Source organism: Streptomyces sp. NPDC048415 (genome assembly GCF_040651675.1).
Lineage (GTDB): Bacteria > Actinomycetota > Actinomycetes > Streptomycetales > Streptomycetaceae > Streptomyces.
Map to the genome: position 1 here is coordinate 1 of NZ_JBEZKJ010000054.1, position 57,376 is coordinate 57,376.

General features: G+C 70.2%; 47 protein-coding genes and 4 pseudogenes. 32 read left to right on the top strand and 19 right to left on the bottom strand.

Translation table 11 applies throughout. From position 1 onward, the window contains the following. Positions 1-106: 106 nt before the first annotated feature. From AB0D27_RS29040 to AB0D27_RS29050, 3 genes and pseudogenes are all read left to right on the top strand, one after another. A pseudogene (locus AB0D27_RS29040) lies at positions 107-2,491 on the top strand (AMP-binding protein); the annotation flags it as partial. Between the two features lie 55 nt (positions 2,492-2,546). Further along, a pseudogene (locus AB0D27_RS29045) lies at positions 2,547-2,663 on the top strand (LLM class flavin-dependent oxidoreductase); the annotation flags it as partial. Between the two features lie 99 nt (positions 2,664-2,762). Then, a complete protein-coding gene (locus AB0D27_RS29050; protein WP_362514792.1) occupies positions 2,763-4,283 on the top strand; it encodes a metallophosphoesterase in 1,521 nt (506 codons plus the stop codon). A 557-nt stretch (positions 4,284-4,840) separates the two neighbouring features. Here the strand turns inward: AB0D27_RS29050 and sthA are convergent. Continuing rightward, positions 4,841-6,244: a Si-specific NAD(P)(+) transhydrogenase gene (gene sthA, locus AB0D27_RS29055; protein ID WP_362514795.1), complete on the bottom strand. Its 1,404-nt coding sequence runs from the start codon at positions 6,242-6,244 to the stop codon at positions 4,841-4,843. 259 nt (positions 6,245-6,503) lie between these two features. Further along, positions 6,504-7,001: a peptidylprolyl isomerase gene (locus AB0D27_RS29060; RefSeq protein WP_362514798.1), complete on the bottom strand. Its 498-nt coding sequence runs from the start codon at positions 6,999-7,001 to the stop codon at positions 6,504-6,506. A gap of 410 nt (positions 7,002-7,411) precedes the next feature. Here AB0D27_RS29060 and AB0D27_RS29065 point away from each other — a divergent pair, with 410 nt between their 5' ends. Continuing rightward, positions 7,412-9,313 (top strand): AMP-dependent synthetase/ligase, encoded by a 1,902-nt coding sequence (locus AB0D27_RS29065; protein WP_362514801.1) that lies wholly within the window; start codon positions 7,412-7,414, stop codon positions 9,311-9,313. Positions 9,314-9,546: 233 nt separating this feature from the next. Here the strand turns inward: AB0D27_RS29065 and AB0D27_RS29070 are convergent, their stop codons facing one another. After that, positions 9,547-10,167: a DUF6629 family protein gene (locus AB0D27_RS29070; protein WP_362514803.1), complete on the bottom strand. Its 621-nt coding sequence runs from the start codon at positions 10,165-10,167 to the stop codon at positions 9,547-9,549. A gap of 154 nt (positions 10,168-10,321) precedes the next feature. On the opposite strand from AB0D27_RS29070, the gene AB0D27_RS29075 reads away from it, so the two are divergent. Next, positions 10,322-12,031 (top strand): ATP-binding cassette domain-containing protein, encoded by a 1,710-nt coding sequence (locus AB0D27_RS29075; protein WP_362514806.1) that lies wholly within the window; start codon positions 10,322-10,324, stop codon positions 12,029-12,031. 38 nt (positions 12,032-12,069) lie between these two features. Here AB0D27_RS29075 and AB0D27_RS29080 read toward each other — a convergent pair. Beyond that, a pseudogene (locus AB0D27_RS29080) lies at positions 12,070-12,168 on the bottom strand (hypothetical protein); the annotation flags it as partial. A gap of 18 nt (positions 12,169-12,186) precedes the next feature. Further along, a complete protein-coding gene (locus AB0D27_RS29085) occupies positions 12,187-13,677 on the bottom strand; it encodes an aminotransferase class V-fold PLP-dependent enzyme (protein ID WP_362514809.1) in 1,491 nt (496 codons plus the stop codon). A 174-nt stretch (positions 13,678-13,851) separates the two neighbouring features. Here AB0D27_RS29085 and AB0D27_RS29090 point away from each other — a divergent pair, with 174 nt between their 5' ends. From AB0D27_RS29090 to AB0D27_RS29125, 8 genes are all read left to right on the top strand, one after another. After that, a complete protein-coding gene (locus AB0D27_RS29090; protein WP_362514812.1) occupies positions 13,852-14,067 on the top strand; it encodes a DUF4177 domain-containing protein in 216 nt (71 codons plus the stop codon). 201 nt (positions 14,068-14,268) lie between these two features. Continuing rightward, entirely contained in the window at positions 14,269-15,072 is an 804-nt protein-coding gene (locus tag AB0D27_RS29095; protein ID WP_362514815.1) for a VOC family protein, read from the top strand. Positions 15,073-15,657: 585 nt separating this feature from the next. Continuing rightward, positions 15,658-16,110 (top strand): cyclic nucleotide-binding domain-containing protein, encoded by a 453-nt coding sequence (locus AB0D27_RS29100; RefSeq protein ID WP_362514818.1) that lies wholly within the window; start codon positions 15,658-15,660, stop codon positions 16,108-16,110. Between the two features lie 47 nt (positions 16,111-16,157). Further along, positions 16,158-16,973, top strand: coding sequence for an N-formylglutamate amidohydrolase (locus AB0D27_RS29105; protein WP_362514821.1), 816 nt, complete (start codon positions 16,158-16,160; stop codon positions 16,971-16,973). Positions 16,974-17,140: 167 nt separating this feature from the next. Then, positions 17,141-18,394 carry a DUF4032 domain-containing protein gene (locus AB0D27_RS29110; protein ID WP_362514823.1) on the top strand — a complete coding sequence of 418 codons (1,254 nt, stop codon included), beginning with the start codon at positions 17,141-17,143 and terminating at the stop codon, positions 18,392-18,394. Positions 18,395-18,514: 120 nt separating this feature from the next. Further along, entirely contained in the window at positions 18,515-20,191 is a 1,677-nt protein-coding gene (locus tag AB0D27_RS29115) for an FAD-dependent oxidoreductase (RefSeq protein WP_362514826.1), read from the top strand. Beyond that, a complete protein-coding gene (locus AB0D27_RS29120; RefSeq protein WP_362514829.1) occupies positions 20,188-21,630 on the top strand; it encodes an ATP-binding protein in 1,443 nt (480 codons plus the stop codon). The genes AB0D27_RS29115 and AB0D27_RS29120 overlap by 4 nt, the downstream gene beginning before the upstream one ends. After that, positions 21,627-21,977, top strand: a complete 351-nt coding sequence (locus tag AB0D27_RS29125) for a UBP-type zinc finger domain-containing protein (RefSeq protein WP_362514832.1) — start codon at positions 21,627-21,629, stop codon at positions 21,975-21,977. Before AB0D27_RS29120 ends, AB0D27_RS29125 begins: the two co-directional genes overlap by 4 nt. Here AB0D27_RS29125 and AB0D27_RS29130 read toward each other — a convergent pair. Continuing rightward, a complete protein-coding gene (locus tag AB0D27_RS29130) occupies positions 21,974-22,465 on the bottom strand; it encodes a VOC family protein (RefSeq protein ID WP_362514835.1) in 492 nt (163 codons plus the stop codon). The two genes, AB0D27_RS29125 and AB0D27_RS29130, sit on opposite strands and share 4 nt — an antisense overlap. A gap of 152 nt (positions 22,466-22,617) precedes the next feature. On the opposite strand from AB0D27_RS29130, the gene AB0D27_RS29135 reads away from it, so the two are divergent. Beyond that, on the top strand, positions 22,618-22,833 hold the full coding sequence (locus AB0D27_RS29135) for a hypothetical protein (RefSeq protein ID WP_362514838.1): 216 nt from the start codon (positions 22,618-22,620) through the stop codon (positions 22,831-22,833). 117 nt (positions 22,834-22,950) lie between these two features. Further along, positions 22,951-23,220 (top strand): hypothetical protein, encoded by a 270-nt coding sequence (locus AB0D27_RS29140; protein ID WP_362514841.1) that lies wholly within the window; start codon positions 22,951-22,953, stop codon positions 23,218-23,220. Between the two features lie 3 nt (positions 23,221-23,223). Here the strand turns inward: AB0D27_RS29140 and AB0D27_RS29145 are convergent, their stop codons facing one another. Both AB0D27_RS29145 and AB0D27_RS29150 read right to left on the bottom strand, forming a co-directional pair. Beyond that, positions 23,224-23,691 carry a hypothetical protein gene (locus AB0D27_RS29145; RefSeq protein ID WP_362514843.1) on the bottom strand — a complete coding sequence of 156 codons (468 nt, stop codon included), beginning with the start codon at positions 23,689-23,691 and terminating at the stop codon, positions 23,224-23,226. Positions 23,692-23,848: 157 nt separating this feature from the next. Continuing rightward, positions 23,849-25,288: a serine hydrolase domain-containing protein gene (locus tag AB0D27_RS29150; RefSeq protein ID WP_362514846.1), complete on the bottom strand. Its 1,440-nt coding sequence runs from the start codon at positions 25,286-25,288 to the stop codon at positions 23,849-23,851. A 145-nt stretch (positions 25,289-25,433) separates the two neighbouring features. On the opposite strand from AB0D27_RS29150, the gene AB0D27_RS29155 reads away from it, so the two are divergent. From AB0D27_RS29155 to AB0D27_RS29165, 3 genes are all read left to right on the top strand, one after another. After that, positions 25,434-26,405: an LLM class F420-dependent oxidoreductase gene (locus AB0D27_RS29155; RefSeq protein ID WP_362514848.1), complete on the top strand. Its 972-nt coding sequence runs from the start codon at positions 25,434-25,436 to the stop codon at positions 26,403-26,405. Positions 26,406-26,489: 84 nt separating this feature from the next. Then, a complete protein-coding gene (locus tag AB0D27_RS29160; protein ID WP_362514904.1) occupies positions 26,490-27,689 on the top strand; it encodes a 4-hydroxybenzoate 3-monooxygenase in 1,200 nt (399 codons plus the stop codon). A 153-nt stretch (positions 27,690-27,842) separates the two neighbouring features. Then, a complete protein-coding gene (locus AB0D27_RS29165; protein ID WP_362514851.1) occupies positions 27,843-29,432 on the top strand; it encodes a serine/threonine protein kinase in 1,590 nt (529 codons plus the stop codon). Positions 29,433-29,439: 7 nt separating this feature from the next. Here AB0D27_RS29165 and tgmB read toward each other — a convergent pair whose 3' ends face one another. Both tgmB and tgmA read right to left on the bottom strand, forming a co-directional pair. Then, a complete protein-coding gene (tgmB, locus tag AB0D27_RS29170) occupies positions 29,440-30,393 on the bottom strand; it encodes an ATP-grasp ribosomal peptide maturase (protein ID WP_362514853.1) in 954 nt (317 codons plus the stop codon). Between the two features lie 14 nt (positions 30,394-30,407). After that, complete coding sequence (gene tgmA, locus AB0D27_RS29175; protein ID WP_028804150.1) at positions 30,408-30,599, bottom strand: putative ATP-grasp-modified RiPP; 192 nt, start codon at positions 30,597-30,599, stop codon at positions 30,408-30,410. A 252-nt stretch (positions 30,600-30,851) separates the two neighbouring features. On the opposite strand from tgmA, the gene AB0D27_RS29180 reads away from it, so the two are divergent. After that, on the top strand, positions 30,852-31,883 hold the full coding sequence (locus AB0D27_RS29180) for a hypothetical protein (RefSeq protein WP_362514856.1): 1,032 nt from the start codon (positions 30,852-30,854) through the stop codon (positions 31,881-31,883). 18 nt (positions 31,884-31,901) lie between these two features. On the opposite strand, the gene AB0D27_RS29185 is transcribed toward AB0D27_RS29180, so the two are convergent. Together AB0D27_RS29185 and AB0D27_RS29190 are read right to left on the bottom strand one after the other, a co-directional pair. Next, positions 31,902-33,056, bottom strand: coding sequence for an NAD(P)/FAD-dependent oxidoreductase (locus AB0D27_RS29185; RefSeq protein WP_362514859.1), 1,155 nt, complete (start codon positions 33,054-33,056; stop codon positions 31,902-31,904). A 223-nt stretch (positions 33,057-33,279) separates the two neighbouring features. Continuing rightward, positions 33,280-34,263 carry an aldo/keto reductase gene (locus AB0D27_RS29190; RefSeq protein ID WP_362514861.1) on the bottom strand — a complete coding sequence of 328 codons (984 nt, stop codon included), beginning with the start codon at positions 34,261-34,263 and terminating at the stop codon, positions 33,280-33,282. A 158-nt stretch (positions 34,264-34,421) separates the two neighbouring features. On the opposite strand from AB0D27_RS29190, the gene AB0D27_RS29195 reads away from it, so the two are divergent. The 5 genes from AB0D27_RS29195 (at position 34,422) to AB0D27_RS29215 (ending at position 42,153) form a co-directional block, all read left to right on the top strand. Then, the gene (locus AB0D27_RS29195) at positions 34,422-36,149 is read left to right on the top strand and encodes a cholesterol oxidase substrate-binding domain-containing protein (RefSeq protein WP_362514864.1); all 1,728 of its coding nucleotides are present in this window, start codon (positions 34,422-34,424) and stop codon (positions 36,147-36,149) included. Positions 36,150-36,332: 183 nt separating this feature from the next. Beyond that, entirely contained in the window at positions 36,333-36,851 is a 519-nt protein-coding gene (locus tag AB0D27_RS29200) for a DUF2231 domain-containing protein (RefSeq protein ID WP_362514866.1), read from the top strand. Positions 36,852-37,167: 316 nt separating this feature from the next. Next, positions 37,168-38,562, top strand: a complete 1,395-nt coding sequence (locus tag AB0D27_RS29205) for a ricin-type beta-trefoil lectin domain protein (RefSeq protein WP_362514869.1) — start codon at positions 37,168-37,170, stop codon at positions 38,560-38,562. Positions 38,563-38,674: 112 nt separating this feature from the next. Further along, entirely contained in the window at positions 38,675-40,834 is a 2,160-nt protein-coding gene (locus AB0D27_RS29210) for an RICIN domain-containing protein (protein ID WP_362514905.1), read from the top strand. A gap of 26 nt (positions 40,835-40,860) precedes the next feature. Beyond that, complete coding sequence (locus AB0D27_RS29215) at positions 40,861-42,153, top strand: ThuA domain-containing protein (RefSeq protein WP_362514872.1); 1,293 nt, start codon at positions 40,861-40,863, stop codon at positions 42,151-42,153. Positions 42,154-42,210: 57 nt separating this feature from the next. Here the strand turns inward: AB0D27_RS29215 and AB0D27_RS29220 are convergent, their stop codons facing one another. From AB0D27_RS29220 to AB0D27_RS29230, 3 genes are all read right to left on the bottom strand, one after another. Next, entirely contained in the window at positions 42,211-43,359 is a 1,149-nt protein-coding gene (locus AB0D27_RS29220; RefSeq protein WP_362514875.1) for a glycoside hydrolase family 88 protein, read from the bottom strand. A 168-nt stretch (positions 43,360-43,527) separates the two neighbouring features. Continuing rightward, positions 43,528-44,358 carry a DUF1206 domain-containing protein gene (locus tag AB0D27_RS29225; protein ID WP_362514877.1) on the bottom strand — a complete coding sequence of 277 codons (831 nt, stop codon included), beginning with the start codon at positions 44,356-44,358 and terminating at the stop codon, positions 43,528-43,530. Further along, the gene (locus AB0D27_RS29230; protein ID WP_362514879.1) at positions 44,355-44,756 is read right to left on the bottom strand and encodes a hypothetical protein; all 402 of its coding nucleotides are present in this window, start codon (positions 44,754-44,756) and stop codon (positions 44,355-44,357) included. The genes AB0D27_RS29225 and AB0D27_RS29230 overlap by 4 nt, the downstream gene beginning before the upstream one ends. Before the next feature lie 191 nt (positions 44,757-44,947). On the opposite strand from AB0D27_RS29230, the gene AB0D27_RS29235 reads away from it, so the two are divergent. From AB0D27_RS29235 to AB0D27_RS29265, 7 genes are all read left to right on the top strand, one after another. After that, entirely contained in the window at positions 44,948-45,871 is a 924-nt protein-coding gene (locus tag AB0D27_RS29235; RefSeq protein WP_362514882.1) for a MurR/RpiR family transcriptional regulator, read from the top strand. A 430-nt stretch (positions 45,872-46,301) separates the two neighbouring features. Continuing rightward, on the top strand, positions 46,302-46,679 hold the full coding sequence (locus AB0D27_RS29240) for a hypothetical protein (protein ID WP_362514907.1): 378 nt from the start codon (positions 46,302-46,304) through the stop codon (positions 46,677-46,679). A gap of 72 nt (positions 46,680-46,751) precedes the next feature. Then, positions 46,752-47,318 (top strand): antibiotic biosynthesis monooxygenase, encoded by a 567-nt coding sequence (locus AB0D27_RS29245; RefSeq protein ID WP_362514885.1) that lies wholly within the window; start codon positions 46,752-46,754, stop codon positions 47,316-47,318. A gap of 122 nt (positions 47,319-47,440) precedes the next feature. Further along, positions 47,441-48,271 carry an MBL fold metallo-hydrolase gene (locus tag AB0D27_RS29250; protein ID WP_362514888.1) on the top strand — a complete coding sequence of 277 codons (831 nt, stop codon included), beginning with the start codon at positions 47,441-47,443 and terminating at the stop codon, positions 48,269-48,271. A gap of 97 nt (positions 48,272-48,368) precedes the next feature. Further along, positions 48,369-48,683, top strand: coding sequence for a YkvA family protein (locus AB0D27_RS29255; RefSeq protein ID WP_362514890.1), 315 nt, complete (start codon positions 48,369-48,371; stop codon positions 48,681-48,683). Positions 48,684-48,718: 35 nt separating this feature from the next. Beyond that, a complete protein-coding gene (locus AB0D27_RS29260) occupies positions 48,719-50,005 on the top strand; it encodes a CAP domain-containing protein (protein WP_362514892.1) in 1,287 nt (428 codons plus the stop codon). Between the two features lie 133 nt (positions 50,006-50,138). Next, a complete protein-coding gene (locus AB0D27_RS29265; RefSeq protein WP_362514894.1) occupies positions 50,139-51,401 on the top strand; it encodes a serine hydrolase domain-containing protein in 1,263 nt (420 codons plus the stop codon). A 16-nt stretch (positions 51,402-51,417) separates the two neighbouring features. On the opposite strand, the gene AB0D27_RS29270 is transcribed toward AB0D27_RS29265, so the two are convergent. Both AB0D27_RS29270 and AB0D27_RS29275 read right to left on the bottom strand, forming a co-directional pair. Continuing rightward, on the bottom strand, positions 51,418-53,763 hold the full coding sequence (locus AB0D27_RS29270; RefSeq protein ID WP_362514896.1) for a glycosyl hydrolase family 65 protein: 2,346 nt from the start codon (positions 53,761-53,763) through the stop codon (positions 51,418-51,420). Then, on the bottom strand, positions 53,760-54,497 hold the full coding sequence (locus AB0D27_RS29275) for a beta-phosphoglucomutase family hydrolase (RefSeq protein ID WP_362514898.1): 738 nt from the start codon (positions 54,495-54,497) through the stop codon (positions 53,760-53,762). Before AB0D27_RS29275 ends, AB0D27_RS29270 begins: the two co-directional genes overlap by 4 nt. A gap of 118 nt (positions 54,498-54,615) precedes the next feature. Here AB0D27_RS29275 and AB0D27_RS29280 point away from each other — a divergent pair, with 118 nt between their 5' ends. Continuing rightward, positions 54,616-55,311, top strand: a complete 696-nt coding sequence (locus AB0D27_RS29280; protein WP_362514900.1) for a nucleoside/nucleotide kinase family protein — start codon at positions 54,616-54,618, stop codon at positions 55,309-55,311. Here AB0D27_RS29280 and AB0D27_RS29285 read toward each other — a convergent pair. After that, entirely contained in the window at positions 55,241-57,073 is a 1,833-nt protein-coding gene (locus AB0D27_RS29285) for a hypothetical protein (RefSeq protein ID WP_362514902.1), read from the bottom strand. The two genes, AB0D27_RS29280 and AB0D27_RS29285, sit on opposite strands and share 71 nt — an antisense overlap. A gap of 6 nt (positions 57,074-57,079) precedes the next feature. Then, positions 57,080-57,187: pseudogene (locus AB0D27_RS29290) on the bottom strand (carbohydrate ABC transporter permease); the annotation flags it as partial. Positions 57,188-57,376: the final 189 nt, after the last annotated feature.

Below are 57,376 nucleotides of genomic sequence, written 5' to 3' on the forward strand. Positions count from 1 at the left end.
CCCAGCACCTTCCTAGGTGTCCGGACGGAGGAGGCCACACCACAGCCAGTGGTGCCCTACCTCCAAGCCCGGCCGTTTACGACCGGGTCAAGTTGACGGCGAGTTGGTGCGTGCACTGCCCGGCACCTTGCGGGAGCACTCGGCTCGGCTGGGTGACAAGACCGCCTACCGGGACGCCCGTCGCGCCGTCACCTACCGGGAGTTGGAGGAGCGCACCGGCCGGCTGGCGGGGCATCTGGCGCGGCTCGGCGTCCGGCGCGGCGACCGGGTCGCGATCCATCTGGGCAATCGGGTGGAGCTGGTGGAGAGCTGTCTCGGCGCGCTGCGGGCCAGGGCGGTCGGTGTACTGCTCAACTCCGCTGCGTCCGAAGAGGAGTTGGCGTACTTCCTCGACGACAGCGGCGCGGTCCTGCTCGTCACTGAGGAACCGATACCGCCGCGCGTCGCCCGACTGACCGGGACGCGGCCCGGGTTACGGGTGGTGGTCGTCGGCTCGGACACCCTCCCTTCCGGTGCGCTCGCCTTCGAAGACCTGGCCGTGAGGGGTCCCGGCCGACCGCCCCGCGATGACCTGGGCCTCGACGACCCGGCCTGGATCCTCTACACGTCGGGCACCACCGGTGAGAGCAAGGGTGTGGTCTCCACACAGCGCTCGGCCCTGTGGTCCGTGGCGGCGGCCTATGTGCCGGCGTACGGGCTGCGGGAGGAGGACCGGCTGCTGTGGCCCCTGCCGATGTTCCACTGCTATGCCCACTCGCTGTGCCTGCTGGGCATAGTCTCGGTGGGTGCGAGCGCCCACCTCCTCGACCGGGGCGCGAACGTCGCCCAGGCACTCGCCGCCGAACCGTTCACCGTGCTGGCCGGGGTCCCCGCCACCTACCGCCTGCTGCTGGACTCGCTGCGGGAGACACCGACCCCCGTGCCCTCCTCTCTACGGGTGTGCGTCACCGCGGGCGCGCCCTGTCCGCCCGAGCTGCGGGCGGAGGTCGAGGGAGCCCTCGCCGCTCCCCTCCTCGACGGGTACGGCTCCACGGAGACCTGCGGGAAGATCGCGGTCAACCGGCTCGACGGGCCCCGGGGTGACGCCTCCAGCGGCCCTCCGCTGCCGGGGATCGCGGTGCGGCTGGCCGATCCGTCCACCGGTGCGGAGGTCGCGGAGGCAGACGAGGGAGAGATCTGGGTCCGTGGGCCCGGCCTGATGACCGGCTACCACCAGCGCCCGGACGCCACCGCGCAGGCGTTCACCGATGGTTGGTACCGCACCGGGGACCTCGGCCGACGCGTGGCGCACGGTCATCTCCAGGTCACCGGCCGCGTCAAGGAGCTGATCATCCGGGGCGGTGCGAACGTCAACCCGGCCGAGGTGGAGCGGGTGTTGCTCACCTGCGCCGGTGTCACCGACGCCGCCGTCGTCGGCCGGCCGCACGACGTGCTCGGCGAGGTGCCGGTCGCTTTCATCGTGCCAGGCCCTGACGGGATCGACACGGAGCGGCTGCTCGCCGCCTGCCGGGAGCGGCTGTCCGGGTTCAAGGTGCCGGACGAGATCTACGAGACGGATTCCGTCCCCCGTACCCCGTCGGGCAAGATCGTCCGGCCGGCGCTCGGCGAGCGGCTGGCGGAGCGGATCGCCAGGGACCGGGCGGCCGCCTCGGATGTGCTGCGCGAGCGGCTGGCGGTGTCCGACGCCGTGCTGGACCTGGTGCTGGACGAGACCGCACGCACGGCCGGGGTCCCCGCGCACTCCCTCGATCCCGACCGGCCCTTCACCGAGGTCGGACTCACCTCGCTCGGCGGAGTGCTGCTGCGCGACCGGCTGGGTGCGGCGACCGGTCTCGACCTGCCCGCCACACTCGTGTTCGACCACCCCACGCCCAAGGCCGCGGCGGCATGGGTGCGCGACGCGCTCCGCGGCGACGTACGCCCCCAGCCGGCGCGCACGTCCGGCGGCGGATCGCGTACAACACCCGAGGAATCTCGGGAGCCGATCGCCGTCGTGGCCATGGCCTGCCGCTACCCGGGCGGCGTGGAGTCCCCCGAGGACCTCTGGCGGCTGCTGGAGGAGGGCACCGACGCGACCTCCGACTTCCCCGCCGACCGCGGCTGGGACACGGCCGGCCTGCACGATCCCGATCCGGACCGGCCGGGTACCTCCGTCACCCGCAGGGGCGGCTTTCTGCACCAGGCCGCCGAGTTCGACGCGGCCTTCTTCGGCATGTCGCCCCGCGAGGCGCTGGCCACCGATCCACAGCAGCGGCTGCTGCTGGAGACCGGCTGGGAGCTGCTGGAGCGGGCCGGACTCGACCCGTCGGGACTGCGCGGCAGCGACACCGGCGTCTTCGTCGGCGTGATGCACGCCGACTACGCGGGCCGCCTGCTGCACCGCGCCGGTCACGAGCTGGAGGCCCACCTCGCCCTCGGTTCGGCGGGCAGTGTCGCCTCCGGCCGGATCGCGTACACCCTGGGGCTGCGCGGGCCCGCCGTGACGGTGGACACCGCGTGTTCCTCGTCCCTGGTGGCGATGCACACCGCCGCGCGGTCCCTGCGCGATCGACGAGGTCGCCTTCGCGCTTCCCTTCACCTTCGAACACGACGACTACGTCCAGATCCTCACGGACATCGCCACCAAGCTCGGCCCGGCACTGGGCTGGCGACCGGCGGCCTGAACCTGGCGTTGCGAACTTACCCCTGAGTACCGGGAAGTTGCGCCGGAAGGACCGTGACCCCCCTCCCACCGTCCGGAAGATCATTGTTACGGTTCACCGATGTCTGACTCTTCACGCGACACCGCCGAGGGCGCCGGCTGGGGCACTCCGGAACTCGGGGAGTACAAGCGTCTGATGCCGTCTCGGGTCGAGAAGCTCTCGTGGCTCAACCCGAAGACGCTGTGGCCCGCGCGCAACGGCGTGCTGGCGTCCTGGTTCGGGGACCCCACGGGGCGCACCCGCAGCCGCTGGGTGGAGCAGCGGAGGGCCGCCGGCGCGCCCGCCGACGCGGTGGTCCGGCGCGCCGCTCCGGACCACTTCTCCTTCATGGTCATCGGGGACACCGGCGAGGGGGACGATCCGCAGTACGCGGTGGTGCCAGGCTTTCTGAAGGTAAGTCAGGGAACGGACTTCGCTGTCCTCGCCAGTGATGTGATCTATCCGGTCGGCAGCACCGGCGACTACGGCACCAAGTTCTATCGCCCGTACCAGGACTACCAGGCACCCATCTACGCCATACCCGGCAACCACGACTGGTATGAGGACCTGCGGGGCTTTATGCGCGCCTTCTGTGACGAGCCGCCTCTCGCGCCGCAGGCCGAGTCCCGTCGCACGGTGGGGGCGTGGCTGCGCTCGTCGCTGTGGCACACACCGCGCACGCCCGACGAGCAACGGTTCGCCGAGGCACGGCAGTTGCGCTCCGCGGCCGCCCAACAGGCAGTCCAGCCGGGCCCGTACTGGGCCATCGATGCCGGACCGGTACGGATCATAGGCATCGACACGGGCCTGTTGGGGACCATCGACGCCGAGCAGGGTCGTTGGCTGCGTGAGGTGTCCCAGGGGGACACACCCAAGATCCTGATCACCGGATCCCCCTTGTACGTGGACGCCGAACACCATCCCTGCGCCATCGAGGGCGGCGGCACCGTCGACGACATCGTGCGCGATCCCGGGCATCACTATGTCGCCGCGATCGGCGGCGACATCCACAACTACCAGCGCTATCCGGTACGGGCGGGCGACCGCACCATCCAGTACGTGGTCGCGGGTGGCGGCGGGGCGTTCATGCACGCCACCCACACCATCCCTCGTGTTTCCGTCGCCCAGGTCACCGAGGCCGACTTCCGCTGCTACCCGCTGCGCGGCGACTCGCTGGCCTTCTACAGCAGGCTCTACGGACGCCGTCTGCGGATGAACCGCTTCTTCACGCTCACCGAAGCGCAGGCCATGGCCGTCATCGCCGAGCGCCTCGGCATTCCTCCGACGCGCGACCAGGGCACGCCCGTTCGTGTCACCTTGCGTACTCGCCTGGTGGCGAGTCTGCTGGGCGCCGGCGGCCGTCCCGACCGGACGTCACGCTTCCGCCTTCCTGTGCGCAAGGCCTACACCCAACTCTTCTCCCCGAGTTCGGCGACCTACAGCCCGCCCTTCTTCAAGTCCTTCCTGCGTCTGGACGTCACCCCCACCTCGATCCGGCTGCGCTGCTTCTCCGCCACCGGCAACCGCGACCACGAGATCGACCCGCCCGTGGAGGACGAGGTGACCATCCCGCTGCCTGACGCGCACCGGGACGCCACCTAGGGTTTGCCCGGCGGGTCAGGTCGCAGGGAAGCAAGGGTTCCTGATCGGCGCAGCTAGGGCCCTCGTCGTCTCGCCGTGCCTGTGGCGTGGTGGGGCGTCGGTCGCGGAAGGTGCGGCGCAGGTCGTCGACCCAGGCGTCGGGGACCTCCCACGGGATGACGTGGCCGCCGCCGTCGACGTGCGCGGTGAGGTTGTCGTGGTTGGACCAGTCGGCGCGGTCGCTGGAGAGCCAGTTGTCGATGCGCTGCTCGGTGGTGGCGACGCCGGGCGGATTCTCGTGGCCGACGAAGGTGATACCGGTCGGACCCTCGACGACGGGCCGACGGTCGTGGGAAGGGGCCCCCGGGTAGCGGTTGGCGTTGGCGGGCGTCGCTCCATCAGTCCATCGCGTTCCAGCCTGCTGACGAGCTGGGTGACGGCGGGCAGGGTGACGGCGGGCAGGGTGATCTGCTCGCTCGCCTTCGGCGTGGTCGGTCCCCTCAGTCCCTGAGGCGGTCTATCTGCCTCAGTCCCTGAGGCGGTCTATCTGCCTCAGTCCCTGAGGCGGTCTATCTGCCTCAGTCCCTGAGGCGGTCTATCTGCCGGATCTTGTTGGTCGCGTCCAGGGCGGCCACCTTGTAGGACTCGGCGAGCGTCGGGTAGTTGAACACGGCGTCGACCAGGTAGTCGACCGTGCCGCCGCAGCCCATGACGGACTGGCCGATGTGGATGAGTTCGGTGGCACCGGTGCCGAAACAGTGCACGCCGAGCAGTGTGCGGTCGTCGGGCGAGACCAGCAGCTTGAGCATGCCGTGCGAATCGCCGATGATCTGCCCCCGGGCCAGTTCCCGATAGCGGGAGATGCCGACCTCGAAAGGAACGCATTCCTCGGTGAGCTGGTCCTCGGTTCGCCCGATGAAGCTGATCTCGGGGATGGTGTAGATGCCGATCGGCTGCAGGTCGTGCATCCGGTTCACCGGCTCACCGCAGGCGTGGTACGCCGCCGTACGGCCCTGTTCCATCGAGGTCGCCGCCAGCGCGGGGAAGCCGATGACATCTCCGACGGCGTAGATGTGCGGCACCTCGGTGCGATAGTGCTCGTCGACCGTGATCCGACCGCGCCGGTCGGCCGACAACCCCGCCTTGGCGAGGTCGAGTTCGTCGGTGAGGCCCTGGCGGCCCGCCGAGTACATCACGGCGTCCGCGGGGATCTTCTTGCCGCTCTCCAGGACCGTGAGGGTGCCTCGGGGGTGGCGTTCGACCGCGGCGACGGTCTCGCCGAAGCGGAAGGTCACGGCCAGATCCCGCAGATGGTACTTCAGCGACTCGATCACCTCGACGTCGCAGAAGTCGAGCATCCCGGGACGCTTCTCGACCACCGTGATCTTGCTGCCGAGCGCGGCGAACATGGAGGCGTACTCCATGCCGATCACCCCGGCCCCGACGATGACCATGGAGCGCGGGACCTGCTCCAGGTTCAGGACATTGTCCGAGTCCATGATCGTCCGCCCGTCGAACTCGACGCTCGCGGGCCTGGCCGGACGGGTACCGGTGGCGATGACGATGTGCTCTGCGCTCAACTGCCGTTCATCGCCGTTCACTTCGTGCAGGGCGATGGTGTGGTCGTCCACGAAGCGGCCGGTGCCCGCGAAGAGGGAGACGTGGTTGCGGGACAGCTGACTGCGGATGACGTCGACCTCACGGCTGACCACGTGCTCGGTCCGCGCGGTCAGGTCGGCGACGGTGATGTCATCCTTGAGGCGGTAGCTCTGGCCGTACAGATCGCGCTGGGTGAGACCGGCGAGATAGAGAACCGCCTCGCGCAGGGTCTTGGAGGGGATGGTCCCGGTGTGGATGGAGACCCCGCCGACCATGTCGGGGCGGTCGACGACGGCGACCCGGCGGCCGAGCTTGGCCGCGGCGATGGCGGCCTTCTGGCCGCCCGGGCCGGATCCGATGACGAGCATGTCGAAGTCGGGCACCTCAGGAGTCTGTCAGCCCGAGGCCTTCCCGGAAAGGGCGAACCGGTGATCGTTTGTCCAACTGTCGGTCACGACAGGCCAGTTCACCGACGTCTGTGCCGGTGCAGAAGCCGATGACGCCCGCCGTATAGCCCTGGCCGTCGGGCGGCGGCGGCGCCGCAGTCCGAGCGTGCTTGCGCTGCGTGCTGCGAGGGCCGGCTGGACTGCGCCGGAAACCCGCCGTGGGCACACGGCGGGGTTCGGCGCGGCGGGAGGGATGTTACTCGCCCACGACGCCCGAGGACGCGATGACGATCTTGGAGCGGGTGGCACCGGAGCGCGAGCCCAGGGACTCGATCTTCCTCACCAGGTCCTCGCCCTCGACGACCTCGCCGAAGACGACGTGCTTGCCGTCGAGCCACGGCGTCAGCACCGTGGTGATGAAGAACTGCGAGCCGTTGGTGTTCGCGCCGGCGTTCGCCATGGACAGCAGGAACGGCCGGTCGTGCTTGAGCTTGAAGTTCTCGTCGGCGAACTTCTCGCCGTAGATGCTCTTGCCGCCCGTGCCGTCGCCACGGGTGAAGTCGCCGCCCTGGAGCATGAAGTCCGGGATGACCCGGTGGAAGCCGGAGCCCTCGTAGCCGAAGCCGTGCTGACCGGTGGCCAGCTCGCGGAAGTTCTGCGCCGTCTTGGGGACGACGTCGTCATACAGTTTGAAGACGACGCGGCCCGCGGCGTCGCCGTCGATGGTGATGTCGAAGAAAACGTTGGTAGACATAAGGACATCCTGTCACGCGTCGGCGCGCCGCCGCGGAACCCCCGTACGAGACACTACGAGACACCGCCACTGCCGACTGAGCCGCCCATCGCGACGAGCGGCGGCGCCTGGTTCGCCGACCCGATGACAGGGCGGCGTCGAGTCGATGTCACGGGTGCCGATGGCCCCCGGCACGGCGAACCCCCGGACCAGCCAGCCGCCACTCAGGCAGTCCATTCCCCTTGGGCCCTCGCGCGTCTCCCTCCTCGGCCGGGGCCGCGGAAAGGGAGACCCGCGGGACGCGATCCCCAAGGCAAGGGAGCTGCTGGGTGAATCGTGCACAGCCGTCGCCGGTGTCGGCTACATTCGGGAATCCTCGGCACCGGCGCCTTTGGGGTGACGCCACGTCGAGGAGAATCGCGGAGCGCCCAATGCACCAGTCCGAACTTCCTCCACCGGTCACAGCACCGATGCAGGGGGGACTCGCCGACAGTCTCTTCGAAACGGCACGCCGCACCCCCGACCTTCCGCAGATCGCGCGCCGCCCCGACGCCTCCTCCGCCGCCTGGACGCAGGTGACCGCCGTCGAGCTGTGGGGCGAGGTGGTCGATCTGGCCCGGGGGCTTGTCACCTCCGGCATACGGCCCGGCGACCGCGTCGCCATCATGGCGCGGACGCGCTACGAGTGGACGGTGCTCAGCTTCGCGCTGTGGTCGGTGGGCGCCGAGATCGTGCCGATCTATCCGACGTCGTCGCATGAGCAGGTCGCGTGGATTCTGCGGGACGCGCACTGTGTCGCTGTGGTGGTGGAGGACGAACAGGGCGTCATGACGGTCGGCTCGGCGTGTGCCGCGCTCCCGTTCCTGCGCCATGTCTGGCAGTTGGACACGGGAGTTCTGTCGCGGCTGGCCGAGCGGGGTCGTGCGATACCGGCGAGGACGGTCGACTCGCTCCGCAGGATCGTGCTGCCCGACTCCACCGCGGTCATCGCCTACACGTCCGGTACGACGGGACAGCCCAAGGGCTGCGCGCTGACCCATCGGAGCCTGGCGAGCCCGTGCGACACGCTGCTGGAAGGCTGGAGACACACGGCGGCTCCCCCGGGAGAACAGCCGGCCATCCTCGCCTTCCTGCCCTTCTCGCACGTGTACGGCCTGATGATCCAGGGGCTGTGTCTGCGCGGCGGCCTCCTGATGGGGCACGAACCCGATCTGCGGGAGGAGGCGCTTTCCGCGGCGCTGCTGTCCTTCCGGCCGACCTACTTGTACGCGGTCCCGTTCGTCTTCGAGAAGATCTACAAGAACTTCCTGCGGACGGCCCAGCGGACGGGCCGTGGCACCCTGTTCGAGCGTGCTGTCCGTACCGCCCAGGACTTCGCCGTCGCCGAGGAGCGTCATCGGCTGGGCCGGGGCCGCGGGCCCGGCTTCGATCTGCGCCTGCAGCACTCCCTCTACGAGAAGACGGTGTACAAGAAGCTGCGGGCCGCGCTGGGCGGGAGGGTGTGCGGCGCGGTGTCGGGCGGCTCACCCTTGAACCGTGAACTCGCGCTCTTCTACGCGGGCATGGGAATCTTCGTCCACGACGGATACGGACTGACGGAGACGAGCGGCGGAATCACCATGCAGCCGATCGGGCGCGAGAAGTTCGGAACGGTCGGACAGCCCTTGCCGGGCACGGACATTCATGTGGCCGACGACGGTGAGATCTTCGTCTGGGGGCCCTCGGTTTTCCAGGGATACGTCAACGACGTCGAGGCCACTGAGGCCTCGTTCCAGGACGGTTGGCTGGCGACGGGAGACATCGGCCGTCTCGATGCCGAGGGATATCTGACCATCACCGGGCGCAAGAAGGACATCATCATCACCAGTGGGGGCAAGAGTGTGGCCCCCGCGGCTCTCGAGGAGCGGCTGCGCGTCCACCCGCTCATCCATCAGGCCGTGGTCGTGGGCGACAACCGGCCCTGCGTGGGCGCCCTCATCACACTGGATCCCGAATTCATCACGCACTGGCGCGCGGCCCGGGCCAAGGGGGAGACACCGGCCCGGGACGCGCGCGAGGAGAACGAACTGCGGGAGGAGGTCAGACGCGCGGTTGCGGCGGCCAACAGCACCGTGTCCCGCTCGGAGTCCATTCGGGTCTTCCGTGTCCTGCCGGAGCCCTTTGACATGGCCAACGGATTGCTGACGCCCTCGATGAAGTTGCGCCGGGACGAGATCTCCCGGCGGTTCGCCGCGGAGATCGAGGCGATGTATCAGACGTCTTCGCGCCTTCCGCGGGAGTATGCGCACAGCGAGCCTTCGACCTGGGACGACTCCGACAACGTATTCCGGTGAATGGATCGGCCGTAGTCGCGTCGCGGGACGTACGTGCCTCCCAGGAGGGACCTCAGAGGTGTGACGCGGCTCCTGGCTTCAGGCTGCTGGGTGGTGGTGTTCATGCGTACACCTTGCGCCGAGGCAGCCGGGGCAACCAGATCCCTCCCGTGAGCAGGACCGGTGGTCCTGGTACCGGCCGCACCACGGTCAGTGGGAATAGGCGCTGAGGGGCCGGTCACCGCCGGCGATCATCACCTCTCGACCGCGTCCCGCGAGCGCACCCACCCCCACAGGGCCACCGAGCTGACCGCGGCGAAGGCGCACCAGGCCGAGACGAACTCCAGCCGCCACAGTGCCCAGCAGGTCGCCGCGCCCACGGCGACCAGGGCACCGAGCAGCACGAGTCCGCGATCGCCGGAGAGCAGCAGCGCGCCGACGGTGGCGAGGAGATAGCCCGCGATGAGCACTTCCGGGTGGGACAGGTCGACAACGTAGCCGACGGTGTGACCGCGGATCTCGGCCGTCACGGGACGGGTGACGAGGGCGTGGGCGAGCACCGCGGTGGTCGCGAGGCCGGAGGCGAGCGGGAGCGTCAGCCGGGGCCGGGCGTCGCGCGGCGCGGCGCACCACACGCCCACCGGAACCCACAGCGCCAACACGGGGAGGGCGATCACGGCCCAGGCGACGGTGGCGGTGCCGCTGCCTCCGCCGGCGTTCCAGACCAGGGACTCGACGATCTGGTGGGCGCCGAGCAGCAACGGCAGCGCGGCCAGCGGGAGGTCCGCTCTGCGGCGGGCTTGCGTCACACAGGCCACTCCGACAGCGGCGATCCCGGCACCGGCTGCCAGATCGGCCGTCGCACTCCAACACATCGCGTCACCATGGGTCCGCCGTCACAAGATCCCGCCTTACGGTGACCAACGCTACGGCGCCGCGCCACCATGCCCGGCGTGGACACGAAAGTCACCGGGCCCCGGTCCCGTCCCCCGGGACCGGACCACGGCCCGCCCCTGGCATGCTGCCCCCATGTCGACACCCATGCGGCCGAGTCCGCCCACCGTCACGGCCGGCTCCCTCATGCCGGTCAACGGCCTGCGCATCCAGGCGCGTCGGCTCAGTCAGCGGGTACGCGGGGCCGGGCTCGTGTTGCGTGACGTGTCGTTCGACGTCGAGCCCGGGCAGCTCACCGTGATCGCCGGGAGCAGCGGCGCGGGCAAGACGATCCTGCTGCAGACGCTCGCGGGACTGCGCTCGCCGGCCGACGGTGAGCTACGGCACGACGGCGCCCGACCCGGCCCACCCGGGCGGGAGTTCGGGTTCGTACCGCAGGATGACATCATCCACCGGGAGCTCCCGCTGCGCCGCACGCTGCTGTACGCGGCGGAGCTGCGCCTGCCTCCGGGCACGCCGGCCGAGACCGTCGCGGTGAGCGTGGACCGGGCCTTGGAGACCCTCGGCCTCTCCCATCGGGCGGCGACGCCGGTGCGCGCGTTGAGCGGCGGCGAGCGCAAACGGGCCTGTATCGCGGTTGAGTTGCTCACCCGGCCGCGGGTGCTCTTCCTCGACGAGCCGACCTCCGGCCTCGACCCGGTCACGGGAGCGGCGCTGCTGCGGACCCTGCGGACGCTGGCGGAGGACGGCACCACCGTCGTGCTCACCACTCACGTCCTCGCCGACCTGCTCCACTGCGACCAGGTCGTGTTCCTCTCCCCCGGCGGCGAGGTCGCGTTCGCCGGCGAACCGAACGCTCTGCGCGGGGCGTTCGGGGCCGACACGGTCGAGGAGGTGTACCAGGCGGTGGCCGACGGCGTACGCGTCGAGCGCCCCGCTCCTGAAGACATCCAGCGCTCTGAGTCCACGTCACCTCCCCCCAAGCCGGTGCGGGTGGGTGCCGTTCGCCAGTGGGCGCTGCTGACCCGTCGCGGTACGGCACTGCTGCTGCACAACCGGCTCTCGGTCGCCGTCCTGGCCGGTTCACCCGTGATGATCGTGGCGATGTTCGCGGTGCTGTTTCGCGCGGGAGCGTTCGATCGCTCGGCACCGGACCCCGGATCCACCGCGATGATCATGTTCTGGATCGCGTTCGGCGCGTTCTTCTTCGGGCTGACGTACGGGCTGCTGCAGATCTGTACCGAGCTGCCCGTGCTGCGTCGCGAATGGCTGGCGGGGCTGCGGATCGGTCCGTACGTCGCCTCGAAGCTCACCACCATGCTTCCGGTGCTCGCGGTGGCGGACACGCTGCTGCTGGTCGTGCTGCGGGCTGTGGACCGGCTGCCCACGGCGGGCTGGGGAACCTACGGTTCGCTGTTCGTGTCGAGCGTGCTGGCCTCGACGGCCGCGCTGGCCCTGGGACTGCTGGCGTCGGCGGCGGTCTCGGAGCCGGGGCAGGCGACCCTCATGCTGCCGCTGCTGTGCTTTCCCCAGGTGCTGTTCTCGGGGGCCTTCGTGCCGGTGCCCAGGATGACGGCTGCCGGGGAGGCGATCAGCTGGGCGATGACCAACCGCTGGGCGTTCGAGGCGCTGGGCGGCGGGGTCGGCTTGGAGACGCTGTGGCGCGCGGGCGGCTCGCCGCTGGGTCCGCCGCTGCTGCACTCGTACGGGGACTCGTTCGGTCATCCGGCGAGCCGCGGCTGGGTGATCCTTGCGGGCTTCACGCTGCTGTTCCTCGCGGTGACGTGGGTGGTGCTGGTGCGCAAGTGCCGGGAGGGGACGGTGCGAAGCCGGGAGGGGCGCTGAACGGAACCCGGGGCCTGATCGCCGCGGCGGCTGACGAGCAGGAGGTTGCGCACGCCGTGCGTCTCGATCACGTGCCGCGCCACCACGGCGCCCAACGCACCCGTACCGCCGGTCACCCGTCCGGCGGCCCCGCCCACGCCCCGGCGGAGGCGGGCTCAGCAGCCCACCCGCGCAGCCAGCCCCGCGACCCCGGGGACCCGGTCCCGGTAGGTCTCCGTCACGAACGTCAGGAAGGTCTCGATGTCCCTGGGCTGTGACGACACGCCCAGCGAGACGCGGACGGCGCCCGCCGACGGCAGCTCGAGCAGCTCCAAGTAGGCCTCCAGGGAATCGAGTTGCCGGTGCGCGGCCGAGCGCAGTCGGCGCAGCGGCAGGGCGAACGCCGCCTCGCCGGCGCCCGGATTGCAGAAGCAGCCGGTGCGCAGGGAGATACCGCGAGCGGCGCTGTCGCGGGTGACGATCCGCTCGTCGACGATGCGGCCGTCCGCTCCGAGCAGGTTCAGCGCCACCGTGGCGCCGCGGGCCGCCCCGCCGCCCTCGGGGCCGTACAACCGGACCATCGGGGAGCCGTCGCTGTGCCGCAATGTCCTGAGGCCCCCCAGTAGTTGGCCGGTCAGCGCGGTGACATGGGCGTGCACGCGGTCCATGCCGATGCGGTCGATCCACTCCAGTCCGGCCGTCACATCCGGCAGCGAAAGGAAGTTCACCGTGCCGTCCTCGAAGGCCGCCTCGTCGTCCGCGAGGACATGCCACTGGGCCTGCGCGCTGACCGCGTAGATGGTGCCGCCCGAGAACCAGGGGCGGCGCAGCCGGGCGAGGGCCTCCCGGCGGGCGATCAGGCTGCCGACGCCGGTGGGGTGACCGAAGACCTTGTACCAGCTGACCACGGTGAAGTCGGGGTGGAACCGGGACAGGTCCAGGCTGTTGGCCGGCACGAAGGCGGCCGCGTCGAGGAGTACGTCGTAACCCAGCTCCTGAGCCTGCGCGATCCACTCCAGCGGGTGCTGGACACCGGTGAAGTTGCTCTGTGCCGGGTACGCCAGGAGCCCGCGCGAGCGAGAACCCGCACGCCCTGCCAGCGGGCGGCGGTCCTTGCCGCGCAGGATGCCAGGCACCCTGCTCCGCCCGGACAGCGCTGACCGCAGTCGCCCCTCATCCATCTGCAGGCCTGGCCCGCTCACCGGCACGTACGCCGCGATGGCGCCGCGCGCCCGCGCGTACTCCCGCAGACCGTTGACCGAGTTGTGGTTGTCCAGCGACATCACCAGTCTGCTGCCGCGGGCGAACGGATACGCCTCGCCGACCAGGCGCAGGGCGCCCGTCGCGTTGGGGGTGAAGATCACGGCGTACTCGGCGGGGTCGGCGTTGAAATGCCGCAGGACCGCTTGGCGGGCCTCGGCGAGCAGGAGTCCCGAGGCGCGCGAGGCCGGGCTCTCGGAGTGCGGGTTGCCGAATAACCCGCCGGTGATCCGCTCCGCGCTGCCGGTGACGAGTGAGCGCGGGGGGAGCCCGGCGCCCGTGTGGTCCAGGTAGGTGTGCGCGCCTTCGTCGAGGTAGCCGAACTCGTGTGCCCGCAGCTCGGCGAAACTGCCGGACCCACCGCTGGAGCAGCCCCCTATGTGGCTTACCGTCTGTTCCTTTTTCATGTGTTCCCCCTGTGCCCCTCCGCCGGACCGGTCGGTCTCGTGCCGCGGCCCGGCGCTTCATGAAACTTCAACCAAGGTTGCGTGCGGACCTGGTCCTCCCCTGTGCCGGGGCGGCGAACAGTGGTTGGGTGGGCCCCGGCCATGCCATCCAACACGCAGGAGAGCCCCGCAGCCATGAGCAACCCCTACACCTACGAATACAAGGTCGTCACCTTCCGCGAGTCGCTGATCGGCGACGCACTGGACAGCGGAAAGCTGGAGAAGGTCCTGAACAAGCACGCCGAGGACGGGTGGGCCCTGAAGGCGATCACGTCCGCCGACGTCAAGGGCCGCATAGGTCCCGGCGCGGTCGAGGGGCTGCTCCTCACGCTGGAGCGCCCGCGCCGGTAGCTCCGCGTAGTGCGCGGCGCGCCGAGGCGGGGGATGCTGTAGCTGATGGGACAGCGGATCCGCAGGTGCTCCTGATGCCGTCAGTGGCCTTCCTGCCTGGAAGGCCACTTACCGCTGGGCTGATGCCCCGGGCGCGCAGAGGGCCTCTTCCGGCGCCCACCCGCGACCGCTGGCGACCAGTGATGTCAGGACGGTGCGGCAATGAAGAGCGACAGCACACTTCGCGGTGAGGTCATCACCACCCACTCGGTGTTCGGCGCGCCGTGCTGGGTGAGTCTCACCACGCGCGATCTGCGAGCCGCCCAGGACTTCTACCACGCCGTGTTGGGCTGGGACTGGCACTCGGACAGCAAGATGGGGGACCAGTACAGGATCGCGCACGTGGCAGGAGTCCCCGTCGCCGGAGTCTCCGAGGTGGGCTTCGTAGCGAGGACGGCCGTCTCGTGGACGCCCTATTTCGCTGTGTCCAGCGCGGACGAGGCAGTGTCACGAAGCCAGGAACGTGGCGGTACGACCGCGGTGGGACCGATCTCGCTGCCGCCGGGACGGGCCGCGTTGCTGGCCGACCGGGACGGGGCGGTCTTCGGTATCTGGGAGGGCGAGCTCGTGGCCGGCTGGGCACAGTGGCGCCGGGCGGCACCCGCCTTCATACGGCTGCACACCCGCGACGCCTTCGACGCCGCCATCTTCTACGGACAGGTGCTGGGCTGGGCGACCTCGACCCCGGGTTGCTGCGAGGTCCGTTACGAGGAGAACGAGGTCGTCCTGCGCAGCGAGGGCGACATCGTGGCCCGCATCCACTCGGGTGCGGTGGAGGCCGCCCCCGACCCCACCATCAGGCCGCACTGGCAGATCCACTTCGCGGTCTGCGACGTCGAGGCCTGCGCCCGGGCCGCGCGGGCACACGGCGGTACGGCCCATCAACAGGGGGTCGGCTCGACGGAGGCGGTCCTCAGCGACCCTGACGGGGCGCACTTCACCGTGACCTCCAAGATGATGGTCTAGGACCTGTCCGGCCGATCACGGCGATCACGGCGAACACGCGGGGGTGGCACGCGCTCCCCCACACTCGGCTTCGCTCGCGTGGGGCCCCCGTCCTGACGGCGCTCTCCCCCTGTTTCGGCCATCTGGCGGTACTGCTGGGGGCGTGCGGCCCTGCGAGGATGGCGGCGCGGTGGTGACCCGGCAGACGGCCTGGGCCGCGGGTGCCTCGGCAGGCGAAAGGCCGCCTGTGCCGCGCGGCGGGTAGATCATCGGCGGCGCGGGTGCCTCCGCAGGCGCAAGGCCGCCCGTGCCGCGCGGCGGCCAGATCATCGGCGGCCGTCAGGGCCGGGCAGAGCCATACGGGCCCCCGACCCGGGCATGGCCGGTACGTCCGGCTGGGCGAAGCGTTCCCGGTCGGCGGGTGCTGATCCTCGCCGCGCCGACGGTGTCCACCTGGCCGGGCCCAGGCGCGTACCGGCGAACTCGCCGCGGCCCACGACGCGACGGAATCCGCGGTTCGGGCTCCAATAGAGGGTGACGGGATACCACCGGTACGACAGCGCCGCCGGACCCCGCGGTCCCTGGACGGCGCCATGGAGGTCCGCGATGCCCACTGCTCTCCGGCTGCTGCCCGCCCTCTCCCCCGACCATCGCGCCCGGCTGATGAACGTGGCCCGCGAGGTCTCGTTCCCCGCGGACGGACGGATCTTCGAGGCAGGGGGCATCGCGGACCGCTTCTGGGTGATCCGCTCCGGAACCGTCTCCCTGTATCAGCGGGTCATCGGGGACAGGCGCATCACGGTCGCGCAGCTGGGGCCCGGTGATCTGCTCGGCTGGTCCTGGCTGTTCCGGCCGCATACGTGGGATTTTGGTGCCGAGGCCTTCAGCCCCGTACGCGCCTACGAGTTCGACGCGGGTGACGTACGGAGCCTGTGTGAAGCGGATCCGACACTGGAGCTGTCCCTGACCCGGACGATCGGCGCCATCCTGGCCCACCGCCTCGAGACGACCCGAGCGGCGCTGATCGACCATTACGCGCGCCACGGCGGTGGCCGCTGAGAGCGAGTGGGCACCCTGGCCGGCCGGGCTGAGATAGGAATCTCCGTATGGACGACAGCCTGAACTCCCCTGATCTCCCGGATTCGTTCGAACTCCTGCCCGGCGCCCCCGAATCGCCCGTGATCCTGCACGTACCGCACTCCTCGCGGCAGATACCGGCGCCGGTGCGCGACGGCATTGTGCTCGACGACGTGGCGCTGGAGCTCGAGTTGGACCACATCACGGACGCGCACACCGCCGAGCTGGCCGCCGCCGCGGCCGAGGCGGCCGGGCTCGCGCCGTGGCGGTTCGTCAACCGGCTGTCCCGGCTGGTGATCGATCCCGAGCGCTTTCCCGACGACCGGGAGGAGATGCTGGCCGTCGGGATGGGCGCGGTGTACACGCGGACGACGCATCGCGCGCCGCTGCGGCCCGCGGACGTGGATCCGCGGCCGCTGGTCGACCGTTTCTTCCACCCGTACGCACGGGCGATGACGGCGGCGGTCGCCGACCGGCTGGCCGCCACCGGGCGGGCCGTGGTCCTCGACGTGCACTCCTATCCGACGGCCCGGCTGCCCTACGAACTGCACGGCGACGGGCCACGGCCGCCGATCTGTCTGGGCACTGATTCCTTTCACACACCACCGGAAATGGTCGCCCTCGCGGAGAAGGCGTTCGCGGGCCTGGGCGGTGCGGGCATCGACAGCCCGTTCGCCGGCGCGTACGTGCCTCTGCGGTACTACGAGCGGGAGCCACGGGTCACGGCGCTGATGGTGGAGATCCGGCGGGACACGTACATGACCGAGCCGGGAGGCCCGGCGGGCCCGGGGTTCTCCCGCGTCGCCTCGGCGCTGACGGCCCTCGTCGACAGTGTGGGCGGGTAGCCGTGGTGCGCGCGGACACATGAGGGGCCGAAGGCCGCCCGATCGGCATCGACGAGAGCACCGAGTTGTTCCTGTCGGGCAACGCCCGGTCCGTCTTCCACCTCCCGGATCATTCATAGATGCTTGAGCCGGAACAGTGTTCGACCTGAGGTGAGGGCAGCCCAGCGATGGCTTTGCAGATCAGCGCCACCAACCCGGAGCATCCCGCGCTCCTGCTCGAACTGCCCTGGCAGCTGCCCCTGGAGGAGTGGCCCGAGCACTACCTGGTGCCGCTGCCGCGCGGCATCTCCCGGCACGTGGTGCGCTACGCGCGCGCCGGGGACGAGGTGGTGGCCGTCAAGGAGCTCGCCGAGCGGCCCGCCGTGCGCGAGTACGAGCTCCTGCGCAGCCTGGACCGGCTCGGTATCCCGGCAGTCGATCCGCTCGCCGTGGTGACGGGGCGCAGCGACCGGGACGGTGCGCCGCTGGAGCCCGTACTGATCACCCGGCACCTGGGCGGCTCCATGCCGTACCGGTCGATGTTCGAGACGACGATGCGGCCCGCCACCATGCACCGGCTGATGGACGCGCTGGCCGTGCTGCTGGTCCGGCTGCATCTGGCGGGGTTCGCGTGGGGCGACTGCTCGCTGTCCAACACGCTGTTCCGGCGGGACGCGGGAGCGTACGCGGCCTATCTGGTGGACGCCGAGACCGGGGATCTCCACTCCCAACTCAGCCATGGGCAGCGGGAGTACGACCTCGATCTCGCCCGGGTCAACATCAGCGGCGAGCTGCTGGACCTGGAGGCGGCCGGGGCCCTGCACCCGTCGGTGGACCCGATCGAGTTCGGCATGGAGATCTGCGCGCGCTACGGGAGCCTGTGGGAGGAGCTGACCCGCACCTCCGTGTACCCGGCGGGCAAGTACCACTACATCGACCGCCGCATCCGCCGGCTCAACGACCTCGGCTTCGACGTCGCCGAGATGCAGATAGCCCACTCCTCCAACGGCGACACCGTCACCTTCGTGCCCAAGGTCGTCGACGCGGGCCACCATCAGCGCCAGCTGCTGCGGCTGACCGGGCTCGACACCGAGGAGAACCAGGCGCGCCGGCTCCTGAACGACCTGGAGAGCTGGATGGCCACCCAGGACGACTACGCGCCCGGCGACCCCCTCGCCGCCCGCCCCGAGGTGCTGGCCCACCGCTGGGTGCGGGACGTGTTCCGGCCGACCGTCCGGGCCGTGCCGCTGGACCTGCGCGGCTCGATGGACCCGGCCGAGCTGTACCACGAGCTGCTCGAACACCGCTGGTTCCTGTCCGAGCACGCCCAGCACGACATCGGCCTGGACACGGCCGTCGACGACTACGTCGCGCACATCCTTCCGAAGGTCCGAGACGCCCTGCCGCCACGGGCGGAGGTGCCGGTGTCGCCCGGTGAGTAGCCGGTTCCTGAGCAAAGGGGACCGATCGTACATACGATTGGGCGTGTACCGGCCCCACGCCGTTCCCCCCGAGGCGTCGCCCGGCCGGGACGACACTGACCTGCACGGGGTGGGAGACGTATGGCACAGGCCGCCAGTCCAGCGCGGACCGTCATTCTGACCGTCGATGACGATCCCGGGGTGTCGCGCGCCGTCGCCCGCGACCTCAGGCGGCGCTACGGCGAGGCGCACCGGATCGTGCGCGCCGAGTCCGGGGAGGCCGCGCTGGACGCGCTGCGGCAGCTGAAGCTGCGCGGTGACCAGGTCGCGGTGATCCTCGCCGACTACCGGATGCCGCAGATGAACGGCATCGAGTTCCTTGAGCAGGCGCTCGACGTGTATCCGGGCGCGCGCCGGGTGCTGCTGACCGCGTACGCGGACACGAACGCGGCGATCGACGCGATCAATGTGATCGATCTGGATCACTACCTGCTCAAACCGTGGGATCCGCCCGAGGAGAAGCTCTACCCGGTCCTTGACGACCTGCTGGACGCCTGGCGGGCCAGCGACTACCGGCCCGTTCCGACGTGCAAGGTGGTCGGGCACCGGTGGTCGGCGCGCTCCTCGGACGTACGGGAGTTCCTGGCCCGCAACCAGGTGCCCTACCGCTGGTACTCCTCCGACACGCCGGAAGGGCAGCGGCTGCTGGCCGCCGCCGGGCAGGACGGCGAGCGGCTGCCGCTGGTGATCACGCCGGACGGAACGCCGCTGGTCGAGCCCGAGGATCCGGATCTCGCGGCGCGGGTGGGGCTGGCGACCACACCGACCGCGGAGTTCTACGACCTCGTCGTCATCGGCGGCGGTCCGGCCGGGCTCGGCGCCGCCGTGTACGGCGCGTCCGAGGGGCTGCGGACCGTTCTCGTGGAGCGGTCGGCGACCGGAGGGCAGGCAGGGCAGAGCTCCCGGATCGAGAACTATCTCGGCTTCCCCGACGGCGTCTCCGGGGCGCAGCTCACCGACCGGGCCCGCCGCCAGGCGGCGAAGTTCGGTGCCGAGATCCTGACCGCCCGCGAGGTGACCGGCCTCGCGGTCACCGGGGCGTCGCGCACCATCCGGTTCTCGGACGGTTCCGCGATCTCCGCGCACTCGGTGATTCTGGCGACCGGTGTCTCCTACCGGCAGCTCGAGGCGCCGGGACTCGCCGACCTGACGGGGTGCGGGGTCTTCTACGGTTCGGCGCTCACCGAGGCGGCCGCCTGCCAGGGCCACGACGTGTACATCGTGGGCGGGGCGAACTCCGCCGGGCAGGCCGCCATGTATCTGGCCCGGGGCGCCAAGTCCGTCACCATCCTGGTGCGCGGCTCCTCGCTGTCCGCGTCGATGTCGCACTATCTGGTTCAGCAGATCAATGAAGCGCCCAACATCACCGTGCGCACCGGCGCGGTCGTCGATGCCGCGCACGGCACGGACCATCTCGAACAGCTCACCCTGCGCGATGTGACGAGCGGGCACACCGAACTCGTGGACGCGCAGTGGATGTTCGTGTTCATCGGCGCGGCCCCGCTCACCGGCTGGTTGGAGGGGACCGTGCTCATGGACGCGCGCGGATTCATCATGACCGGCCCGGACATGACGCCCGACGGGCAGCCGCCCCGGGGCTGGGAACTGGACCGGCCGCCGTACCACCTGGAGACCAATGTGCCCGGCGTGTTCGTGGCCGGCGACGCGCGAGCGGAGTCCGCGAAACGGGTCGCGTCCGCGGTCGGAGAGGGAGCCATGGCCGTCATGCTCGTCCACCGTTATCTGGAGCAGTCATGAGCGCGCGGCCGATGCCGTGCGACGCGGCGGAGCTCAGCACGCTGTTCCTGTTCGAGAAGCTCAACGCGGAGCAGCTCGAGCGGCTGTGCCGGGAAGGCCGCGTGGAGCAGTTCGAGCCCGGGCCCGTCTATTCCGAGGGCGATCCGGCCACCTGCTTCTACGTGCTCCTCGAAGGCACCCTCGTGATGTCGCGCCGCGTCGGCGCCGACGATGTGGAGATCAGCCGCAGCTCCCAGCGCGGGGTGTACGCGGGCGCCATGCAGGCGTATCTGGCCGGACCGGACCAGGCGTTCTACAAGGGCTCCGTACGGGTCACCGAGCCCTCGCGTTTCTTCACCCTGCCCGCGGAGACGTTCTCGGCGATCCTGCGGGACTGGTTCCCCATGGCCGTCCATCTGCTGGAGGGGCTGTTCTTCGGCAGCCAGAACACTCAGCGGGCGATCGGCCAGCGCGAGCGGCTGCTGGCGCTCGGCTCACTGTCCGCCGGACTGACTCATGAGCTCAACAACCCGGCCGCGGCGGCGGTTCGGGCCACGTCCACGCTGCGGGACCGGGTGGCCCACATGCGGCACAAGCTCGGCGCGATCGCGTCGGGCCCCTACGCGCGCGACACCCTGGCGACGCTCGTCGAGATCCAGGAGCGCACCGCCGAACAGGTCGCCAAGGCCACTGCGCTCAGCCCTCTCGAGGCCTCCGACCGGGAGGACGCGCTCGCCGACTGGCTCGACGACCACGAGATCGCGGGCGGCTGGCAGTTGGCACCGACGTTTGTGCAGGCGGGGCTCGACACGGACTGGCTGGACCAGGTCGCGGCCGCCGTGGACGAGCAGACCCTCGAAGGCGCGGTCCGGTGGCTGAACTACACCGTGGAGACCGAGCTGCTCATGAACGAGATCGAGGACTCCACGACCCGTATATCGCACCTCGTGAACGCGGCCAAGCAGTACTCGCAGCTCGACCGTGCTCCCTACCAGGTGGCCGACGTGCACGAACTGCTGGACAGCACGCTGCTGATGCTCTCGGGAAAGATGGGCTCGGGGATCAAGGTCGTCAAGGAGTACGACCGCACGGTGCCGAGGATCCCCGCCTATCCGGGCGAGTTGAACCAGGTGTGGACGAACCTCATCGACAACGCCGTCTCGGCGATGGGCGGCGAGGGGACGCTGACGGTGCGCACCGCGCTCGATCGGGACCAGGCGCTCGTCGAGTTCGGTGACACCGGGACCGGGGTTCCGCCGGAGATCCGCGACCGCATCTTCGACCCGTTCTTCACCACCAAGCCGGTGGGTGAGGGCACCGGTCTCGGCCTGGACATCTCGTGGCGGATCGTCGTCAACAAACACCACGGGAGCCTCCAGGTGCAGTCCGTGCCCGGCGACACGCGCTTCCAGGTACGCCTTCCCCTGACCGCTACGGACACCTCCGAGGAGCCGTCATGAGCACGCCGACCGGAATCGACCCCTCCGTCCCGCCGAGCGGCACCGGCTGCACCGAATGCGACGCCGCCGGCGGATGGTGGTTCCATCTGCGCCGGTGCGCCCAGTGCGGCCACATCGGCTGCTGCGACGACTCGCCGGCCAAGCACGCCACCGCCCACGCGCAGAACACCGGCCACCCGATCATCCGCAGTTTCGAGCCGGGCGAGAGCTGGTTTTGGAACTACGACACGTCCGATGTGTACGAGTCGGGGCCCGACCTCGCTCCCCCGGTGAGCCACCCGGCCGACCAGCCCGTCCCCGGACCCGCGGGACGCGTCCCGGCGAACTGGGCGGAGATCCTGCGCTAGCGCACCGACCGGCCGTACATCTCGCCGAGCGGTTCGGCGAGCAGTTCGACGCGCGCGCCGTCGGGGTCGCGGAAATAGATCGACGTGTCGCTCTCCCGCACGTACTCGACCCCCGCGGCGTCCAGCCGCTCGCCCAACCGTCGCCAGGTGGTGGGGTCGACCGAGATGGCCAGGTGGTGGAGTCCGCCGAGTACCTCGGCGTAAGGGCCGAGGTCGAGTCCGGGGAAATCGAAGAAGGCCAGCAGATTGCCGTTGCCGAGGTCGAAGAAGAAGTGGGTCGACCCTTTGTAGTCGCGGTTCTCGATCATCTCCGTGAGCGGGAACCCCAGGGTCTCCTGGTAGAACCGCACCGTCCTCTCCACGTCCGAGGAGAGCAGCGCGACATGGTGCACACCGCGGGCGGAGCTGGCCGGTCTCTCCACGACCAGATACGCGTCCCGGATCCGCTGCCGCCGCGCCTCGATCGCTGCCGGGTCCACCGGATCCATCGGGACCTCCTGAGGTAGCGCCGGAACACCCTTGGTGGTGGATTCAACCAGTTTGGGCCAACTGTAGACCACCCCTCCTCCCGGTCAAGCGCACCTGTGCCGACCACCCCCGTCCGGATGCGCGCGGGAGCGTTCGGGACGATGCTGGAGACATGTCCGGACGGGCTCCATTGATCGTGCACCCAGCGTTGGGCACCGGCGGTCGCCAGGTGACCGCGCGGGGAGAGAACCTCGGCATGGCGTTCTCCGACGAGGACCTGATCGAGTTCCTCGGCCGGGCGGGTCTGCCCGATGCGGAGGACCTCCTGGACGACCCGGCGTGGGTGAAGTGGCGTGGGGGCCAGGCGCACTACTACGGGGCCGCCTAGTACGCCGATCGGTTCATCGAGCCATCGCGTTGCTCCGAACGGGGGGCGCGTTCACCCGACCCGGTGGGCGGCGGCAAGGGCGCGTACCACCGGCATACAGAGGGCCGTTGCCTCGTCATGGACAGCACTCTCACAGCCCCGCGCCGCATTCCGTCCCGCGCGTACGCGGGCCGCCCGTACGCCGAACTGACCAATGACTACCGGAGCCATCCGCCGATCTACGCTCAGCTCGTCGCGGAGTGGCGGGCCGAGGGCCGCCTGGTTCCGGAACGCCGCGATGTCCGCGAGGTGCTGTGGGCCTCCTTCGCCGCACCCGCTCCTGAAGCGGAGGACGAAGTCGAGCCCGTGCCCGCGGTTCCTGTTCCCCGTGGTCTGCCCGGCTGGTGACGGCTATTCCTCACCGAGGGGGGCGAGGACGGCGAGCGTGCCGTTGGCCTGACGCAGCGCCAGCTCCAAGGGGGCCGCGAGGTGCAAGGCACCGGTTCCGTCGGGCGGGATGATCCACTCCAGGGATCCCGCGGACCGGTACGGCGGCGGTACGGCGATCCACGATCCCCTGCCGAGGTGGCGGATGCCCGAGCCCACCCAGCGGCTGGCCGGGTCGGGCGGCATGAAGAAGCCGACGCGGTGGGCGGCGCAGTCCACCAGCGTGGGTCCCGGCACCTGAAGCGGCTCGCACCACAGGATGTCCAGGGCGAGCAGGCCCAGTTGTTCGGGAACGCTCAGCACGTCCCAGAAGCGCCCGGCTTCGAGGAGGACGCCGCCGCTGCCCTGGTCCCACTCCCGTTTGCACGCCCGGGGATCCTTGGCGGCCGCGGCGAGCCACTCCACACTTTGCATCCACATCGCGTTCGTCATGGACCACCCCGGGGATATTCCCCTCCGCTCGGCAGGCGCGGAGAAAGACGCAGCCTCGGGACTCGTGGTTGCCCATCCGCCCCTCGGCATACGCATGTTGGTAGATATTTCTATGCGGCGGAAGGGGTGGCGCGGTCTGGCGTTTTCCGCTGGGCGGTTACGGTGCGTGGCGTGGGGCGTGCAGTGAGCGCAGGGGGCCGCCGTGCAGTGGGGTCGTGTGCCACCGCGCGGTGAACGTGCGGTCGAGGAGGGAGCAGGTCACCGTCATCCGGTGCGGCGTCTCCAGGAAGAGCACGTCGATGCCCAGGGTCTGCGGGTCGGTCCACCCTCCGCTCACCGCTGTGGGGACGGGACCCGGGTCGACGGTCCAGCCGGGTGCGCCGAGCCGCAGGTCGAGCCGCCTCTCGCCCTCGGCCAGCGAGACGCGCCAGCCGCCCGCGTCCGCAGCAACCTCGACCCCGGTCAGACTGCGCTGGTCCGCGCAGGCGCCGCCGGCCGGGACGAACTCGGCGCCCGCCCAGGCGTCGCCGCGCTCCGGCGGCTCGGAACGCGCCTCGACCGGTGGCAGGGCGAGCCGGTCGAGCCGCCGCCGCAGCCCGTCCTCCTGTCTGCCCGGGAGCGGAGCGGTGCCGAACGCGGGCAGCAGGTGCTGCCACACCAGGTTCAGGAGGTCCTGCATGCGCTCGGTCGCGGCGGTCGTCGCGATCACCGCGTCATGCTCGGGCAGGACGAGACAGAACTGCCCGTACGCCCCGTCGCCGCGGTATCCGTGCCGCGATCTCCAGAACTGGAATCCGTACCCCTGCTGCCAGTCCGACAGCGCCCCCTCGGCCGTACCGTCCGCGTTGGAGACGTGCGCGCGAGTGGCCTCGGCGATCCAGGTGGCCGGGAGCAGCCGCCGTCCCTCCCAGACGCCGCCCCGCAGATACAGCTGGCCCAGCCGGGCGATCGCGTCGGTCGCGGCGTGCAGACCGCTGAACCCGAGGTCGCGACCGGCCCGGTCCCGCGTCCAGGCGGCCTCGCCGATGCCCAGCGGGTCGAGCAGCCGGGGCCTCAGATAGGCGGTCAGCGACTGGCCGGTCACGCGCTGGACAATCGCGGCGAGGGCGTAGGTGGCGGACTGGTTGTACGCGAACACGGTGCCGGGGTCACGGTCCGGCGGGATCAGCAGGAAGCCCCGGACGCCCTCCTTCCGGTCCAGCCGGGCCGCCGCGGCGTAGGTCTCGGCGACGTGGCCGCTGGCCATGGCGGCGATATGCCGTACGAGCATCGCGCGGCTGCGCGGGTCGGTGATGTCGGCCTCGAACTCGGCGAAGTGGGAGATCACCGGGTCGTCGAGGTCCAGCAGACCCTCGGCGACGGCGAACCCCGCTGCCGTGGAGGTGAAGCTCTTGCTGACCGAGTAGAGCAGTTGCAGGCGCTCGGGGGTGTACGGCGCCCACCAGCCGGAGGCCACGACGTGACCGTGCCGCAGGATCATCAGGCTGTGCGGTTCCATGCCCGCCTCGGCCTCGACGGCGTCGAGGAACGCGTGAATGCCCGACGCGTCGACTCCCTGCTCACCAGGTGTGCTGACAGGCAGGGGACGGGCACTCATAGCGGCTCCGGGCGGCTCGGGGCGGGGGATGCGGCGCGGTGGACGGGCAACGCGTGCATGGGTCATCTTTCCCGTGCGGGCTCGGGCGTGTCCACGAGTTGCGGCGGGGTTGTGTACACGCACGCGTCCGGGTTACCCGTCTTTTATGGTGCAAATCGGATACACGATGATGACAGAGCAGGCCGGCCCCCGGGACCTCGTCGACCATGTCGTACGGGCCGAGGAGACCGGCTTCGACTTCTCGGTGGCGTCTGACCACTACTTTCCGTGGCTGCGCACGCAAGGGCACTCCCCGTACGTGTGGAGTGTGCTCGGCGCCGCGGCCCAGGCCACGTCGCGCATTCCGTTGATGACATATGTGACCTGTCCGACCTTCCGCTATCACCCGGCGGTGGTGGCGCAGAAGGCGGCGACCATGCAACTGCTGTCCCAGGGCAGGTTCCGGCTGGGCCTCGGCTCGGGCGAGAACCTCAACGAGCATGTGGTGGGCGGCGGTTGGCCGTCCGTGGATGTGCGGCACGAGATGCTGGAGGAGGCACTCGACATCATCCGCGCCCTGTTCGAGGGGCGCCACGTCAATCGTCGCGGGACGCACTTCGACGTGGAATCGGCCAAGCTGTGGGATCTGCCGGACCAGCCGCCGCCGATCGGCGTCGCGGTCTCCGGTGAACGGTCCTGCGCGCTCGCGGGCCGCTACGCCGACCTCGTCATCGCGGTGGAGCCCAAACCGGAGCTGCTCACCGCCTTCGACCAGCATGGCGGAGAGGGCAAGCCCCGAGTGGGTCAGCTTCCGGTCTGTTACGACACCGACCGGGACGCGGCCGTGCGGCGCGCGCACGACCAGTTCCGCTGGTTCGGCGGCGGCTGGAAGGTCAACTCGGAACTTCCGCACCCCGATTCCTTCGCCGACGCGACTCAGTTCGTCACGCCCGACGACGTCGCCGAGTCGATTCCGTGCGGCGACGATCCGGACACCTTCGTGGAAGCCGTACGCCCCTTCACGGAGGCGGGCTTCACCGAGGTCGCGCTCGTGCAGATCGGCGGCGACAGCCAGCACGAGTTCCTCGACTGGTCGGCGAAGACGCTGCTGCCCGAGCTGCGCGGCGCTTTCGCTTGACGGACATCAGCGGGTGTCAACTCGGGTCGAAGCCAAGGGGGATGCCGACGGTTGACGGGTCAGCGTCATAATGCTGAGGTGATCATCCCCACCCCCGTACAGCGCGTCCCCGTCGTCATCGTCGGCGCGGGACCGGCCGGTCTCACCCTCGGCAACATCCTGCGCGCCGCGTCCGTCGACTGCGTGGTCCTGGAGACCGAGAGTCGGGAGTTCATCGAACAGCGGCCCCGGGCGGGGTTCATCGAGGAGTGGGCGGTACGGGCGCTGCGCCGGCATGGGCTGGCCGGCCGGCTCGTGGAGCGGGCGCAGCCGCACAGCGAGTGCGAGTTCCGGATCGACGGCGAGCGCCACCGCTTCCCGTACTCCGAACTGACCGGTGACCGTCACTTCGTCTATCCGCAGCCGCTGTTGGTGACCGACCTGGTGCGCGAGTACGCCGATGTGCGCGGCGGCGACATCCGGTTCGGGGCACGGGACGTGGCCCTGCACGGTATCGACGGCGACCACCCCTCGGTGCTGTACACGGATCCGGCGACCGGTGAGCGGCGGCGCATCGACTGCCAGACCATCGCGGGCTGCGACGGAGCGCGCGGAGTGACCCGCAGCTATGTGCCGCCGGAGCGCGGTTCCGTGGCCCGGTACGACTACGGAGTCGGCTGGCTGGCGCTGCTCGCCGAGGCTCCGCCGTCGTCCGACTGTGTCGTCTTCGGCGTCCACCCGCGCGGATTCGGCGCCCATATGGCCCGGAGTCCCGAGGTCACCCGCTACTACCTGGAGGTCCGGCCCGGCGAGGATCCGGAGAACTGGCCGCACGAACGGGTGTGGTCGGAGCTGCACGCCCGGCTGGCGGTGACGGGGGCACCACCGCTCACCGAGGGGCAGCTGATCGAGAAGCGGGTGCTCGACATGCACAGCTATGTCGTGGAGCCCATGACGTACGGGCGGCTGTTCCTGGCGGGCGACTCCGCCCACTTGGTGGCGCCGATCGCCGCGAAGGGCATGAACCTGGCGCTGAACGACGCTCTGCTGCTGGCGGACGCGCTCATCGCCTACTTCGCGACGGGCGACGGCAGCGGGCTGCGCGGGTATTCGGCGGCCTGTCTGCGGCGCGTGTGGGAGTACCAGGAATTCTCGCAGTGGTTCGCGGAGTTGCTGCACGGGCCGTCCTCCGGCGACCCCTTCCGGGCGGGGTCCGCGGGTGCGCGGCTGCGGAGGATTCTGGGCTCGCCCGCCGCGGCGGTCACCTTCGCGGACTCGTACATCGGCAAGGCGGCTGTGCGGTGAGCCACCACCGGCCTGAAACTTTCGCACAGGTGGGCGATCATTGGGGAGTTGAGGAAAAAGAGGCCTCCGGAACCACTTCCCGTTGAGCACTCAACGTCACACGCTCCGTACTTCCGGGAAAGGTGAGAGCCCGGTGCGCAGCGAGGGATGACGATGGTCAAGGTGCAAGACTTCACGGGCGAGTTGGTCGCCGGAAGATACCGCCTCCTCGAACTCGCCCACCGGGAAGTGGGCCGTGTCGGATGGCACGGTCACGACCTCGACCTCGCGCGACAGGTCACCGTGACCCGCTCGCGGCTCCCGGAACATCGGCGCGAGGATGCGGAGCTCGGCACCGTTGCCCGGATCCAGCGCGACTCCGAGCTGCTGGGGATGATCTGTCCCGGCCGGGTGCCCGCCGTGGTCGACGTGTTCGAGGAGAACGGCTTCGTGTGGACGGTCACCGAGCGCTCCCCCGGCGCCCCGCTGACCGAGCTCCTCGGGCGCGGTCCGGTGAACTACGTAGGGGCGGCCCGGGTCGGGCTCGGCCTCCTCGACGTCCTCGTCGCAGCCCATCGTGAGGGGGTGACGCACGGCGATCTCAGTCCCGGTCAGGTGTGCGCGGACGAGCGGGGCACGGTCACGGTCACCGGATTCGGACTGATGGGGGCCACCGCCTCGTCCCGCGTCACCGCGCCGTCGTACGCCTCCCCGGAGCAGGCTCGTGGCGAGGGCACCGGGCCGGCAGCGGACCTGTGGGCGCTGGGCGCGATCATGTATGCGATGGTCGAGGGACGGCCGGCCATCCGGGACCGGGGACGCCTCGACGCCACGCTCCGCGCGGTGGATCGGCTGCCCATCCGGGCTCCCTTGAGCGCGGGCCCGCTCGCACCGGCCATTCAGGGTCTGCTGCGCTGGGATCCCCTGGAACGGGTGCCCGAACCGGTCGTGCGTGAGGCGCTGACCCGCATCCTCAAGGAGGAGCTCGACGATGCCGCGCCGACCGCGCCCCTGACCCTCTTGCGGGACACCGGTGCCGCCCCCGGGAGCGCCGGGCGGACACATGGCGGACGGGCCGTCAGCCGGCCGGTCCTGCTGGGCGGGGCGCTCGCCGTCACGGTCCTCTGCTTCGCCGTGCTCACCCTGGCGGGCGGAATCCCCGGCGGTGACACGTCCGCATCGGGCTCAGCGCCCTCACCGACGGCCTCCGGCACGCTCCCCACCGCCGCCGGCACGCTCCCCCGGCCGACCGCCACCGTGTCGCCCACCCCCTCGCCGCCCATCACCATCGGCGAGGCGCCGGCCGGCTTCCACCGCTACCAGGCGCCCCAGGGCTTCTCCATCGACCTCCCCCAAGGCTGGAAACCTCTGCGAACGAAGGGCTCCACCGACGTGTCCTACCGGATCACGTTCGGCGCGAGCGGTGACCCGCGCACGCTGGCCGTCACCTACAGCACCCGGCTGGGCCCGGACCCCGTCGCGGTCTGGAGCGCGCTGGAACCGTCCCTGCGCGGCGAATCCTCCGGCTACCAGCGGGTGGGCGACATCCGTGCCGTGGACTATCGCGGCCTCAAGGGTGCCGACATGGAGTGGTTCTCCGTGTCCCAGGGAGTCCGTGAGCGCACGTTCGGCCGGGGCTTCCTGCTCAGCGACCACCGGGGTTTCTCGCTGAGATGGACGACGCCGGCCGACGACTGGAACGCCTCCGCCAACCGGCGGGCGCTGGATGTCTTCCTTCAGTCGTTCCAGCCCGGTTCACGGTGATCCCGCGTCAATGACCCTCCGGGGCAGGGAGGTCGGGTCTTCGCTGCGACAGCCACAGGGCGACCTCGTCGGCGATGGGCTGTCCGGTCTCCAACTCGATGAACCCGAACTGGCCTCCCTGATTGCCCTCCAGGAACCACCAGACGCCCTCCGCGTCCTCGGCGAAGTCGAAGGCGGCGTAGGCGAGTCCGGTGAAGGCGAGATAGTCGTGGACGGAGCGCGCGATCCGCTCGGGCACCGCGGTGATCTCCCAGGCGTGCCCGGTGTCACCGAACCGACCGTCGATCTGCCCGGGCACGGCGGTCTTGCGGGCGGCGAACAGGCGGGTGCCGATGCTGGTCAACCGGATGTCGGCGCGCTTGGGAATGTAACGCTGGAGCAGCGCGGGACCGGCCGCGACGCCCGAGAAGTCCGCGTCGGGCCCGATCAGCGTGGTCGGCAGGGCCACCGGCGGCTCGCCGGGCGGCGGCCCTGAGGCCGACTTCACCACCACCTCGCGGTACTCCTCGACGAACTGCTGGGCCACCCGCGGAGCGGTCGTGATGATGGTGGGCGGCACCGCGAAACCGCTGGTGTGGGCGATCCGCAGCTGCCAGGGCTTGTGCCGGGCCTGTTCGGCGCGGCGCGGATGGTTCATCCAGCGGGTCGAGGCGGAGTAGAGCATGCCGAACAGGGCCTGCCGGGTCTCGGCGGTGAGCCACGGCGAGGGCTCGGCCGCGTGGGCCGCCGGCTCGCCCGGCCGGCGCACCCACACCGATCGCAGTCCTCCCATGCTGAGTACATGGCCGTTGACCGACAGATAGCCGTCGAAGTCACCATGGGCGTAGTCGGCGGACAGGACTGCCTTGCCGGGCAGGTCGGCGGGGTCGAGGCGCACCATGGGCACGCCCCGTTGGTGCAGTTTGGCCACCACCATGTCGGCGGTGACGTCCTGCTCCGCCGTGAGAATGAGTACCGTCATGCGGGCGGCGGCCGTCAGTCGTCGAAGTGCGTCTGGGAGCCGGCGGTGGACGTCGTGGTTCCGGTGGCCATCAAGAGCGCGCGGTCGCTGACGGCCGGCCGGCCGTCGGGCAGCACGTTCAATTGCAGGGACACATCGAAGTGGTACGGAGGTACTGCGGCCGACTGCCCTGTGGGCAAGGCGTAGTTGAGGGTGAACGGTCGCACGAAAGATCCTCCCGCGGTCTCACGATGCTCGACGCCCACCCGTACGTGTCACGACCGTAAGGAATTCATCACTTTCCGCCACTTCGGGGTGAAGGTCATCACATCGCGTCGTTTCCGGCTTGCTCGTTTCCGTTTTACTTGGGTTTCCGCTTGGGTCCGGTCTACGCCTGTCTGCTTTGATTCCGCCCAGACCTTCGGCCAATGCTTCATCCTCCGTGACATCAACGCCGCACCATCCCAGGAGAGTTCCCGGTGACCGCAGCCATCGCACCGTCCGCAGATTCCCCCGCGCGCGAGGACGTACCCGACCCCGTCGCGCGGGACGCGCACGACTTCGGGGCCTATGCGCGGACGGGTGGCTGGGCCTTCGCGCTCAAGGTGGCGCGCAGTGTCCGTCCGGGCGGGCAGTCCTCGGCCGAGACACCGAAGGTGTCCGCGAAGGAGTTCGCCGAACTGGCCCGGTGCTCACCCGAACGCGTCATGCGCTACTACAAGGCGTGGGACAAGGCCGCCGACGACGGTCTCGTCCCGCACTTCGAAATCCTGGTCCCCGGCGAGGACATCGAGCTGCCGGACGCCGAGGTGTGGCTCACGTACTACGTCTCCCGCTCCAGCGCCGCCTCGGAGCGCGGCACCGCGATCGCCCAGGCGGCCGAGGCCGAGGGCATCCGCCCCACGAAGGCCCTCGAGGTCGCCGAGAACCCGACCGCGCTGCGGGCCGCCATCCTCGCCGACCCCTCCACAGCCCAGGCCGCACGGCACGCGCTCCTCGACCGGCTGAAGGAAGACCCGGCGCTGCAGGCCGAGTTGGCCCGGGACATCGCCCGTACCGACGAGCTGAAGAAGGCGGTCGCCACCGAGAGCAGGGCGGCCGACCGTATCGGGTACGTGCGCCAGATCGCGGAGAAGGGTCAGATCAGGACACCGGCCGGACAGACCCTGGACGCTCCGGCGGAACTCCGCGACGAGGCCGAGCGGCACCTGTCCCTGCTCGACGAGCTGGACGAGGGCGAGGACTCCGGTGAGTGGGCGACGGAGGCGTACGACACCATGAAGAGCCTCGTCGTCGAAACCGTGGAGGCCGACCCCGAACTGCGCGTCCAGGAACGCCGGACGAAGTTCTACAGCAGCCTGCAGAAGGCCACGAGGGTGTTCGAGGAGCTCACCCTCGACGACGCCGACGACATCTACGAGGACGACATGGTGCAGCGTCTGGAGGATCTCCAGCAGGCGATCGGCTCCTGCATCGCGGCGCTGCGCGGAGCGGCTCCCCGGCAGGGCTGAACTGAGCCCGGGGGACGATCAGGCGGACTCGGAGCGGTACACGGCCATCTGGTCGACCAGGGTCTGCGGGGTGTCCGGGCCGAAGCAGAGGGTGAGGTTCGCGGCGGACCCGGCCGCCGCGGACGCGGCGCGAGGGAAGAGTGCCTCCTCGTACGCGGTCAGGGCCTTTTCGACGTCGTCGGGGTGGGCCGCGAGGGCGGTCGCCAGTTCGGCGCCGTCGAGCATGGCGAGGTTCGCTCCCTCGCCCGCGAACGGGGACATCAGATGAGCCGCGTCACCGAGCAGCGTGACGCCGGGGACACGGTCCCAGCGGTGGTCGGCGGCCAGCGCGTGGATCGGCCGGGGAACGAGAGCGCCGTCCGCCTCGGCGATGAGCGAGCGCAGGCGCGCGTCCCAGCCGTCGAAGTACTCCAGGAGACGCCGCTTGGCCGCTTCGCGGTCGGCGAAGTCGATGGCGTCCGAGGTCACCCAGTCGGCGGGCGTCTTCAGGGCGACATACACGTGCAGTGAGCCGTCCGGATCGCGGTGGGCGAGGAGGCCCTTCTCCTCGCCGAGCGCGAACAGCATGCCCCCGCCGACGACGGCGGCGCTGTGCGGGTGACAGGCGTCGGCGTCGAGGAGGTGCGCCTCGACGAACGAGACGCCCGAGTAGCCCGGAGTGGCGTCCGAGACCAGGGGCCGCACCTTCGACCAGGCTCCGTCGGCGCCGATCAGCAGATCGGCGGTGAACGTCTCCCCGCCGTCGAGCGTCACCTCGTGCCGCCCGTCGTCGAGCTTGCGGGTCCCGGTGACCTTGGCTCCCCAGCGGACGGTGCCCTCGGGCAGCGAGCCGAGCAGGATGTCGCGCAGGGCGCCCCTGGGGACCTCGGGGCGCTCGCCGCCCTCGCCGTCGTCCTCCATCCGGACGATGGCGTCCTTGTCCAGGATGCGCATGGCCTCGCCGCCGGCGTGGATGATCGCGCGGAACTCCTGGTAGAGCCCGGCGGCCCGCAGCGCGGCCTGTCCGGAGTCCTCGTGCATGTCGAGCATGCCGCCCTGCGCGCGGGCCGCCGGTGAGGCGTCGAGGTCGAAGACGGCGGCGGCGATGCCGTTCAGGTGCAGTACGCGGGCGAGCGTGAGACCGCCGAGACCGGCGCCGATCACGGCGATGGAGTGGTGGTGTGGGGTCGACATGGCAGGGCTCCTTGGGCGTGGGCAGCCGTCGAGGATGGACGACGGCAGGGGCCCGTCACGGTGGAGTGGGCACCGCGTACGGACCGGTCACGCCGAGAGGGGGGCGCAACCACCCCTCCAAGCTAACGAACATGTTCGCCAGGAACAAGTACCTAACGAACACGTTCGTACGCCTTACCGAGATAGCCGTACCCGCGCCCCGCACCCGCGCCCAGGACCTCTCCTACCAGCGCCCCTCGACCTGCTCCTTGATCCGCCGCTCGTACAGCTCCTCGATGGCGTCCAGCGTCTTCTGAGGCAGTTCAGGCAGCTTCCCGGCCGCCGCGTTGGCACGGGCCTGCTCGGGTGAGCGGGCGCCCGGGATCACCGTGGTCACGCCGGGCTGCTGGATGATCCAGCGCAGCGCCAATTGGGCCGAGGTGCCGACCTCCGGGGCGAGGGCGGAGAACTCGGCCGCCGCCTCCACGCCCGTCGCGAAGTCGACGCCGGAGAAGGTCTCGCCCTGGTCGAAGGCGTCTCCGTGGCGGTTGTACGTCCGGTGGTCGTCCGCCGCGAAGACGGTGTCCTTGGTGTACTTGCCGGAGAGCAGACCGGAGGCCAGCGGGACGCGGGCGATGATGCCGACGCCCGCCTCCCGGGCCGCCGGGAGGACCTGACGCAGGGGCTTCATACGGAAGGGGTTGAGGATGATCTGGACGCTCGCCACGTTCGGGCGGGCGATCGCCGTCAGTGCCTCCGCGCATGTCTCGACGCTCACCCCGTACGCGGCGATCCGCTCCTCCTCGACCAGGGTGTCGAGGGCGTCGTACACCTCGTCGGAGGAGTAGACGGGCGTCGGCGGGCAGTGCAGTTGCACCAGGTCGAGGCGGTCGACGCCGAGGTTGCGCCGGGAACGGTCGTTCCAGGCACGGAAGTTGTCCAGGACGTAGTTCTCCGGGATCTGCTCGAGGCGGCGGCCCATCTTCGTCGCGACCAGCACATGCAGGTCCGGCCTGCCGCGCAGAAACGTGGCGATCATCTCCTCGCTCCGCCCGTCGCCGTACACGTCGGCCGTGTCGAAGAAGGTCACCCCCGACTCGGCCGCCGTCTCCAGCACCGCCAAGGCGTCCCGTTCGCTCACCTCACCCCAGTCGGCACCCAACTGCCACGTGCCGAGACCGATGACCGAAGCATGCTGACCCGACCTGTCGAATACGCGCTCGTCCATGCCGCCAGTCTGACACTCCCCCGCCCGCACACAGGACGCCACCCACCCCGCGCGTCTGTGCGTTCGCGAAGAACCCTCTGTGAGGGTTTGTCACCCGTACGAGTGAAGCGCTTCGACGGATAACTGATTCGTGTCAACTAACGCCTAGCGTGCGGCACATGACCCACCATTTAAGAAGTGAAGGGCACCCCGCCTGGTCACGTCGAGGATTCCTGCTCAGCGCCGCCGCGCTCGTCGCCGGGCCGCCGCTCGCGGTGCCGGGCCGTGCCGCGGCGGCCGATCTGCCCGGGTTCCCCGACGGCGTCGACGTCTACCGGTCGGCGTATCGCAACTGGGTCGGCCAGATCACCGCGGACGCACTGTGGGCCTGTGCGCCCCGCGACGCGGACCAGGTCGTCCAGGTCGTCAACTGGGCCCGGCAGCAGGGCTGGACGGTCCGCGCGCGAGGCCGCTCGCACGGCTGGTCGCCGCTGACGGTCCCCACGGGGACCACGGCCGATGCCCGCGTTCTGCTGGTCGACACCTCCACCCGGCTGACCGGTCTGTCCCTGGAGTCGACCGAGCCCGCCGCCGTACGAGCCGGTGCCGGCGTGACGCTGGAAGCGCTGCTCGGCTTCCTGGAGGAGCACGGCCTCGGCCTCACCGCGACGCCCGCGCCGGGCGACCTGACCCTCGGCGGCGCCCTGGCCATCGACGCCCACGGCACCGCCGTACCGGCCGACGACGAGAGCCGGCCGGCCGGGCACACGTACGGCTCGCTCAGCAATCTCGTGCTGTCGCTGACGGCCGTGGTCTGGGACCCCGCCGCCGACGCCTATGCGCTGCGCACGTACGACCGTGACGACGCGGACGGCGCGGCGCTCCTGGCCCATCTGGGCCGCGCCCTGATCACCGAGGTCGTGCTGCGCGTCGGGGTCAACACCAATCTGCGCTGTGTCAGCCGTGTCGACATCCCCGCCGCCGAACTCTTCGCCAAGCCGGGCAGTGAGGGACGTACCTTCGCGAGCTTCCTCGACGAGTCGGGGCGTGCGGAGGCGATCTGGTTCGCGTTCACGGAGTTCCCCTGGCTGAAGGTGTGGAGCGTCGTCCCCACCCGGCCGCTCACCTCGCGCCGCGTGACGTCGCCGTACAACTATCCCTTCTCGGACAACATCCCCACGGTGGTGGCCGATCTCGCCGGGCGGATGGTGTCCCAAGCGGCCTGGTACCTGGCTCCGGTCCTGGGGACCGCGCAGCTCACCGCGGCCACCCTGGGGCTGACGGCCACGCTGTCGGCGGACATCTGGGGGCCGTCCAAGAACACGCTGCTCTACATCAAACCCACCACGCTCCGGGTAACCGCCAACGGCTACGCCGTGCTCACCTCACGGGCTCAGGCACAGCGCGTCGTCTGGGAGTTCACCACCTTCTACCGGGAGCGGCTGACCGCGTACGCGGCCCAGGGGCGGTTCCCCGTCAACGGCCAGGTCGAGATCCGTGTGACCGGTCTCGACGACCCGTCCGACGTGGAGTCGCCCGGCGCCCGCGCCCCGCTGCTGTCCGCGCTGCGCCCCCGGGCCGATCACCCCGAGTGGGACACGGCCGTCTGGCTGGACGTGCTCACCCTGCCCGGTACACCCGACGCGCCGGAGTTCTACCGCGAGTTGGAGCGCTTCCTTCTCACGACGTACGACGGTGAACACGCCCTGACGCGTGTCGAATGGTCCAAGGGCTGGGCCTACACGGACGAGGCGGCATGGTCCGATCCGCAGGTTCTGGGCGCCGCCGTACCCGCTTCGTTCGACGACGGTGAAGGAGCGGACTGGGACGCGACGGCCGCCGTACTGGACCGGCTCGACCCGCACCGGGTGTTCGACAACGCCTTCCTCAAGCGGCTGTTCCCGTGACTCCGGGCGGCGTCCGAAGGGGGCGTCGCGCGGTCACCACACAGCAGGTCTCCCACCACTCCCGCCTCAGAAGAAGCTGAGAAGTTCCTGTGTCAGGCTGCGAGCCGCCGGGCGGCGGACGATCAACGCACCCGCCTCCCGCGCCCGCCCTCCACAACCCAGCGTCTCCGGGAGACGAGCCTGATGAGCCTCACAGTTGTCAACGGTCTGCCCGCGCACGTCCTGTTCGTGCACTTCGTCATCGTGCTGGTGCCGCTCAGCGCAGTGGCGCTCGTCGCCGGCGCGATCTGGCCACGCGTCGCACGGCGGCTGGGCATCCTGCTGCCCGTGCTGGCCCTGGTGACGCTGGCGAGCGTGCCACTGGCCACGCATGCGGGCGAGTGGCTGGAAGCGCACGTCGACAGTTCCTCCCTGGTCCGCAAGCACGCCGAACTCGGTGACGGTCTCCTGCCGTGGGCCCTTGGCCTCTTCGTGCTGTCGGCGGCGGTCTGGTGGACGGCCCGGAGCGCGGCCGGCGTTCAGGACGGCACCCGTGGCACGACGGCACGCTGGACGTCCGCGCCGATCCGGATCGCCGCCGTCGTCCTTTCCCTGGCGGTGGCGACGGGCGCCGTCGTGGACGTCTACCGCATAGGTGACTCGGGCGCCAAGGCCGCCTGGCACGACGGTTTCTCGAAGACCGGGCAGAGCCAAGGTCACTGACCGGACTCCGGTTCCGCCGGGGGCTTTCTCGCCCCGGCCGGTCAACGGACAAGGCCTCCTTCCCCGACAACCGCATGCCCCAGCCGAGGTTCTGCACTGGCAGAGCCTCGGCTTTTCGTCGTCACCGGGAGATCTCCAACCGTTCAACTCCTTGTGAACCCAGCCCAATTTAAGGGCTCCTTTGCTTCATCTCTTGACGACTCTGGTGCAGACCTTTAAGTTCCCGATCACCACGCCTCCATGAATGCGCTCGTTGTTCATGGACGTGAACACTCCCCCACCATCAGCCTCCAATGAAGGGCTGTGATCCCCCTTGATGGCCAGACAATCCCTTGCGCGCACCACCGCGCTGCGCGGCACCCTCACCACCGCTGTGCTCGCGCTCTCGGCCACTGCGCTGAGCGTGGCGCCCGCCTCCGCCGCCACGGGCTCGATCACCGGTCTCGCGGGCAAGTGCCTCGACGTTGCCGGGGCGAACTCCGCGAACGGCACGGCCGTACAGCTCTACGACTGCAACGGCACCGCCGCCCAACAGTGGACGGTAGGCTCCGACGGGACGATCCGGGCCCTCGGCAAGTGTCTTGACGTCACCGGCAATTCGACCGCGGACGGCGCCAAGCTCCAGCTGTGGGACTGCTCGGGCGGCGCGAACCAGAAGTGGACGGTCACCTCGGCCCGCGACATCGTCAATCCGCAGGCCAACAAGTGCGTCGACGCCACGGGCAACACCTCGGCGAACGGCACCCCGATCCAGATCTGGAGCTGCACGGGCGCCGCCAATCAGAAGTGGACCGCGCCCGCCGCCGACGGGGGAACGACGCCCCCGTCCACGTCCGCGCCGATGGCCGTCGCGCCGTACCTCTACAACGGCTGGGGCAACCCGCCCAGCCCCACGACTGTCATGAACGCGACCGGCGTCAAGTGGTTCACGCTGGCCTTCGTCCTCAGCAACGGGTACTGCAACCCGCAGTGGGACGGCGGCCGCGCGCTGACGGGCGGTGTCGACCAGCAGACCGTCAACACGGTGCGGGCGGGCGGCGGCGACATCATCCCCTCGTTCGGCGGGTACAGCGGCAACAAGCTGGAGAGCTCCTGCTCCAGCGCCGGTGAGCTGGCTGCCGCGTACCAGAAGGTCATCAACGCCTACGGGCTCAAGGCGATCGACATCGACATCGAGGCCGACGCGTACAGCAACACGACGGTCCAGCAGCGCACGGTGGACGCGCTCAAGACCGTCAAGGCCAACAACCCGGGCATCAAGGTGTACGTCACCATCGGCACCGGGCAGTCCGGCCCCGACACCGGCCTCATCAACCGCGCCGCGGCGTCCGGGCTGACCGTGGACGCCTGGACGATCATGCCGTTCGACTTCGGTGGTGCGGGCCAGAACATGGGCACGCTCACCCAGCGAGCCGCGGAGGGCCTCAAGACCGCGCTGAAGAACGCGTACGGCTACACCGACGACCAGGCCTACCGGGACATGGGCATCTCCTCCATGAACGGCATCACCGACGTCAACGAGACCGTCACCACCGCCGACTTCCAGACCATCCTCAGCTACGCGCAGCAGCACCACCTGGCGCGGCTGACGTTCTGGTCGGTCAACCGTGATCGTCCCTGCTCCGGCAGCTACCCGAACAACGACACCTGCTCGGGCGTGGCGCAGAACGCCTGGCAGTTCACCAGCATCTTCGCCAAGTACACCGGCTGACGGACGCGCTCCGCCCTTTCACCCCCCATCACCACAGGAGAAATCCGTGCTCAGACGGAAGAGACTGTCCGGCCGCCACCGGATACCGAAGGTTCTGACCGTGGTCGCGCTCGTGGCGAGCACCGTGTCCGGCATCGCGTACGCCTCGCAGGACTCGGCGAACGCGCAGACCGCGGCGGCCGCCGCCCTGCCGACCGGCTATACCACCGTGGTCAACAAGGGCAGCGGCAAGTGCGTCGACGCCCGCTCGGCCGCGAGTGCCGACGGCACCGCCGTCCAGCAGTACGCGTGCAACGGCAGCACCGCCCAGAAATGGCAGCTGGTGGCCACCAGCGGCGGCTACTACCGGGTGAACAGCAACCTCGACGCCACCAAGGCCTGGGACGTCACCGGCGTTTCCACCGCCGACTCCGCGACCGTCCAGCTGTGGACGTACTCCAGCGGCAACAACCAGCAGTGGCAGCCCGTCGCCGAGGCCGACGGCGCCTACCACTTCGTCAACCGCAACAGCGGGAAGTGCCTGGACGTCCCCAGCGCCTCCACCGCGGACAGCGTGCAGCTGGCGCAGTACACCTGCAACGGCACCGCCGCGCAGTCCTTCACTCTGAGCGGCAGCGGCACGACGAACCCGCCGGGCACTCCGGACTTCGGTCCCAACGTGACGGTGTTCGACCCGTCGATGTCGTCGTCCAGCATCCAGTCCAAGCTGGACTCGGTCTTCTCCCAGCAGGAGACCAACCAGTTCGGCTCGGCCCGCCAGGCCCTGCTGTTCAAGCCCGGCACCTACAGCGCCAACGCCAACGTCGGCTTCTACACGCAGGTCGCCGGCCTGGGCTTCTCGCCGGACGACGTGACCATCAACGGTTCCGTGCACGCGGAGGCCGACTGGTTCCAGGGCAACGCGACCCAGAACTTCTGGCGCGACGCCGAGAACCTGTCGGTCAACCCCACGAACGGCAGCGACCGCTGGGCCGTCTCCCAGGCCGCCCCGTACCGGCGCATGCACGTACGCGGCAACCTCGCCCTCGACGACGGCGGCTGGTCCAGCGGCGGCTTCATCTCCGACACCAAGGTCGACGGGCAGATCCAGTCCGGCTCCCAGCAGCAGTTCCTCACCCGGAACTCGCAGATGGGCAGCTGGTCCGGCTCCAACTGGAACATGGTCTTCGTCGGCGACCAGGGCGCGCCCGCCCAGTCCTTCCCGACGTACACCAACGTCGCCAGCTCCCCGACGATCCGCGAGAAGCCGTTCCTGTACGTCGACAGCGCGGGCGCCTATCAGGTGTTCGTGCCCGGGCTGCAGAGCAACGCCGTCGGCACCACGTGGAGCGGGAAGACCCCGGCGGGCAAGTCCCTGCCGATCGACCAGTTCTACATCGTCAAGCCCGGCGCCACCGCGGCCGACATGAACTCGGCCCTCGCGGCGGGTAAGAACCTGCTGGTCACCCCCGGCGTCTACCACCTCAACCAGACGATCAACGTCACGCGCCCCGACACGGTGGTGCTGGGTATGGGCCTGGCCACCTTCGTGCCGGACGGCGGGATCACCGCCGTCACCACCGCCGACGTGGACGGCATCGAGCTGGCGGGCCTGCTGATCGACGCGGGCACCACCAACTCCGCGACGCTGATGCAGATCGGCCCGGCGGGTTCGTCCACCACCCACGCGGCCAACCCGATCCAGCTGTCCGACGTCTTCATCCGGATCGGCGGCGCCACCGTCGGCAAGGCGACCAATTCGCTGGTGATCAACAGCGCCAACACGATCATCGACCACACCTGGATCTGGCGGGCCGACCATGGCAACGGCGGCACGGTCGGCTGGACGACCAACACGGCGGACAACGGCCTGACCGTCAACGGCAACAACGTGACCGCGTACGGCCTGTTCGTCGAGCACTACCAAAAGACTCAGGTCATCTGGAACGGCAACGGCGGCAGAACGTACTTCTTCCAGAACGAGATGCCCTACGACCCGCCGAACCAGTCGTCCTGGATGAACGGCTCCGGAAAGGGCTATCCCGCCTACAAGGTCGCCGCCTCCGTCACCAGTCACGAGGCATGGGGTCTGGGCAGCTACTGCTACTTCAGCGCCAACTCCAGCGTGGTCGCTGACCGCGCCTTCGAGGTGCCCAGCGTGTCAGGCGTCAAGTTCCACGACATGGTGACCGTCTCGCTGGGCGGTGTCGGCACCATCAGCCACATCATCAACAGCACCGGAGGGCCGTCCAACTCCAGCAGCAACGTCGCCAACCTCACCAACTATCCGTGACCGGCACGGAAGGGATCGATCAACCGATGCACACCATCAGATCCAGTCCGGCGCGCGCGGCCCTGCGGGTCCTCCTCCTGCTGGCGACGCTGCTCGGTCTGGCGGCGCCACCCGCCGCCCAGGCGAGCAGCGCGGCGACCCCGTTCAAGGTGCTCGCCCTCTACAGCGGCACGTACGACGCCGCACACATCGACTTCGTCAAGGAGGCGAACGACTGGTTCCCCAAGCAGGCCGCGGCGAACGGATTCACCTACACGGCCAGCAACAACTGGGACCTGCTCAGCAACGGCGGCGTCAACGCCTACCAAGTCGTGCTGTTCCTCGACGACTTGCCGCAGACGTCCGCCCAACGGACGGGGTTCGAGCAGTACATGCGTAACGGGGGCGCCTGGTTCGGCTTCCATGTCGCCGCCTTCACCACCAACGCGTCGGGCTGGCCGTGGTACCACAACACGCTCCTCGGCACCGGAAACTTCGCGACGAACACGTGGGGTCCGACGACGGCGGTCCTGAAGGTCGAGGATCGTACACACCCGTCCACGAAGAACCTGCCGGCCACCTTCACCTCGTCGGTCAGCGAGTGGTACAGCTGGTCCAACGACCTGCGGCAGAACCCGAACATCAAGATCCTTGCCTCGATCGACCCCAGCAGCTTCCCCCTCGGCACGGATCCCAACCAGTCCTGGTACAGCGGCTATTACCCGATCCTGTGGACCAACACGCAGTACAAGATGCTGTACGCGAACTTCGGCCACAACGCGATGAACTACTCGACCAACACGCGTCTGTCGTCGACGTTCGCGAGTGCGACCCAGAACCAGTTCGTGCTGGACGGGCTGAAGTGGCTGGGCGGGGCCGACAGCAGCACCCCGCCGGCGGACTCGATCTCCGAGACCGCCTGGTACTCGCTGACGAATGCCGGCAACGGCACCTGTGTGGATGCCCGTTCCGCCGCCACGGCGAACGGGACCGCGATCCAGCAGTACGCCTGCAACGGCACCCAGGCACAGCAGTTCCAGTTCCGCTCGACGGACAGCGGCTACCGGCAGGCCGGCATCCGCGGCAACCCGCAGCAGGTCATCGATGTGACCGGCGTCTCGACCGCCGACAACGCACCGCTGCAGCTGTGGAGTTACGGGGGCGGACAGAACCAGCAATGGCTGCCCGTCAAGGAGAGCACCGGGCGCTACCACTTCACGGCCCGGCACAGCGGCAAGTGCCTGACCGCGGCGAGCGCCGCGACGAACAGCGTCCAGCTCACCCAGCGGACCTGTGACGGCTCCTCCGCTCAGAGTTTCACCCTTACCGCGCAGCCCTGACCGATCGGCCCAAGGGTGCCCCCGCCGCATGCCAGCGGCGGGGGCACCGGCCTGTCGTCAGGGCCAGGACAGGCGGGCGAGTTCGGTGCCGGCGAGCAGGAAGGCGCCGACGCCGAAGTTCGCCGTGCTGTCGTAGGTGACGGGCTGACTGGACTCGGGGCGGTCGCCGACGTTCTGGACGTAGCCCAGGAAGCCGTCGGGGTGTACGGCGGCGGTGACGAGGCCGTTCCAGGCGCGGGCCGCCACCGGGAGGTAGCGGGACCGGTCGACCAGGCCCGCGCCGATCGCGTACGAAGTGCCGTAGAGGAAGAAGGACGTACCGCTGGTCTCGGGGCCCGGCAGATGGCCGGCGTCAGCGAGGTTGACGTTCCAGAAGCCGTCGTCGCGCTGCACGTCGGCCACGGCCGTCACCAGGCGGGTCAGGGTGGCGCGATACTCGGCGGTGTGGGGCTCGCCGGGCGGCAGGGCCTTGAGGGTCTTGGTGTGGCCGCCCGCCACCCATCCGTTGCCGCGGGACCACACGACCGGTCGGCCCGCGGGAGATGTGATCCCTCCGGGCAGGAAACGTTTGTCGCGATACCACAGACCGGTCGCGGCGTCGTACAGGCCGGGGCCGCCCTCCACCCGCTTGGTGTGGTCGTAGAGGGCGTACAGCTTCTCCCAGTATCGGGGGTCCCCGCGCAGGGCGCCGATGCGGGCGAAGGGCGGCATGGCCATGTGGAGGGCGTCGTCCCACCACCAGTCGTCGTTCTTGTCCGGCTGGTCCTCGTAGACCATGCGGTGCAGGGACGTCTCGATCGCGGTGAGCTTCCGCTCCTCGGGTTCCCTCTCGTAGAGATCGAGGTAGGCCTGCCCGGCGCAGTGGTTGTCGGCGTGGCGTGTGGTCACTCCGCCGTTGAGGCCGTACGCGTGTTTCTCCGCCCACCCGCGGGCGTAGGCGAGGTAGCGGGGGCTGCCTGTGAGGCGCTGGAGGGCGAGCAGTCCGCTGAAAAAGGTGGCGTTGGCCCAGCCGTTGTCGCCGGGGTCGGTGTGCGCGCCGATCCACTGGTCGGCCACGCGCCGCAGGACGGCGGTGATCGCGTCTCTCGACGGCAGCCCGGGCGAGGCGGCGCGCGGGGCGGCGCGCGCGGTGCCCGTCAGTGCGGGCAGGAGGGAGGCGGAGGCAGTGAGGGCGGCCGCGCCGGAGAGCAGGCGTCGTCTATGCATATGAACAACTCCTACGGATGGGGATCCCCATCCTCAACTGCCACCTCACACACTGTCCATGGCTCGTCGTCAACTTGTCGCGAACTGGAGGGAGTTCAGCTTGACGGACGCCGTTCACGTCCGAGAAGCGATGCCGCTCGCGTCCTCACACCTTCCCCCACCGCGCCATCACACCTTCCCCCACCGCGCCATCGCGCAGGAGAACACCCCGAACAGGACGAGGCCCGCGGCGACGCAGGCCAGCAGCCAGGGGCCCATCGGAGTCTCGGTGAAGGAACGGAGCGTGTCGTCGACCCCCTTGGCCTTGTCGGGCTCGTAGTCGACGGCCGCCCGCACCGCGAAGCCCCCGGCGGCGGCGAACACCAGCCCCCTGGCCGCGCCGCCGGCCACGCCCGCCGTGTCGACCCCCCGGCGCACCCGGCGGGACATCTCGCCGAGCTTCAACTCATCGCGGTACTTGCGCAGTACCGCACAGCCGGCGATCCACACACCCGCCACCACGACGCCGACGCCCGCCGCGCCCACGATCCACTGCCCCGCGGGCATGTCCAGCGCCTTGGCGGTCACGTCCCGGGACTGCTCGTCACCGGAGCCACCACCGCCGCCGCCCGCCGCGAAGGAGAGCACCGAGTAGGCGACGAACGCGTAGAAGACACTGCGGGCGGCCGACATGACCCGCATGCGCGGTGTACGGCCGTCACGCCCGGCCGCGCCGAAGAGCGCCTCGGACAGCCGCCACAGCGCCATCCCGGCGAGTCCGGCGCCCAGGGCCCACAGCAGGACGGCCCCGAACGGCTTGGTGGAGATCTCCTGGACCGCCCCGCCGCGGTCCGCCTGGGCCCCGCCGTCGCCGAAGGCGATCCGCAGGGCCAGCACGCCCACCAGCAGATAGATCACGCCTCGCGCCACCAGCCCCGCCCTGGCCGCGCCGTCCCGCACCGATCCCGTCGCCCGGCGGGCGCGGAGCCTGCCGCTCCAGGTCAGCGAGCCGGCGTTCATACGGTCCGGGGAGTGTGCGCCGGGTCGCTGTCCAGCCGCAGCTGGACCTGGACCTCCTGGTCACCGGCGTCCTCACCCGTCTCGTGCACGGTGAAGACCTCACCCAGCGCCCGCCGCAATCGCTTCACGGCGAGATGGCTGCCCTGCGCCTCCACGGACACCGAGCCGGACAACGGTTCGATGGGGGCTGCCGTGCCCCCGGGGGACGCCGACGTGTCGAACGTGCCGGTCCAGACCGTGGGGCGATGATGTTCCTCGACGTGGTGCGGCTGGTCCTCCGCACAGCGGTCGGAAGCGAAATGACCGCACAGCACGGCGAACAGACGCCCGGCGTCCGCCGCGGAGCAGTCGCTGAGCACCACCTGAACTTCCGATCCGGGCAGCGGACTCTCACTCATCGAAACCCTCTCCCTCTGGTCTGCGGACGGGTAGGCGTCCTGGTCACACGGCAACCCGTCATGCCGTCCCGGGTACCCCGCCGGTGTGAGCGAAACGAGAACCGCAGGCATTGCATGCGGCGATACACGCCCAGGTCAACACGGTCCGTGAGCTATGTTGAGTTCTCGTGGGACATGAAGGAGGCGCACCGGTGCCATCGCCGCAACAGGCACGCGCGCAGGCATCTGCGATCACCTCGGGCAAGACGGCCTCGGAGGCGGGCGCGGCACCCACGTCCCAGCTCAGGGAGCTGTTCGACGGGCCCCGGCTCTCCCCGGGACAGCGGCGTATCGCCCAGTACCTGATCGAGCACATCACCGAGGCGGCGTTCCTGTCGATCACCGATCTCGCCGAGCGCGTAGGGGTGAGCCAGCCGTCGGTGACCCGTTTCGCCGCGGCGGTCGGCTTCAGCGGTTACCCGGCGCTACGGGAGAAGCTCCAGTCGATCGCGCTCAGCACCCTGGGCAGCGCGCCGGGCACGCCCGCCGAGGCCACGAGCAACGAGCTGCAGGCGGCGGTGGACGCCGAGATCGGGAACCTGGAGAACCTGCGGCGCGACTTCGCCGATCCGGACCAGGTGATCCGCGTCGGCCGGGCGATGTCGGAGTCGACGCCCCTGACGGTCCTGGGCCTGCGGATCTCCGTGTCGCTGGCCGAGTACTTCGCGTACGCCGCCCGGCGCATCCATCCGGACGTGCGGCTGGTGACCCGGGGCGGCAGCGTCGCCTACGACGGGCTGCTGCAGTCCCGCGCGGCGGGCGGTACCTGGGTGCTCGCCTTCGACATGCCCCGCCACGCCCAGGAGACGCTGACCGCGGTGCGGGTGGCGCGGGGCGCGGGACTGCGGGTGGCCCTCGTGACCGACCTGGCGCTCGGGCCGGTGGCGGACGAAGCCGACGTCACCTTCGCCACCGGCACCGGCTCACGTCTCGTCTTCGACTCCTACGCCGCGCCCGTCGTGATGTCGGCGGCGCTGCTGCAGGCCATGACCGACGCCGATCCGGAGCGGACGCAGGCCCGCCTGGAGGAGTACGAGCAGATCGCCGAGCAACACCAGTTCTTCCTCAGGGACTGAGCCCAGCCGGGCCTTGCCTTTCCCCGGCCTTCGTGACGGCCTTACTGACGGCCTTCGTGACGGCCTTCTTCCTGTACCGCCTGTCACCACGGCACCAGCACCAGCACCAGCACCAGCACCAGCACCACGGCATCACGGCATCACGGCATCACGGGATCATTCACACCAAATCACGCATGAATGTTTTCATGTCCTTGCGCAATCGGCGGTATATATAAATACTTCTCGCGGATCGCGACCAGGAGGCCTCCGGGTCGCGCTTCACGACCACCCTGGGCCGTCCGCTCCTACCCGCATCGGGCCCCGGGTGTTCAGACGGGCCTCGCCTGCGCGAGCGCCCGTGGTGGCGGCCCCGGCCAATCCCCTAGACCGGGGCCGCCCCAGATTCACCCGCGACCCTTGCCGCCGACGTAACCCGGAAGCGATGAACATGGCCCTGACGTACTCACCGATCACCTCGGACTGGCCGTGCCAGGTCAAGACCCCCGGCAGCTTCGACTGGGAGCGATCGGCGGTCAAGTGGCTGCGCGAGCTGGTACCGACCCGCTACGCGAGCTACCCCGTCCTCCTCAAGCACCCGGTGCTGCTCGCCCGCCACGCACAGATCCAGGTGCAGCACGAGATACGGGTCGCCCGCACCGCCCTGCAGACCGCCCGGGCGGAGTTGCCCGCCCTCGGCCTGCACGAGGGCGTCATCGAGCACACCATCAAGCTGTACGCCGCCGAGGTCATGCAGCTCCAGCACATCGCCCGTAGCATCCGCGCGGTGACCCAGGCCCTGGTGGACCACAACACCGCGCGCAACTGACACTTCGAGGCCGGCGCGGCCGAGGCCCCTCCCTGTGCATGGCCGGGGCCCGGCGTGGCACCCGTGGTGAACATGAGCACCATCCACACCCGGCGCGGTGATCCGGTCACCACCGTCCTCACCTGGGAGGTGCGGCCCGGCAGGGAGGCCGACTTCGAGGAGTGGACGCGCGGGATCACCCGCTGCGCCCGACAGTTCCCGGGGAACGAGGGAGTCTCCTGGCTGCACCCCGAGGAGGGCCACCGGTATCACGCGGTGCTGCGCTTCTCCGACCCCGAACGGCTCACCGACTGGCTGAACTCCCCGGAGCGGGCCGACTGGCACGCCCGGATCGAGGACATCGCCACGGAGGTCAGCAGCGAACGGCAGTCGACCACGGGGTTGGAGACCTGGTTCAGCCTGCCCGGCACCACCGTGCAGGCGCCGCCCCGCTGGAAGATGGTCCTCACCACCTTCCTCGGCGCCTACCCCTGCGCTCTGCTGCTGCAGTGGCTGGTGACGCCGCATACGACCGCCTGGCCGCTGCCGCTGCGCGCGGCGGTGTTCCCGGTCGTCCTGCTGCCCGTACTGACCTACGTGATCATGCCCCGGCTCAGTCGGCTGCTACGGCTGTGGCTGTACCCGCCGCCGGACCACTGAGCGGATGCGGTCCGGGCCGAGTGGTAATTTTCGCGGCGAAGGGAGGCGTCGTGGACACGGAACGCCCGAGGGTCGCTGTTACCGGTGAAGCAGGAACCTCCGGAGAGGGCCGGGGACTCGACGTGCGGTGGATTCACGGCTCGCCGTCGGCCAAGCACAACACGGACCCGGACATTCAGGTCCACCCGTACGACGAGCACACGGTCATCCTCCGGCAGAACATGGCGATCGACTACGAGGCGCCCTTCCTGTTCCTGCTGTTCGGCGAGGAACGCGCGGTGCTGATCGACACCGGCGCCACGGCCTCGGCGGAGTACTTCCCGCTGCGCCGAGTGGTCGACGAGGTGATGGACACCTGGCTGGCGGGCCATCCCCGGGACCGTTACGAGCTGGTGGTGCTGCACACCCATCCGCACGGCGACCACATCGCGGGGGACGGCCAGTTCACCGACCGCCCCGGCACCGAAGTCGTGGACGCGGCGCTCGACAGCGCCTGGGAGTTCTTCGGCTTCCGCGACGATCCCCACGGCGTCGCTCGGGTCGACCTCGGCGGCCGGGTCCTTGAATGCCTGGCGACGCCCGGGCATCACGAGGCGGCCGTCACCTTCTTCGACCCGTGGACCGGGTTCCTGCTCACGGGCGACACCGTCTATCCCGGCCGCCTGTACGTGGACGACTGGCAGGCCTTCACCCGCACCGTCGACCGCCTGATCGACTTCTGCGCCGTCCGGCCGGTCACACATGTGCTCGGGTGTCATATCGAGATGACCCGTCAGCCGGGCCGGGACTACCCGGTGCGGACGACATATCAGCCCGACGAACCGCCGCTGCAGATGACGACGGATCAACTGCGCGACATCCGCGCGGCGATCGACTCCGTCGGCGACCGGACCGGGCGGCACGTGTTCGCGGACTTCGTCATCGACCGACGGGACGATCCCGGCGGACACTGACCGCCAGGTCCTGCGAATGGCCCAGTGGGGGCGATACGAGCGGCGCGACGGGGAAGTCGGAGAAGGGAACTACCCGACGAGCGCCCTGGACGGACACATGGATTCCACAGCGTGGACAGTGATCCTCGTCGTCGCCGTGCTGGGAGCCGCCGCACTCGGGGTGGCGATCGCGCTCCTGGTCCGGCTGGTCCGCACCCGCCGCGATCTGCGGCGCGCCGGACTGCCCACCGGACCGCGCTGGGTCTTCTGGGGCGCCGTCCTCTATCTCGTGCTGCCCACCGACCTGCTGCCCGACCCCGTCTACCTCGACGACATCGGCGTCCTCCTGCTGGCCCTGCGCTCTCTGAGCGCCGTACCGAAGGAAGCGGTGCCCACGCTTCGCGGGAACCCCCGAACGCCGATGGGACGTTGAAGCCCGTACCGGACAGCTTTCCGACGGGCGGCACCATGAGCGAGCTGGTTCCCGGGGGCAACACGCCCCTGCCCAGCGGCACCCTGACCCTCAGGGTGCCCGGCCCCTTCGACGTGTCCGCTCTCATCACCGACGACAGCGGAGAAGTGCGGGGTGACGGCGACTTCGTGTTCTACAACCAGCCGACCGCGCCCGGCGCCCGCCTCCAGGGCGAGCAGCTGACCATCGATCCACCGCGGCTGCGCCCCGGAGCGAGCCGCGTCACCGTGGTCATCAGCCCCGCCGACGCCGGTACGCCCCTGGGCCGCCTGCCCGCGCCCACCCTGTACGTCTGCGGACCGGACGGCCGCGCCCTCACCCGGTTCACCCCGCCACGCCCGCAGCGGGAGACCGTGCTGCTGCTGGCCGAGCTCTACCGGCGCGGCACGGGATGGAAGCTGCGCGCTCTGGGCCAGGGTTACGCGGACGGGCTGGCGGGCATCGCACGGGATTTCGGGGTCGATGTCGCCGAGGGCCACGCCACTTCGGACGCGGCCCCCGTTTCCGACACGGACGGGTTCCTCGGTCTGGTGAACACCGCCCGCGCCAGGGCCGGTTCACCACCCGTCCGTCTCGACGCGCGGCTGGCCGACGCGGCACGGGCGCACGCCGTGGGCATGGCCGCCCGGGGGCTCCTCAGCTCCGAGAGCTCCGACGGTGTCTCCGTCCACCAGCGCGTCACCTCGGCCGGATACGCGTACCTCACCGCCGGCGAGCACCTGGTCTCCGGCCCGCGCACACCGGCCGAGTTCGTGGAGTACTGCCTGTCGGCCGAGCAGTCCCGCCGCACGCTGTGCGATCCCGCGTTCAGCCAGGCGGCGGTGGCGTACGTCCCCGACCCCCGCACCGGCGATCTGTACTGGACGGCGCTGTGGGCGCGGCCCTTCAGCCCCGCCGGCCTGGAGCGGACGGCGGGCGAGGTCATCGCGCTCACCAACGCCGAACGCACCCGGGCCGGCCTGCCGCCCCTCTCCACCGACACCCTGCTCACCACCGCGGCCCAGGCCCACAGCGCCGACATGGTGGCCCGCGCGTTCTACTCCCACACCTCCCCCGAGGGAAGCCAACCCTGGGACCGGGCCGCCGCGGTGGGCTGCGCCCGCCGGACCATCGGCGAGAACATCGCGTGCGGGCAGCGCTCCGCCGCCGAGGTCGTCCGCGGCTGGATGGACAGCCCCGGCCATCGCGCCAACATCCTGAAGCCGGGCTTCACCCACATAGGCGTCGGCCTCGCAGGCGGCGGCAAGGCGGGCATGTACTGGACACAGCTCTTCGGCGGCTGAAACCTCACCTTTTCCCGTGCCGAATGCAACCCCGCGCGTCTCCGGCGCGTACAGATGGTGCCGACGCCCGCATCCGCGGCGCGGTTCGTGCCGGCGACGCACACCGGCAGAAGGAACTCGGGAGAAGAATCAGATGGTCTCAGGAACGGTGGGCACGGGTACGGCGCTGGGCGCGGTTCTGGTGTCCCTCCTAGCAGCCCCGGCACAGGCCGCGGCACCCGCGGCCCCCGGCAGCGCGGACACCGAACAAGTCGTGGCCCCAAGCGCGTTGGCGGCGCCCGACGACGCGGGGCTGCGCCAGGTGCTGCGTACGGCGCTGACTCAAGGAGCCCCCGGCGCGATGGCGAGAATCGACGACAACGGCACGGTGCACCGGCTGTCCGAGGGATTCGCCGACCGGACCACCGGACGGGCCATCAGCACCAGCGACCGGTTCCGCGTCGGCAGCGTCACCAAGACGTTCTCCACCGTGGTGCTGCTCCAACTGGTCGACGAGGGCAAGCTCAAGCTGGACAACTCGGTCAACAGCTACCTGCCGGGGCTGCTGCCCGACGACCACATCACGGTGCGTCACGTACTCAGCCACCGCAGCGGCCTGTACGACTTCACCAACGACATGTTCGCCCAGACCGTCCCGGGCTTCGAGGCCGTGCGCAACAAGGTGTTCAGCTACCGGGACCTGGTGAAGCTGTCCCTGGAGAAGCCGCGCACCAACGCCCCGGGCGCCGCCTATTCGTACTCGAACACCAATTTCGTCGTCGCGGGCATGCTCATCGAGAAGCTCACCGGCCACTCCGTGGGCACGGAGTACCAAAGCCGCATCTTCACGCCGCTGAACCTCACCAACACCTTCTACGTCCACCCGGGCACCGCGATCCCGGGGCGCCACGCCAACGGCTATCTCACCCCCGATGAGGCCGGCGCGGCCCTGGTGGACTCCACGAAGCAGACCGTCTCCTGGGCGCAGAGCGCGGGCGCGATCATCTCCACCACCCACGACCTGGACACCTTCTTCTCCGCGCTGCTGCGCGGAAAGCTCATGTCCGGCGCCCAGCTGACACAGATGCAGAAGTGGACGACGGTCAACAGCACCACGTCCTACGGACTCGGCCTGCGCCGCCGTGACCTGTCCTGCGGGGTCTCCGTGTACGGGCACACGGGCACCGTGCAGGGCTACTACACGTACGCCTTCACCTCGAAGGACGGCAAGCGCAGCCTCACCGCGCTGGCCAACACCTCCAACAACACCACCGTGCTGAACACCATGTACAGCACCTTGGATTCCGCGTTCTGCGGCAAGCCCGCGACCAAGGCCGCCACCCGCGCCGCCGTCCCACGCGGCGCCGGGCCCGTGGAGCGGCACGAGGACATCGCACCGGGCATCACCCGCGACTGACCCCACCGGCTGCGCCTCACCCCTGAGGATTCGGCCGCCGGTGCGGTGGCTGATCCGGGGCGGGGCGCAGCCTGGGGGCCGGGATCGGCAGCGTGTGCGGCTTGTCGCCGTCGACGGTGAAGGGCTCGCGGTAGTGACGCAGCTCCAGGGGATCTCCGGTCATGAGCGTGTACGTGGCGACGGCCGGCTCGACCTCCACCCGCAGGCGGCGGCCGAGGAGTTCCAGGGAGAAGGCGAGGCGGCTGAACCGCTCCGGCAGCCGGGGCGTGAACTCCACGGTGTCGCCGTGGTGGCGCATACCGCCGAACCCGGCGACCAGCGCCATCCAGGTACCGGCGAGCGAGGCGATGTGCAGCCCGTCGCGGGTGTTGTGTTCCAGGTCCTCCAGGTCCATCAGCGCGGCCTCGACCAAGTAGTCGTAGGCGAGGCCGGGATGGCCCGCCTCGACCGCGATCACGGCCTGACAGCACGCCGACAGGGAGGAGTCGCGGACGGTGAGGGGCTCGTAGTAGGCGAAGTTGCGGGCCTTGTGCTCCTCGTCGAAGAAGGGGCTGCACTTGTACATGGCCAGCACCAGATCGGCCTGCTTGACGACCTGCTTGCGGTAGAGGTCGAAGTACGGGAAGTGCAGCATCAGCGGATACTGGTCGGGCCGGGTGGCGGCGAAGTCCCAGCGCTGGTAGCGGGTGAACCCGGCGTGCTGTTCGTGGACGCGGAGTTCGTCGTTGTAGGGGATGTGCATGGCCTCGGCGGCGTCGCGCCAGGCCGCGCCCTCCTCGTCGTCGACGCCGAGGTCCGCGGCCCGCCCGGGGTGCCGCTCGACGATGTCCGCCGCCGCGAGGAGGTTCGCACGGGCCATCAGGTTGGTGTACGTGTTGTCGTCCACGACGGCGCTGTACTCGTCGGGGCCGGTCACCCCGTCGATGTGGAACCGCCCCTGGTGGTCGTGGTGGCCCAGCGAACGCCACAGCCGCGCCGTCTCGACCAGCACTTCGACGCCGGTGTCGCGTTCGAACCGGTGGTCGCCGGTGGCGGCCGTATAGCGGACCACGGCGTCGGCGATGTCGGCGTTGACGTGGAACGCGGCGGTGCCGGCCGGCCAGTACGCCGAGCCCTCCGAGCCCTCGATGGTCCGCCACGGGAACGCGGCGCCACGCAAGCCGAGCTGGGCGGCCCTCGCGCGGGCCGCCGGCAGGGTGTTCTGACGCCAGCGCAGCGCTTCGGCGACGGCGCCGGGCGAGGTGTAGGTGAGCAGCGGCAGCACGAAGGTCTCGGTGTCCCAGAAGGCGTGGCCGTCGTAACCGGAGCCGGTGAGCCCCTTCGCGGGTATCGCGCGCTGTTCGGCGCGGGCGCCGGCCTGCAGGACGTGGAAGAGCGCGAAACGGACGGCCTGCTGGATCTCCTCGTCGCCCTCCACCTCGACGTCCGCGCGGGCCCAGAAGTCGTCGAGGTACTCCCGCTGTTCGTCGACGAGTCCCGGCCAGCCGCCGTGCTCGGCCGCCGCGAGCGCCGCGTCGGCCTGGTCGCGCAGCGCGGGCAGTGACCGGGTGCTCGACCAGCCGTAGGAGACCAGCTTCTCCAGACGCAGTCGCCGGCCGGGCGCCAGGACGGAGGTGACGGTGAGGCGGGCGACGTCGTCGCTGCTCTCGCTCCTCGTGGTGGTCCGCTCGGGTCCCGCGACGACGTGGTCGGCCGCCGCGGCGACACGCAGGCCGCTGCGCCGGGTGCGGTGCACCAGCCGCAGCCGCTCGCCGGCCGCGAAGTGCTCCTCGCCCTCGAGCGGTGACTCCAGGGCGATCGCGGCCCGTGGGTCGCCGTCGCGGCCGGGCAACTGCTCGTTGGCCACGAGCTCCGACTGGACGACGACCCTGACGCGGCTGTCGACGGCCTCCACCTCGTACGCGACGGCGGCGATCGCCCGCTGGGTGAAGGACACCAGCCGCGTGGAGCGCACCCGGACCGTGGAGCCGGCCGGTGAGGTCCACTCGCAGGTCCGGGTGAGCAGCCCGGTGCGCAGGTCGAGGACGCGTTCGTGGGAGCGCAGCCGTCCGTAGCGCAGGTCGAACGGCTCGTCGTCGACCAGCAGGCGGATGACCTTGCCGTTGGTGAGGTTGATGACCGTCTGGCCGGACTCCGGGTAGCCGTATCCCGCCTCGGCGTAGGGCAGCGGATGCACTTCGTGGACGCCGTTGAGGTAGGAGCCCGGAAGGCCGTGGGGTTCGCCCTCGTCGAGGTTTCCGCGCCAGCCGACATGGCCGTTGGAGAGGGCGAAGACGGACTCGCTCTGCGGCAGTAGATCGAGGTGGAGATCGTTCTCGCGCAGGGTCCAGGGTTCGACGCCGTACGAGGTATGGGTGATCACGCCCGCTCCCCCAGTTCCGCGAGATCCCGTACGACGACGTCGGCGCCGTGCGCGCGCAGGGCGGCGCCCTGTCCGACGCGGTCGACGCCGACGACGTATCCGAAGTGGCCCGAGCGTCCCGCGTCCATGCCGGCCAGCGCGTCCTCGAAGACCGCGGCCTGCGAGGCCTCGACGCCGAGGTCGCGCGCGGCGGCCAGGAAGGTGTCCGGGCGCGGCTTGCCGGGCAGTCCTCGCTCGACGGCGACGACACCGTCGACGCGTACGTCGAAGAGCGACTCCGCGCCGACCGAGCGCAGGATGTCACGGCAGTTGGCGCTGGAGGAGACGACAGCGGTCCGCAGGCCGTGCGCGCGCACCGCCTCGACATAGCGCAGGGTGCCGTCGTACGCCTCGACGCCGCCGCTGCGGATCATCTCCAGCAGCAGGGCGTTCTTACGGTTGCCCAGGCCATGGACGGTCGCCCGGTCCGGTGGGTCCTCCGGCGTTCCCTCGGGCAGTTCGATGCCGCGCGAGGCGAGGAAGGTGCGGACGCCGTCGGCGCGCGGGAGTCCGTCGACGTACTCGTCGTAGTCGTCGTCGTCGAAGGAGCGGAAGCCGTCGCCGTCGCGTTGCCGCAGGAAATCGTCGAACGTCCGTTTCCAGGCGGCCGCATGGACCACGGCGGTCTTGGTGATGACCCCGTCGAGGTCGAAGAGGCAGGCCAGGATTTCTTTGGGAAGACCGAGCTCTGTCATACGACCAGTGTTCCCCGTGGGCCCTCGGCCAGCGGGTGGCGAGCGCCACACCGCCCGGAACGGATACTGGGCCCATGGAATTCGCCGTATTCGGTCAGATGAGGGAGCCCGGCGCCGCATGACCTTCGAGGACCTCCTTCAGCGCGCGGCGTCGCTCGTACGTCCCGGGCGCCGCGCCCTCCTCGGTATCACCGGCAGTCCCGGAGCGGGCAAGACGACGCTCGCCGAACGTCTGGTCCGCGGGCTGAACGGTGACGGACCCGTCTGGGTCGCGCATGTGCCGATGGACGGATTCCATCTCGCGGACGGAGAGCTGGACCGACTGGGCCGCCGTGACCGCAAGGGCGCCCCGGATACGTTCGACGCGGCGGGCTACGCGGCGCTGCTGCGCAGGCTGCGCGAGGACGAGGACGACGTGATCTACGCGCCCGGCTTCGAGCGGACCCTCGAACAGCCCCTCGCCGGCGCCATCCCCGTGCCCCGCACCGCCCGCCTGATCATCACCGAGGGCAACTACCTGCTCCTCCCGGACGATGCCTGGCCACGGGCGAAGGCACAACTGGACGAGGTCTGGTTCTGCGAGCTCGACGAGGCCGAACGCGTGCGGCGTCTCGTCGCCCGCCACGAGGAGTTCGGCAAGGACCGCGAGGCGGCGGTGGCCTGGGTGCTCGGCACGGACCAGCGCAACGCCGATCTGGTCGCCGCGACGCGGGATCGCGCCGACCTCGTCGTAAGGGCGGCGGTCATCGGGGGTGGAGGTCCAGTTCGGGTTCCCCCAACGCATCGCCCGCGGGATCGCCGATCCACACGGTGAACGCCTCGGTGCGGACGGTCAGTTGTGCCGTGGCGCCTTCGAAGGCGGGGGCGAAGGGGCCGCCGGGGCCGTAGCGGACGGCGAACACGTGCAGATCCTCCGGGGCGCCGGGTGCCCGTTCCGCTTCGAGTGCCGTGGAGCTGACGAGGTGGCGCCAGCCCTCGTCCGGGTTGCCGTAGCCGCGCGGGTCGGCCGCCAGGGCGAAGGCCGCCTGCTCCTGGGTCCGCTCCGAGCGGGCGTCGAAATGGTCCACGCTCTCGGTCTCCGGGTGAGTCAGGCGCAGGGCACCTGCGGACGTCACGTCGGCCTCCGCGGTTCTGCGCACCCGGTCCCCGTCGTCCCTCGCGTACGGCAGCCCGGCGAGCAGGTACGGCCGTCCGTCGAGCCGTTCCACCGCGACCGTGACCCACAGGCTGGTGCCGTCCGTCACGTACAGGGACCGCAGATGGCGCAGGACGTGGTCGCGGCCGACGACGGGCTGGGTGACCAGCTTGGCGGTCAGCGCGTCGGTGCGCAGGTCGCGCACGCGGACCTCGCCCATGGGCCGGCACAGCAGGAAGCCGTCGACGACCGGGCCGAAGCCGTGCCGGCGGTTCACCGCGGCGGGCAGACAGTACGTGCCCGCCGCCTCGACCAGCGAGGGGGTCATCCGGTCGTCGAAGGCCACCGAGACCGTACCCGCGCGGAGTTGGTGACGTACCGGATCCTTGGAGGGTGCGCGGTGCCAGCGTGTGGTGTCCTGGACCTGCCACACCAGCATGAAGGCGAAGTGGCCGTCGATGCCGCCGTCCCGGCTGACCGCATGCCGGCCCCACCGGGTGTCCCCTCGGTAGCGGCCGAGGGCGGCGCCGATGCGGTGGCCGAAGTAGCGCAGGCCCAGGACGGACTCGAAGCCGGAATGCTGTTCGCTGTAGCGGGGTCCGCCGTTGTCGTAGCCGCCGACGGTCAGGCGCGCGTCGATGTAGCGGGCGAGCGCGTCACCGTCCTCGGCGAAGATCTCCTCGCCACTGATCCGGTGGGCCTGCGCGAGGAAGGAGAGCGAGATCGGGCCGTAGTTGTTGTCGTACGCGCCGCCGTGCTCCGGGAGCAGCAGCGCGCCACGGTCACGTACGCGGCGGGCCCGGATCTCGTCGACGTACAGGCTCATCGCGCGTGCCCGGACCGACTCGCCGTCAGGGGGCGGGAGATGACGGGCGAGCATCAGGCCTCCGACGACGCACCCGACCGCCTGATTGCCTGCCTCCTGCGGGTTGAAGAAGGTCACCTCGGTCAGCCAGCGCCAGTAGCCGTGCGCCAACTCGGCTGTCTCCTGCCGGAGTTCGTCGTCGGTGATCGAGTCGGTCGTGTCCAGGACGTTGACCGCCTGGAGCAGCGCCCACACGGTGCTCGGCCAGTCGCCGATGGGGTGTGCGCCGGGTTCGAGTACGTAGCGGGCGTACGGTTCACCGGAGTTGCGGCGGCGCAGGTTCGGGTAGCCGGGGTTGTCCTCGGTGAAGACCCGCTCGCGCAGGTGGAACACCAGGCTGCGCAGGACGGCCTTCGGCAGGCGGGGATCCTTGGTGCGCTGCGAGGCGAGGGCCAGCAGTGAGGTGATGCCGAGGGAGGTGTCGCCGATGTCGTCCAGGGCGGCGGGGTGTTCGAGGCTGCCCTCAGGGGTGATGCGGGCCAGGGCCTCCTCGGTGACGGCGGCGAGGACGGCGTCGTAGGCGGCCGGATCGTCGGGAAGGTCATGCAGCGAGCCGCGCTGGTGGGGAAGATGCACCGGAGGTCAGCCCTTCATGCCGGAGGTCGCCAGGCCCTCGACCAGCCTCTTCTGGAAGATGAGGAAGCAGATGAGCGTGGGCAGGAGGGCGAGTGTCGACATGGCGAACATCGCGCTGGGCGCCTCAACCTCTTCGCCGCCGCCGACGGGTACGGCGCCTTCGACTCCGACGTGTCCGTCACCGTGACTCCTCCCCGCCCTGAAGGGTGGGGCTTCTCGCTATGCCGGGTTGGCGTCGCGACGGGCCAGCCCGGCCCGTAGAACGTTGAGAGCGCCCACCGTGTCAGCGTGCGCGTGGTGGTT

Coding starts and splice junctions, on each gene's coding strand:
- AB0D27_RS29225 (WP_362514877.1), bottom strand. CDS start 44,358: ATGAACGCCGGCTCGCTGACCTGGAGCGGCAGGCTCCGCGCCCGCCGG.
- AB0D27_RS29215 (WP_362514872.1), top strand. CDS start 40,861: ATGCACACCATCAGATCCAGTCCGGCGCGCGCGGCCCTGCGGGTCCTC.
- AB0D27_RS29120 (WP_362514829.1), top strand. CDS start 20,188: ATGAGCGCGCGGCCGATGCCGTGCGACGCGGCGGAGCTCAGCACGCTG.
- AB0D27_RS29255 (WP_362514890.1), top strand. CDS start 48,369: ATGGATTCCACAGCGTGGACAGTGATCCTCGTCGTCGCCGTGCTGGGA.
- AB0D27_RS29230 (WP_362514879.1), bottom strand. CDS start 44,756: ATGAGTGAGAGTCCGCTGCCCGGATCGGAAGTTCAGGTGGTGCTCAGC.
- AB0D27_RS29105 (WP_362514821.1), top strand. CDS start 16,158: ATGGACGACAGCCTGAACTCCCCTGATCTCCCGGATTCGTTCGAACTC.
- AB0D27_RS29130 (WP_362514835.1), bottom strand. CDS start 22,465: ATGGATCCGGTGGACCCGGCAGCGATCGAGGCGCGGCGGCAGCGGATC.
- AB0D27_RS29240 (WP_362514907.1), top strand. CDS start 46,302: ATGGCCCTGACGTACTCACCGATCACCTCGGACTGGCCGTGCCAGGTC.
- AB0D27_RS29195 (WP_362514864.1), top strand. CDS start 34,422: ATGACCCACCATTTAAGAAGTGAAGGGCACCCCGCCTGGTCACGTCGA.
- AB0D27_RS29085 (WP_362514809.1), bottom strand. CDS start 13,677: ATGAAAAAGGAACAGACGGTAAGCCACATAGGGGGCTGCTCCAGCGGT.
- AB0D27_RS29090 (WP_362514812.1), top strand. CDS start 13,852: ATGAGCAACCCCTACACCTACGAATACAAGGTCGTCACCTTCCGCGAG.
- AB0D27_RS29110 (WP_362514823.1), top strand. CDS start 17,141: ATGGCTTTGCAGATCAGCGCCACCAACCCGGAGCATCCCGCGCTCCTG.
- AB0D27_RS29275 (WP_362514898.1), bottom strand. CDS start 54,497: ATGACAGAGCTCGGTCTTCCCAAAGAAATCCTGGCCTGCCTCTTCGAC.
- AB0D27_RS29135 (WP_362514838.1), top strand. CDS start 22,618: ATGTCCGGACGGGCTCCATTGATCGTGCACCCAGCGTTGGGCACCGGC.
- AB0D27_RS29145 (WP_362514843.1), bottom strand. CDS start 23,691: ATGACGAACGCGATGTGGATGCAAAGTGTGGAGTGGCTCGCCGCGGCC.
- AB0D27_RS29200 (WP_362514866.1), top strand. CDS start 36,333: ATGAGCCTCACAGTTGTCAACGGTCTGCCCGCGCACGTCCTGTTCGTG.
- AB0D27_RS29060 (WP_362514798.1), bottom strand. CDS start 7,001: ATGTCTACCAACGTTTTCTTCGACATCACCATCGACGGCGACGCCGCG.
- AB0D27_RS29150 (WP_362514846.1), bottom strand. CDS start 25,288: ATGAGTGCCCGTCCCCTGCCTGTCAGCACACCTGGTGAGCAGGGAGTC.
- AB0D27_RS29220 (WP_362514875.1), bottom strand. CDS start 43,359: ATGCATAGACGACGCCTGCTCTCCGGCGCGGCCGCCCTCACTGCCTCC.
- AB0D27_RS29205 (WP_362514869.1), top strand. CDS start 37,168: ATGGCCAGACAATCCCTTGCGCGCACCACCGCGCTGCGCGGCACCCTC.
- AB0D27_RS29265 (WP_362514894.1), top strand. CDS start 50,139: ATGGTCTCAGGAACGGTGGGCACGGGTACGGCGCTGGGCGCGGTTCTG.
- AB0D27_RS29115 (WP_362514826.1), top strand. CDS start 18,515: ATGGCACAGGCCGCCAGTCCAGCGCGGACCGTCATTCTGACCGTCGAT.
- AB0D27_RS29260 (WP_362514892.1), top strand. CDS start 48,719: ATGAGCGAGCTGGTTCCCGGGGGCAACACGCCCCTGCCCAGCGGCACC.
- AB0D27_RS29140 (WP_362514841.1), top strand. CDS start 22,951: ATGGACAGCACTCTCACAGCCCCGCGCCGCATTCCGTCCCGCGCGTAC.
- AB0D27_RS29280 (WP_362514900.1), top strand. CDS start 54,616: ATGACCTTCGAGGACCTCCTTCAGCGCGCGGCGTCGCTCGTACGTCCC.
- AB0D27_RS29070 (WP_362514803.1), bottom strand. CDS start 10,167: ATGTGTTGGAGTGCGACGGCCGATCTGGCAGCCGGTGCCGGGATCGCC.
- AB0D27_RS29185 (WP_362514859.1), bottom strand. CDS start 33,056: ATGTCGACCCCACACCACCACTCCATCGCCGTGATCGGCGCCGGTCTC.
- AB0D27_RS29075 (WP_362514806.1), top strand. CDS start 10,322: ATGTCGACACCCATGCGGCCGAGTCCGCCCACCGTCACGGCCGGCTCC.
- AB0D27_RS29050 (WP_362514792.1), top strand. CDS start 2,763: ATGTCTGACTCTTCACGCGACACCGCCGAGGGCGCCGGCTGGGGCACT.
- AB0D27_RS29100 (WP_362514818.1), top strand. CDS start 15,658: ATGCCCACTGCTCTCCGGCTGCTGCCCGCCCTCTCCCCCGACCATCGC.
- AB0D27_RS29190 (WP_362514861.1), bottom strand. CDS start 34,263: ATGGACGAGCGCGTATTCGACAGGTCGGGTCAGCATGCTTCGGTCATC.
- AB0D27_RS29245 (WP_362514885.1), top strand. CDS start 46,752: ATGAGCACCATCCACACCCGGCGCGGTGATCCGGTCACCACCGTCCTC.
- AB0D27_RS29165 (WP_362514851.1), top strand. CDS start 27,843: ATGGTCAAGGTGCAAGACTTCACGGGCGAGTTGGTCGCCGGAAGATAC.
- AB0D27_RS29125 (WP_362514832.1), top strand. CDS start 21,627: ATGAGCACGCCGACCGGAATCGACCCCTCCGTCCCGCCGAGCGGCACC.
- AB0D27_RS29155 (WP_362514848.1), top strand. CDS start 25,434: ATGGTGCAAATCGGATACACGATGATGACAGAGCAGGCCGGCCCCCGG.
- AB0D27_RS29095 (WP_362514815.1), top strand. CDS start 14,269: ATGAAGAGCGACAGCACACTTCGCGGTGAGGTCATCACCACCCACTCG.
- tgmB (WP_362514853.1), bottom strand. CDS start 30,393: ATGACGGTACTCATTCTCACGGCGGAGCAGGACGTCACCGCCGACATG.
- AB0D27_RS29065 (WP_362514801.1), top strand. CDS start 7,412: ATGCACCAGTCCGAACTTCCTCCACCGGTCACAGCACCGATGCAGGGG.